Genomic DNA, 55,994 nt, shown 5'->3' on the forward strand with positions numbered 1-55,994 from the left:
TACGATCTGCTGTGGCAGGACGAAGCATTCGATCTTGCCTGGGCCGGACGCGAGAACTGGTTGATTGAATGCGATGGCAGGCCCGTCGGTTATTTCAGCCTCAGTCGCGATGCTCGCGCGCTGTATATTCGCGAATTGCAGGTCTGCGAGGGATTTCAGGGACAAGGTGCAGGAGCCTGGGCGATCGATCAGGTTGTTGCAATTGCACGCCAGGAACGTCGACCGGCATTGCGTCTGACGGTGTTCAAGAATAATCCGGCGCAGAATCTGTATCGCAGAAAAGGAATGGTTGTGCAGGGCGAGGACGAATGTTTCCTGAGGATGCAGCTCGATTTCAGTACACCTGTGCTCTGAAACCCACGGCCGGCAAGCCCTGAATGATGAATTGAAACTTTTTATATGTTGCTTGCCGCTAGGTCTGTCTGGCACTTTTTGCTAAGGTGTCCGGCATCCCAATAAGACCATATCGCGAGGTGTCTGCTTGATTAGGGTGCTAGTGGTCGATGACCATGATCTCGTTCGTACAGGCATTACACGAATGCTGGCCGATATCGATGGCCTGCAAGTGGTCGGCCAGGCCGAGTCCGGGGAAGAATCCCTTATCAAGGCCCGTGAGTTGAAGCCCGACGTGGTGCTGATGGACGTCAAGATGCCTGGCATCGGCGGCCTGGAAGCCACGCGCAAACTATTGCGCAGCCATCCGGACATCAAGGTGGTCGCGGTCACCGTGTGCGAAGAAGATCCGTTTCCTACACGATTGCTGCAGGCGGGCGCTGCTGGCTACCTGACCAAAGGCGCCGGTTTGCCGGAGATGGTACAGGCCATCCGCCTGGTCTTTGCCGGCCAGCGTTACATCAGCCCGCAAATTGCCCAGCAACTGGCAATCAAGTCGTTTCAGCCAACCAATGATTCTCCGTTCGATGCCTTGTCCGAACGGGAAATCCAGATTGCACTGATGATTGTCGGCTGTCAGAAGGTGCAGATCATTTCCGACAAATTGTGCCTGTCGCCAAAAACCGTAAACACCTACCGTTACCGCATTTTCGAGAAGCTTTCGATCAGCAGCGATGTCGAGCTGACGCTTCTGGCAGTTCGTCACGGCATGGTTGATGCCAGCCTCTGACCATGACTGAAACATTCGATTCCGGCGCCTTCCTGTCGACTGTCAGCGGGCGCCCTGGCGTTTATCGCATGTTCGACAGCGATGCGCGTCTGTTGTACGTCGGCAAGGCCAAGAATCTGAAGAAGCGCTTGGCCAGTTACTTTCGCAAGACCGGGCTGGCGCCGAAAACCGCTGCTCTCGTCGGGCGAATCGCCCAGGTCGAAACGACCATCACCGCCAACGAAACCGAAGCCCTGCTGCTTGAGCAAACGCTGATCAAGGAGTGGCGGCCGCCGTACAACATTCTGTTGCGTGATGATAAGTCCTATCCGTATGTGTTTCTGTCTGACGGGCAATTCCCTCGTCTCAGCATCCATCGCGGCGCGAAGAAGGCCAAGGGAAAGTACTTCGGGCCTTATCCGAGTGCAGGGGCCATTCGCGAAAGCCTCAGTCTTCTGCAAAAGACGTTTTTCGTGCGTCAGTGTGAAGACAGCTATTACAAAAACCGGACCCGTCCGTGCCTGCAGTACCAGATCAAGCGCTGCAAGGCTCCCTGTGTCGGGCTGGTCGAACCAGAGGTCTACGCCGAAGACGTGCGGCACTCGGTGATGTTCCTCGAGGGCCGGAGCCATGCGTTGACCAATGAACTGTCGACCGCGATGGAAGAGGCTGCAATCAATCTCGAGTTCGAACGCGCTGCAGAGCTGCGCGACCAGATTGCATTGCTGCGTCGCGTCCAGGATCAGCAGAGCATGGAAGGCGGGACTGGCGACATCGATGTGATCGCTGCTTTCGTCAACCCCGGTGGCGCCTGCGTGCATTTGATCAGTGTGCGGGGTGGTCGGGTTCTGGGGAGCAAGAACTTCTTTCCGCAGGTTGGAATCGAGGAAGACGTTGCGGAAGTCATGGCGGCGTTTCTTGGCCAGTATTTCATCAGCAGCCCTGAGCGGGATTTGCCAAGCGAACTGATCGTCAACGTCGTTCACGATGACTTCCCCACGTTGGTCGAGGCGATCCAGGAACTTCGCGGGCGCGAACTGACGATCAGTCATCGGGTTCGGGGAACGAGGGCGCGCTGGCAGCAATTGGCTGTGACCAACGCCGAACAGGCACTGGGCGCGAGACTGGCCAACCGTCAGCACGTTGCCGCGCGATTCGAGGCCCTGGCCGAGGTGCTGAATCTCGATGAACCGCCGCAACGGCTGGAGTGCTACGACATCAGTCATTCCAGTGGCGAGGCAACCGTTGCGTCCTGTGTGGTCTTCGGGCCGGAAGGGGCGATCAAGTCGGATTACCGTCGATACAACATCGAAGGCGTGACGGCCGGTGATGATTATGCGGCCATGCATCAGGCGTTGACCCGGCGCTTCAGCAAGCTGAAGGACGGGGAGGGCAAGTTGCCGGACATTCTGCTGGTGGACGGTGGCAAAGGGCAGTTGTCGATGGCGCGTGATGTGCTCAACGAACTGGCCGTGCCGGACCTGATCCTGCTCGGTGTCGCGAAGGGCGCGACTCGCAAGGCGGGGTTCGAGACTTTGTATCTGAATGATGCCGCGCATGAGTTCACATTGCGTGGCGATTCTCCGGCGTTGCATCTGATTCAACAGATCCGTGATGAAGCTCACCGCTTTGCAATCACCGGGCACCGTGCGCGTCGTGGCAAAACCCGTCGTACGTCAACGCTGGAAGGCGTGGCGGGCGTAGGTCCGACCCGTCGCAGGGACTTGCTGAAACATTTTGGTGGATTGCAGGAGCTGTCTCGTGCAAGCATCGAAGAGATCGCCAAAGCACCGGGGATCAGCAAAAAGCTAGCAGAGTCGATTTATGCAAACCTGCATAGTGAGTAGAATGCCCATTCACCTCGTAGCCAGTTGTGCCGATGAATATCCCTAATCTGATTACCGTTCTCCGTGTCCTGCTCATCCCGATCTTCATTTTGCTGTTCTATCTGCCTTACCAGTGGAGTTATCTGGCTTCAAGTTCGGTCTTTGCCTTTGCGGCAGCAACGGACTGGCTGGATGGTTATCTGGCACGACGCCTGGAGCAAAGCACACCGTTTGGTGCGTTCCTGGATCCTGTCGCTGACAAACTGATGGTTGCTGTTGCGCTGGTGTTGCTGGTGCAAGAACACGGCAACTTGTGGCTCACACTGCCGGCGGCCGTCATCATCGGTCGCGAGATCGTCGTATCGGCGCTGCGTGAGTGGATGGCCGAACTCGGTGCGCGGGCCCATGTGGCCGTGTCGAACCTGGGCAAATGGAAAACTGCTGCACAAATGCTTGCGTTGGTGATTCTCCTGGCCAACCCCAAGGTTTTCAGCTTTTGGGTTTTCATCGGTTATGCGTTGCTGATGGTATCGGCAGGCCTGACTCTGTGGTCGATGGTTCAATACCTTCGGGCTGCCTGGCCGCATCTGAAGACCGATGTTGAAAAGAAATAAAACTTTTTTGAATCAAAGGGTTGACGGCGCTTCTGATTTCTATAGAATGCGCCACACCAAGCGGGAATAGCTCAGTTGGTAGAGCACGACCTTGCCAAGGTCGGGGTCGCGAGTTCGAGTCTCGTTTCCCGCTCCAAGTTTGTACAGCGTTTGTTGTTGCGCTACTGACAACAAAAGCTTTGAGGCCGAGTAGCAAAATGGTTATGCAGCGGATTGCAAATCCGCCTACGCCGGTTCGATTCCGACCTCGGCCTCCACTATAAACAAGCTCCGTAGATCCATGATTTACGGAGCTTTTTTATTTGCATCACGCTGAAAGATTTAGTCTTTAAAACAGCCTTTGCAAACTTGCTTCACCGGGGAGTGATGTATATATTTCCCCCTCTGCTGCACGGGCAGCAATCTGTCAGGATTGTGAACCGGCAACAGGGAAACGCAACACCGCGCTACCGCCCGAATGGCGAAACTGGTAGACGCATGGGACTTAAAATCCCCCGCTCGTAAGGGCGTGCCGGTTCGATTCCGGCTTCGGGCACCATCTTAAATCAAGGGTTTGCGGGCGAAAGCTGATGCAAGCCCTTGTTTGTTTCCGGGTCGCAATTTTGACAGCGGTCCGCGCCTTTTGGCCTTCGTTTTCCCCTGCAGAACCCAGATCTGGCCATCCCGGACATCCCGCTCGTCCATCATTCGGGTGTCTATGTCCCTTTGACCGGTCAGGTAAGCCAGGTCCATCGCATCTTGTAACCCTGGGTCTGCTTTGTCGTAGACGCGTGTTATCAGCTCGCCTTCAACGTAGGTGTCCCGGCCGGTTTCTTTGTTGCCCTTGATGCCTGAGCAAGGGTTGGCAAGCGAGGTGTACCCTTGTCCCGGGCATAGTTCCAGATCGCACTGAGCAGGGCGTTCTTTCCGGGATGAGCTTGCGTAGATCTGACATGGTCGTCTCCAGAGTGGCGAGGTGTTGATCCAACAAAACTCGGATGCACTCATCTACTCCGCTGGTTGCCGTTAGGCGCGAAGGGAAGTGAATTCAGGATTGGTCGCGAGATTGATGACTAGCTGCGCAGACTCACTGCGGTACGACACGCAGAAAAAAGCCCGCAAAAAGGCGGGCTTCAAGGGGTAGTCGTCAGAGGCAGTCGGATTTGCCTATCTGAAATTCGACTACCGGTGAACTGGTTGAATCTCTGTAGAGGAGGTCAATGGAAAGACCCGATTTCACGAATTGCCCCAAGCCTTTTTCATTACAAAATGCAGAAGCTGCAAGCGCTCTTGCGTCCTTGGCGAACTCATCAACATCAATTTCGTCTTTTGTAAATTTTCTGAGCGTGTAGGAGATACGCATGACCTCATCGCTGTAGGTCACAGAATCGACGCGAGTTGACTCGTCAGATACTTTTCCGGACTGGGCGCCCATGATGAGCGCGAGCCCTTTGAGCTGGCGTTCCCGCTCTTCCTTTTTCTCTTCCGGGGCAGATTGTGTGTGCCATACCTGAGCCAAGATAAAGAGCAACGCCGTTGCCGAAAAAAAGATTATCAATCCGCGATATTGCTTCAACTGAGATCACCGTAGCAAAAGGCCATCGCTTATTTGACCATGCCGGTAACACCATCTCAAGTTGGAGGAGTTGCTCTCTGAGGTCCCAATGAATTCGAATGCATCTATCTGCTCCGCTTACCGCAGTGGGGCGGTGAGGGTATCGCATTCGGGTGGTATCGAGGAAAACTGATTTTTTGAGAAATGGTGCCGATATCGTGCGTAGAGTTTTTTATTACGGACGATCCACCATGCAACCGATTGCGAAAATTGTCTGCTTAGCAGCGCTCATTCCACTCAGCTGCACTGCAGTCTCACCGGCTGCGGAGGAGCCGAGCATTCATGAGTTTGCCGTTGTTGGGGTTGCTGTTGGGCGCGCTTGAGATGGTGGATTTCAGATACAACCTCACGCTCACTATGACTTCCACCGAAGATCCAGAAGCAGACGGGGTGACGGCTGTTTTTCATGACGTCAGCGCTCTGAACCTGAACGGCTTCGGTGGGGGACTAACCCAATTCATGGACCTCATCGTGACTCGTATCAACGAGGGTCTGGATAGAATCCGGTACGAGCTGAGGGATATTGAGAACGAAAAAATCTCGTGCTACTTCTTCACCTTCACCGTGCGAGACCACAAGGAGTAAATATGCGGATTTTGACAGGGGCGTTGGCGGTCGCGCTGTTGACGGGGGTTACTAACGACTCGGTCAGTCCGGGTTTTCTACTTTCGATTACGGAATGAGAGGCGCGCTTTTCTCAATATGTTCATAGCGAGGCGATCAGTTTCGAGAGGGATTCAAGAGGCTACTATCGGAGTTCGGCGAGTCGTTACTGGGAATTTTTACAGCAGCTGTGGTGGGGCTCATTGTGAAGATTGGTGGCTAGGGGCTATCATTGGGGCTTCTGATTTATGCCCAAGGAAGGTCGGTGAAAAAAGCTCTCTTCTGTGCCGCGTTATTGCTTCAATCTTGCAGCTCCCAGGTTCCCGCCCCAGTATCCCCGAAAGTTGAATTTGTGAAGGTGGATTACGATCCTGCAACTATGTCGAGAGTCCGTGTTTACACCGGAGTTTCATTGCTGGAGGCGAGTTATAGCGTCGGATATTCCTGCGAAGAGTTGAGTGCCGAGTTACCGGTAAGACCAAAGAATAAACCTCGTCCAGAGGCGCATCTGCAGCGTGTACAGAGCAACTCAAAACTCAGCATCGGGATGCCCAGCTCATGGAGGCTCACCAACGGAACTGTTCCGAATGAAAAAATTTCGGAAATGGTGATCCCCGCTGGCAAACCCTTTGTAGTGGATATCAAATATGTCGGTGACGGTCTTTGCATGCCTCCTGCGAAGATATTCATTCCCGAGCCCGGGGTAGATTACGAGGCTCATTTGATATGGATTAATCAGGCCGGGAAGCGCAACTCTTGCGTAACAGTCGCTCACAGGCTAGACGACCTCCCACCGATCCAGCTTCCTACGATAAGATCAGGCACATGCGTTCAGCCGCACCCGGCCGAGAAGAAATGGGTTACACGCTGGGATACGAAGTAAAGCTGATCCGGTTCCAAGCAACCGCCTGTATGCATTCAGTGCCAAGTCGGAGTCGCAGTTGCTCGTCACGCGTGACAGTGGACTATTCCTGTTGTCGAGTTGCGCAACGTCATAGGTCGATGCTCCTCGGTATTGACTTAGCGAGCACTGCAGTTCCTCGACTGCGTGCCAGTGAGCAGCGTCTGCCATCTCGTTCACTTCGAACAGCTCAAGCGGGTCAATCAGGCCCTCGGTATTCAGTGCTTCAGCCATCTGATGGAGATTTCCCCGTTAACCCTGAGTATCAAGGGCTTGCATGAGGCTTATCATGCAAGCCCTTTTTCTTTGCATTGCAAAAAGTCCCCGCACCTTGGTCATTCCGAAGCATTCCAGACCCCGGTCGAAGCCGTGCGTCTGGCATAAGCACTGAAGTTATTGGCTGTTCGTCCCAAGGCTTGCCTTACACCATCGGCAACAGCGGTATTGCGCCCGTCCAGTACCGTGGTGAAGAGATAAAGCACCAGGTTTATCCAGGGCGCCGGCAGTTGCGCATTCTCTAGTTCCTTGCGGTAACTCTCTGGCGGTACTTGTATGAACTGGATGTCGCGCCCTGTTGCCGAGCCGATCTCCTGAATTGCCTCAGCGAAGGTCAATGCTTTTGGCCCGGTCAGTTCAAAGAGTTTTCCAGCATGTCCGGGTTTTGTGAGTGCCTGCACGGCGACCTCGGCAATATCTTCTGCATCAACAAACGGTTCAGCGATATTGCCGACTGGCAACACGAGCTGACCTTCGATGATCGGCTCGAGGAAATGCGCTTCGCTGAAGTTCTGGAAAAACCAACTGGCACGCAGGATTGTCCAGTCGATACCGCTGTTCTGCACAATACGTTCAGCTTCTTGCGCTTCAATTTCACCGCGTCCTGAAAGCAGTACCAAGTGTTTGACGTGGTGCTCGACGGCGAGCGAAACGAACGCCTGCAGGGTTTCCAGGGCGCCGGGCATGGCGAGATCGGGCTGATAGGAGATATAGACTGCGCGCGCGCCCGTCAGAGCTGCGCTCCAGGTTGAAGGATTGTCCCAATCGAATGGAATGGGTGCATTGCGCGATCCTGGTCGCACTGGATGTCCTTCTTCGATCAGTCGTTTGCTGATGCGGCTTCCGGTTTTTCCGGTAGCGCCGAGTACCAGAAAGGGTTGGGCTTCTGAGCTTGTCATGATCATCTCTCTGTTAACGTGAGCATCTCTCACAAAAAATACGATAGATGCTCACGTTATGCCGTCAAGAAACGACTGCCCTTAGCCGACGACAGGTCATTTGTTGGACGTCACGGATTTAGATCGGAGAATTGAGAGAGTCGGCGAGGGCCGGCTGGAGTATTTCCCGAAGCGACATGCGCTTGAAGGTTTCGACCAGTCGCTTGCCTTCTGCCTCGGAGCAGGAAATGGCCAGGCGCATCGTTGATTCACCCAGCTGCCAGACCAGAAAAGCCGCATCGCTCACTTGTTGTTCATTAGCGTCAGGAAAGGCGCGCAGCACCGCGCGGGTCAACATTTGCGCCGCAATGCGACTTTCCTGCAGTTCCAGATCCAGCAGCTGTTTGTCAGTCTGCATGCCTGACCAGATATCGCGCATGACCGGTTCTGCCGTGATGACCTGGTAGTACAGATCCAGCAGTTCCGAATAAGCGACTTCCAGCGATTGGGCATCGTGGACCTTCTCCAGAGCAACCTGGATACAGCGACGGCTTTCGGCGTTGTAGCGTTGCGCGAGGCTGAGGATGATCGAGCTTTTGTCGGGAAAATATTGATAGAGAGAACCGATGGATATCTCGCAGAGCGAAGCGATTTCGCTCATCTTCAACTGATCGCTGCCCTTGCTGGCGATCAGCCGGGTAGCCACGCCGAGAATCCGTTCCTGCCGTTCACGGCTGCGTTTTTGCGACGGATTGCGGCGAGGTGAGGGGGGCGCTCCGAAGTTGTCTTCAGGATCAAGGGATGTTTGCACGCTGAGTTACCGAAACTGAAACCGACAGGACTCACCATAGCATCGGCAGAGCTACACAGTAATAAACACATCAGCAGAAATGGGCCGAACAGACGGCCCATTGTGTTACCGGTCTAGACGAAGGCTTGCCCGGTAAAACCCCGTGGCAGGCGCTGGAGGCCAGCCATCGCCGTCAGACGTTCGATCCACTCGGAACGCCAATTGGATGCATGGTTCGTTGCCTTGGCATGGCGAGCAGCCCGGCGCGCCGCATTGCGCTGGTCTTTGCGTGCGTTTTTATAAGCGTCGGTGTTGCGACAGCTGCGGCACTTGACGCGATTGAGCTCGGGGCTGGCGCTGAGATTGTTGCCCTTGTGACCACAGGCCAGATGCCCGTCGACTTTGAAGTGAATGACCATGAGACGCCTCCTTGGTGACGTGTAAAGGGTTTGACCTTTCACCACCAAGGACGTTCTTTTTTTGCAGGCATTGTGCGAATCAGTGGATCACCTGAAGCGTGGCAGAGGCCGATCGACAGGCTTGAGCGACGAGAGGGTGCTGCGGATCAGCGGCGTATCCTTTTCGATGTCGTTCAAGCGATCGCGGATGCGCAGGGCGGTCGGGTGCCCGCCTTGATGATCGACCCAGTCGGCGATCTCTTTGCAGGCCGCAGCAAGGCGTGCCTCCCGGGCCTCGAGCAAGGTGAGGAGAGTGGTGATGGACTCTCTTTCGGACATGGAACACCTCCGTTCAGGAAACCGCTCTGAGGCAGCAAAAAGCCCGCGAAGCGCGAGCTCTCTGCCGTTGGGGCGCTGCTCCTTCAGCTGGTTTGAGTATAGACCCGTAAATGACAGCTATCAGCCCGAAGACTCACAGTCCGTCACTCGTGAGCTGACGGCATTCAGTCGCTGGCATTCTCGCCGGGCGTCCTCTTCCAGATCGTAACCATCCCCGATGAAACCGCCGGTACGCGTGTCGTTGATGCGATACCAACTGGTGGCCTCGGCGGGTTCGTGGAGACTCTCTCCTGCGCGGCGACCGTGAATGATGATCTTGTTGCAACGCTTCACGACGAATATGTCTTCCATGGCGTCACCGCAGCTGATTCATATCAGATCAACTATAGAAGCCCTGACAAATCGTGCAAAAAATAGTCAGGTCAGTTCGTCGGTTGAAGTAACCACCCGGAACGATGCCAGTTCAGAGAGTGAGTCGGTTGCAGCGCCTTGAGGAAGTCCTGGTCGTGCGAAACGGCAACTATCGCTCCCGGAAATGTCTGCAAGGCTCGTTCGAAAGCTTCCACCGAGGGCAGGTCCAGATGATTGGTCGGTTCATCCAGCAACAGCAATTGCGCGGGCTCTGCTCTCCACAATGCCAGCGCCAGTGCGGCTTTCAGGCGTTCGCCACCGCTCAATGAAGCGCAACATCCCGTGGCGCGACGAGCATCCAGTTGCAGGTGAGCGAGGTTGCTGCGCAGCGTACCTTCGTCCAGTCCCGCGCCCTGCATCATCAGCTGTTCGGTGATCGAGCGCTGATCGTCCAGTTGGGCCAGTTGCTGATCAAGAAACGCGAATGGAACGTGAGTCGTGGCGACCCCGCCGATTGGTGCCCATTGCCCGGCCAGCACCTTCAGCAGGGTCGATTTGCCGCACCCGTTGGGACCGCTGACGGCGATTCGCATCGGACCACGGATCACCAGGCTCAGGCGGCTCGTTGCTGCTGCGCGGGGCAGCCATGGCAATCCGGCTTCAATCAGTGTGCAGACCTGACGATTGCTCGGCACGGTGCTTCCGGGCAGGTTGACCAGCACACCGTCTGCGGGCTGTACCTTGGCGTATGCCTCCCGTACCTGGGCATTGAGCTCGGACTTGCGTGCCTGATGGCTTTGTCGGACATGCCCCATGATTTCGCGGGCGGCGCCTTTGATTGCCACGTATTCGAAACTGGCAATGTTGGCGGTTTCGGCTTTGCGTCGGGAATTGGCTGCATGGCGTTGTATCGTGTCGTGTTCACGCCGCAACCGTAGGTGTTCACGCTGACGTTCGCTTCGGGCTTGATCGAGACGCGCTTGTGCCGCTGCCTGATGAATCCGTTGATACTCACGGAACGCCGAATAATTGCCGCGGAAGTCATTTGCCTCCACGCCATTCAATTCGACAATCCGTTGCATGCCATCGAGCAGTTGCCGGTCATGGCTGACGATGATCAGCCCGCTGTGCCAGCGCGCCAGTGCGGCCATCATCCATTGCCGGCCCGATGAATCCAGATGGTTAGTCGGTTCATCAAGAACCAGCAACGAAGCCTGATTCAAAAACGCGCCGATCAGTGCGACTCGTGCTCGTTGGCCGCCACTGAGTTGTTCGGTCAAGTCTGTGAGTGCGACCTCGGCCAGACCGGCGTCATCGAGCAAGCGCCGCAAACGCTCCGCGAGATCCCATTGTTCGCCAATGAGGTCGAAATCCTCGACGGATGCGCAGCCCCGGTTCATTCGTTCCAGGGCCTGAAGAATGGCGGCGCTGCCGGTGGTTTCGGCGACCGTCTCGCCGGGTGCTGCGACCAAGGTTTGCGCTACGTAGGTTGTGGCCACTGTGCGCGTCACGCTGCCGGTGGTGGGCTGCCATTGTCCGGCGATCAAGCGCGCCAGCACGCTTTTACCGACGCCGTTGCGTCCGACGATGGCGGTCGGCGTGTGATCGAATTTCAAATCGAGTGCATCAAAAATCGTCTCGCCATTGGCGAACTGGAAACCCAGCTGATTCAGGGAGACGAGGGCAGGCGTACGCGAGACGTGAGTCATCGGCACCTCCAAAAAATGTCGTGAAAACAGACAAGCGCCCTGAGAGGCGTGTCGCGATTACATTTTTGAAGGCTTAGTTGTTCACTTTCTGCGGTCGTCCTTGGGAAGGGAAGCTCGATAGCCTAGTCGAGACGTTCGACCGCTTCAAGCCATGTCAGACATGCGTTCAAGAAATAGCGCCAAGGCGACTTCTTCCTTGCGCAGACCTTTGCGGATCCTCGGCTTTGGCAGCTCCGCCAGTGCGCCCAGCATGAAATGCTCCACCACGGCCGGGTGGATATAGCATTTGCGGCACACTGCCGGCGTGTTGCCCAATTGCCGCGCCACACCTTTGACCATCTCCACCACATGCCGCTTGGCTTCGGATTCCGATTCCCATTGCAACTCCCGCAACACCGCAAGGGCTAGGGCGCTACCAGCCCAGGTCCGGTAGTCCTTGGCGGTGAAATCCGCGCCGGTCAGGGTTTGCAGGTAGGTGTTGACGTCGGAAGAGCTGACGGTGTGCCGTTCGCCCTGTTCATCCAGGTACTGGAACAGGTTCTGCCCCGGGATTTCCAGGCAGCGTTTGATTATCCGCGCCAGGCGTCGGTCTTTCACGGTGATCTGATGCTCGATACCGCTCTTGCCGCGAAACTGGAACAGGATCGCGCTGCCATTGATCTCGACATGCCGGCTGCGCAAGGTGGTCAGGCCGTACGATCGATTGTCCCGCGCGTATTGCGTATTGCCGACGCGAATCAGCGTGGCATCGAGCAGCGTGATTACCGTAGCCATGACTTTGTCGCGGCTGAATCCCGGCGCGTCCAGCAACACTTCCAGCTGTTTGCGCAGCTTCGGCAGCGCCATGCCGAACTCGCGCAGTCGCGAGTATTTGTCGGCATCGCGGACTTCGCGCCAGCGCGGGTGATAGCGGTATTGTTTGCGCCCGCGAGCATCGCGGCCGGTGGCTTGCAGATGGCCGCGAGGGTCCGCGCAGATCCAAACATCGGTGTAGGCCGGCGGCACAGCCAGCGCATTGATGCGTTTGATTTCGTCAGGATCGCGGATGCGCTGGCCAGTTGCGTCGAAGTAGCAGAACTTGCCGCGCAGCTTCTTGCGGGACAGTCCCGGCTGGGTGTCATCGACGTAATGCAGGTCCGAGGGCAACACATCGGTCAGCGCGGTATCGGGCATGGCGGGGTTCCTGGGCGGCAATCGGGCTGTTACAGCGATTGACCGCAGACCCCGGCAGTCGTGCCGACCGATTTATGCCAGAACCGCGACAGCCTTGATCTGCGCCCATAATTGTTGGCCGGCATGTACACCAAGCTGATCCCGTGAGTAACGGGTAATACGGGCCAGCAGCGGCGTGCCGCCCGCATCGAGACGAATCAGCACATGAGCGGCATTGTCGGCGGGCATTTCGCTGACCACCGTGACCGGCAACCGATTGAGGATGCTGCTGTGCTCGGTGTTATGCAGGGTCAGGCTGATATCGCGAGCCTGCACTTTGCAGCGCAGCGCCTGGCCGATCTCCATGGGGGAGTGAGTCACGCGAATGCTCAACAACGTGTCGGGCAATTGCAGGCAAAGCAATTGGTAGTCGTGATCGTAGGAAATGACTTGCCCCTCGATCACGACCCCAGCGTCATCGCCCATTGCCAGAGGCAGATCGAGGCGCGCCAGGGTTTCGCCGATGGGGCCGCTGGCCAGCGCTTTACCGTTGTCGAGCAGCACCAGATGATCGGCCAGTCGCGCGACTTCATCCTGTGCGTGGCTGACATACAGAACCGGGATATCGAGTTCGTCGTGCAGCCTTTGCAGGTAAGGCAGGATTTCGCTTTTGCGCTGACTGTCGAGGGCGGCCAGCGGTTCGTCCATCAACAGCAGTTTCGGACTGGTCAATAGAGCTCGGGCAATGCCGACGCGCTGACGCTCACCGCCGGACAGATGCTGCGGATGACGCTCCAGCAAGTGGCCGATTCCCAATAGTTCGGTGGCTTGTGCCATGTCGACCCGGCGCTGATTCCTGGCAATCCGCTTGAGGCCGAATTGCAGGTTGGCCAGCACCGAGAGGTGCGGAAACAGGCTCGCTTCCTGAAAGACATAGCCAAGCGCACGCTTGTGCGGCGGGACGAAAATGCCTTTTTCGCTGTCCTGCCAGACTTCGTCGTTGATTTGCACAAAGGCGTGCGAGGCCCGTTCAAGTCCGGCGATGCAGCGCAGGCAGGTGGTCTTGCCGGAGCCTGATTGCCCAAACAATGCAGTCACGCCACGACCGGGCAGGTGCAGGTCGACATCCAGGCCGAAGCCTGAATAAGCGAGTTTCAAGCGTGCTTCAATCATCGATCAACTCCAGCCTGCGCGCGACTTGCGGCTGGAATAGAGCGCCAGCAACACCAGGAACGAAAACACCAGCATTGCCCCGGCGAGCCAATGGGCCTGTGAATATTCCATGGCTTCGACATGGTCGTAGATTTGCACCGAGACCACTCGGGTCTTGTCGGGAATATTGCCGCCGATCATCAGCACCACGCCGAATTCGCCAACCGTATGGGCGAAACCGAGAATCGCCGCAGTAACGAAACCGGGGCGCGCGAGCGGCAGGATGACGCTGAAAAAAGTGTCCCAGGGATTGGCGCGCAAAGTGGCGGCCACTTCCAGTGGGCGAGTGCCGATCGCGGAGAAGGCGTTTTGCAACGGCTGCACCACAAAAGGCATGGAATAGAGCACCGAACCGATGACCAGTCCGGTGAAACTGAAGGTGAGCGTGCCAAGTCCCAGCCATTGGGTGAAGTGGCCAAGAAAGCCATTCGGCCCCATTGCCAGCAACAGATAGAAACCAATGACAGTCGGCGGCAACACCAGGGGCAGGGCGACGATCGCCCCGATGGGGCCGCGCAGCCAGGAACGGCTGCGTGACAACCACAGGGCAATCGGAGTGCCGATGACCAGCAGGATCGCGGTGGTCAGGGACGCCAGTTTCAGGGTCAGCCAGATCGCCGCGAAATCGGCACTCGTCAGCGACATTTACAGCTGATAACCGTAGGACTTGATGACCGCAGCGGCTTTCGGGCCTTTGAGGTAGTCAACCAGTGCCTTGGCGGCGGCGTTGTCCTTGCCTTTGTTCAGGATGACGGCGTCCTGTTTGATCGGGTCGTGCATGCTCGCCGGAACGATCCAGGCCGAACCGCTGCTGACCTTGCCGTCCTTGTAGATCTGCGAAAGCGCTACGAAGCCCAGCTCGGCGTTGCCGGTGGAAACGAACTGATAGGCCTGGGTGATGTTCTGGCCTTCGACGATCTTGGCTTTGGTCGCTTCAGTCAGTTTAAGCTTTTCCAGCACTTGGGTAGCCGCCAAGCCATAAGGCGCGGCTTTCGGGTTGGCGATGGACAGGTGCTGGTATTCGTTTTTCTTCAGGACTTCGCCTTTGGCATCGACGTAATCTTCTTTGGCCGACCACAGCGCCAGGGTGCCGATGGCGTAGGTGAAGCGCGAACCTTTGACGGTGTCGCCTTCCTTTTCCAGTTTTTCAGGCGTGGTGTCGTCAGCGGAGAGGAATACCTCGAACGGCGCGCCGTTCTTGATCTGGGTATAGAACTGCCCGGTGGCGCCATAGGCTGCGACCAGTTTGTGCCCGGTGTCTTTTTCGAAATCGGCGGCGATTGCCTGGATCGGTGCAGTGAAGTTGGCCGCGACGGCAACTTGCACTTCATCCGCCTGAACAGCGCCGACGGCGAATACCGCAAGCAGGGAGGCCAGGCAGGTAGGGGCAAAACGTGAGGCACGAATGGTCATGTAACAGCTCCGTTGTTGGCAGGTGCAGTGGGCAGTTGTTGTTAGAGGGGTAGACTGCGCCGATGCGAGGGGGTGAATCGCTATATAGCTGAATATATAGCGAAATGCTTCCAAACGGAAAGTGCTGGTTTCAGGTGGGCAGGTGAGGGCATGAAATCCCTCGGTCTGCCCTGCCTTTACCGAGCCAGTTTCGCGAGCGCTCCTTCGGCCAGTTGCCGGGTCAGTTCGGCACTGCTCAACTCCTTGCCCAGCGTAAACGCCTGGCCCGCCCACAGGTTGCTGAAGTCGGCCTCGTCCTTGGCGCGCAAGGGCATCAGAGCACCGCCGGCCAACGGAAACGCCGGTGCCTTGGCCGACATCGGTCCCACTTCGCGCATCACTCGATTGAGGATTCCCCGTGCCGGGCGCCCGGTGAACAGGTTGGTGATCGCTGTTTCACTGTCTTTTGCCGTGCGCAGCGCCTTGTGATGAGAGGCGCTGACTTTGGCTTCTGGTGTAAACAGATAAGCCGTGCCGACCTGCACGGCCGATGCGCCGAGCATGAAGGCCGCAGCCACGCCTCGAGCATCGGCGATCGCACCAGCGGCAATCACCGGCACTTTGACCGCGTCGACGATTTGCGGCACGAGGGCAAAGGTCCCGACCTGGCTGCTCAGGTCATCGCTGAGGAACATACCCCGGTGCCCGCCGGCCTCATAGCCCATGGCGATGATTGCGTCGCATCCGTTCTGTTCCAGCCAGATGGCCTCATCGATGTTGGTGGCCGAGGAGAGGATTTTCGCGCCGGTGGCCTTGACCCGGTCCAGCAGGGATTTTTCCGGCAGGCCGAAGTGGAAACTCACCACCTCCGGGCGAAACTCTTCAAGCACTTCGCAAGCGGCTGCATCAAACGGTGCACGGTTGGATACTGGCGTCGGAGCATCGAAATCGGCACCCAGCTCGCGGTAGTAGGGTTCCAGCAGATTCTTCCAGTCCCGTGCCCGCTGTTCATCGGCGGCCGGTGGCTGGTGGCAGAAGAAATTGACGTTGAACGGTTTGTCGGTGCCCTGACGGATGGCCTTCAGTTCTTCGCGTAATTGCTCGGTGCTCAGCATCGCTGCCGGCATCGAACCCAAGCCGCCCGCGTTGCACACAGCGATGACCATCGACGAGTTGGTGGCACCGGCCATCGGGCCCTGGATAATCGGCAGTTCGATGCCGAGCAGGTCAAGAATGCGCGTATCTGGCCATTGGTTCATGGAAAAGACTCCGAAGGACAAAGCAGGGCAGAGAAGCTGAAGCCGGTTTTTTTACCAGCAAAACCGGGTTCAGGGCCAGCCAAGATTTGCAGCCTCTCGGGATTCGGCTCAGCGTCGATGAAGTCCGCCAGCACCGACTCCACCGAATGAATGGTTCATGAACTGCGAGGAGTTGTGGAAGTTGTTCAACCGTTGATTGCCAACGTTACGTGCCGCCGAATCGCGGTTGAGGTTCTGCAACTGAGCATTGTTGTTGATCGGCGCTCGTGTCGCGCCTCCCTTGACCATCGACTGCCAGCCATCATCGGTTTTCTTGTAGACGTTACCGTCATGCCCGGCGTAAACGTTGTCGCCAACCCGCGCGGCGCCGCTGTTGCGCCCATGGATACCGCCGTACTGCGTGGTGTTGCCGGTGTTCGGGTTGTAGACGGCGCCACGATTGGCCGTGACCTGCGTGCCATTGCGAACATTGCCGGCCGTAACCCGACCTCCGGCAATTGCACCGCCGTTGGGCCCGACCACTTCACCACTGCGACCCGCTGCATAGTTGCCGGTGTAGACATTGTGTACCGCACCGCGCTGACCAGCCGTCGCAATCCCGGTCCGTGAGTTATAGGAAGAGCCGACCTGACCGGCCCAACGGTTTCCGGTCCAGGCGTTGTAACCCGCGCCATAACGGCTGACTGTCGCCCGGTCGCCCCACTGCCGATAGATGTTGCCGGTGGTGCCGGCCCAGCCGCCTGGGCCCCAGGCCACAGCGCCGCCGTGATATCCGTAGGCTGCACCTCCCCAGGCCAAGGGCGCCGGATACAGGTGTGGCCCCCACGCGTAACCCCAGCCGTAATTGCCCCACCATGGATAGGCGCCCCAGCCCCAGCCCATGGCGGCAGTGTTGCCGCCCCAGCTCCAGCCGAAGCCGAAACCGAAGGTCCAGCCTGTCCAGGGTGTGTAACGGATGGCGACGCCAAAACCGTAAGTCGCTGGCGGCCCGTACCAGGCAGTGCCCACCCAGGGTGTGTACGGATAGCCCGTGCCGTAAACCACGACGCCGGTCGCTGGATCCAGCGTCGAGCCTTGATAGCCCGGCGTGTAACCGACCACCACGGTATCGCCGCTGGCCTCATAGACTTTGACGTAGGTGAGGTAATGCATCGGCGAGTTCGGCGGTATCGAATAAATCACCGCCGGTACCGAACTGGCGACGGTCCATGGCCCGGTCACTGCGGTTGCGACGAACCAGATGCCGTTTTCCACCGCATACCAACTGTTTTCATCGACCCGGATGATTGGCGTCGCGCTGTTGATCACATATTGAAGCGGAGTTCCACTGATGGCTTTGAGCTGAGGCTCCCCATCGAATTGCGGGGCAGTCATTTTGACCGCGCTTTTCTTGATCGCCGACGTCTGCGGGATCGTGGCGGCAATGGCCGCTTCCTTGGCCTGCGGCGTCCCGGCCACCGAGGCTTTGACGTTCTCCTTCGGACTGTCGTCGGGGATGTTGGCGAAGTCGGCCGGCAGCTTGTCCGCCGGGGTAAATGTCCACGGGCCGTTCATGTCAGCGGCACGGAACCAGCGGCCGGAGATCAGCACATAACTGTTCTGGTCGCCGATTTCCTTGAAGATATGCCCGGTGGTGTTGCTGACATACAGCAATTGCGTACCCTGGATCGGCAGCCATTGCGGTGCACCGTCGGTGACGATCAGTTCGGTCGGGGTCGTGGCCACGAAGATCTTCGGCTGCGGCGGTTTGGCCAGGCTCGGTACCTTGTCCTTGGGATCGCTTTGCCCGGTGAGCAGGTCCACTTGCCGACTCTCGATCGCGGCTTTTTTGGCTTTCTCCAGATCCGCCAGGGGCGAGGACAGCAGGGTGTACGGCCCTGTCAATTGATCGGCAACCATCCAGCCGTCGAACACGTGCAGATAGTGTTTGTCCTGGCCGTCCTTGAGCAAAAGAGGGCGGGTGTTGATGACCCGTTGCAATCCGGTGCCGTCGACCGGGCGATACGCGGCGTCACCGTCGATATAAACGAGCATGGCCGGTACATCCGAACTGATGATGGTCGGTGGCGTGTTTTCCAGTGGCGCCGTGTCGGCTTTCTGTTCGGCGGCCAGTACGCCGACGGCAGCCTCCAATTGATCCAGGGAGATGGTTTTCTTGCGTTTGGCCGCATCGTTTTGCAGTGTCGTGATCCAGGTCTCTGCCTGGCTGGCATCGGCAGGGAAGTCGGCCTTGATGATCTTGTACTGGTCGAGCATGACCCAGCGAGTCGCTTTGTCGACCAGCGTATGAGCGCTGAACTGAACGATCCCGTAAGTTGCCTTGCCGCCGGCATCGGTCGCCTCGACGGCAGCGCGGGCCTGCAAGGTATAGCCGTCCCAGCTGTCGAGCTGGGGTTGGTACACGGTGAGCTTTGACTTGCCGCTGGTGATGACTTGTGGCCATGTCGGTTCAACGGCAGCGGCGTCTGCCGGCTTGGCCGCAGGCGCCGCCCACGCGCTGTTGAATGCCAATAGACAGAGCATCAGCCAGGCTAGAAAAGGGCGGGCGCGGGACATTGTCAGCTCCATCGACAAAGGCTTCTCGGGGATAACGGAAGCAGTCGAAATAGCATAGTCGCCCGATCTGGAATCACCCTGCGGATTCAGCGATTGGCGGAAAGTCGAGTGGGGCAAAATGTTGCAGTGTGCTATTTGAATGCCACGATCCCCTGAATCCTTCCCTGAGAGGCAGTCATGTTCAACGGCATTCTGATCGACAAAGACGACAGCGGTTATCGCGCCAGCCTGCAGACAATCGACGAGCAGCAGTTGCCTGAAGGCAATGTGACGGTGCGCGTCGCGTACAGCACGCTCAACTTCAAGGACGGGTTGGCGATTACCGGCAGCAGTCCGGTGGTGCGCAAGTTCCCGATGGTGCCGGGAATCGATCTGGCGGGTACGGTCGAAGTCAGTTCGCATCCCGACTATAAGGCTGGCAATCAGGTGCTGCTCAATGGTTGGGGCGTGGGTGAAAGCCACTGGGGCGGTCTGGCCCAGAAGGCGCGGCTAAACGGCGACTGGCTGATTCCGCTGCCAGAAGCCTTCACTGCCGCGCAAGCCATGGCCATTGGTACGGCGGGCTACACGGCGATGCTGTGCATCATGGCGCTGGAGCGCAATGGCGTGACGCCAGAGCAGGGCGAAGTGCTGGTCACCGGCGCCAATGGCGGGGTCGGCAGCTTTGCCATTGCGTTGTTGCACAAACTTGGCTATCGCGTGGTGGCGTCCACCGGGCGCGTATCGGAGCATGAATATCTGCAGCAGCTGGGCGCCAGCGAAATCATTGATCGTGCAACTTTGTCCGAGCCAGGCAAACCCTTGGTGAAGGAGCGCTGGGCTGCGGTGATCGATTCGGTTGGCAGTCATACGTTGGCCAATGCCTGTGCGAGTACCCGCGCCGAAGGCATCGTCGCGGCGTGCGGTCTGGCTCAGGGTATGGATTTCCCGGCGTCGGTGGCCCCGTTCATCTTGCGTGGCGTGACGCTGGCCGGCATCAACAGCGTGACCCAGCCCAAGGCCCGCCGAATCGAAGCCTGGGCGCGTCTGGCCAAGGATCTGGATTTCGCCCTGTTACCCCTGATCAGCCACGAAATCGGCCTCAGCGAAGCGATCGAAGCTGCTCCGAAATTGCTCGCCGGACAGTTGCGCGGACGGGTTGTCGTGGACGTCAATCGCTGACACATTAAGCGCCATCGCGGACCTGCCGGGCCGCACTTCAAAAAAAGGAGTGGCACTTCGATGGATCTACAACAACAGCACGTTGAGTCGTTCACGGTTTCAGGCTTGCGCGTTCGAACCACCAACGCCGCAGAACACAAGGCCGAATCGGCGAAAATCGGCCCGATGTGGGGCGAGTTCTTTGGCAGGAACCTGGCGCAGGTCATTCCCGGCAAGCAGACCGAGTCGCCGATTTACGGGGTGTATTCGGCCTACGAGTCGGATGCCTCAGGTGCCTTCGATGTGACCGCCGGCGTTGCTGTCGTTGATCCGCAAAGCGATTTCGAAACAATCCGGATCGAGAGTGGCGAGTATCTGGTGTTTCAGGGGCAGGGCGCATTGCCCGACGCCGTCATCGCCACCTGGGGCCGGATCTGGAAACACTTCGAAGCCAACCCGCAGATTCAGCGCCGTTACGCCACCGACTTCGAGGCCTACCTTGGCCCCGAGTCGGTAGCCATCTACATCGGCATTCGTTAAGGCTGCGTTTCCCGATACAACAGCTCACGCTTGCGCTCCACGCCCCAGCGATAGCCGGAAAGGTTGCCGTCGCTGCGCACCACACGGTGGCAAGGGATCGCCACCGCGAGGCTGTTGGCGCCGCAAGCCTGGGCTACCGCCCGAACCGCTTTTGGCGAGCCGATGCGTTGAGCGATGTCGGCGTAACTGGCGGTGCTGCCGACCGGAATTTCGCGCAGTGCCTGCCAGACCCGTTCCTGAAACGCGGTGCCCCGCACATCCAGTGGCAGGTCGAGGCCGATGGCCGGTGCTTCGATGAAGCCGACGACATGGGCGATCAGTTGTTCGAACTCGGCATCAGCTCCGATCAGGTTTGCCCGGCGAAACTGATCCTGCAGGTCGCAGACCAGTTGATGAGGGTCGTCCCCCAACAGAATCGCGCAGATCCCCCGGTCACTCTGTGCCACCAGAATCGCGCCAAGCGAACATTGGCCCACCGCAAAACGAATGTCGTTGTTTTGCCCGGCGGCCCGGAAGTCGCCGGGTTTCATGCCCAGCAACTGGTCTGCGGATTCGTAGAAGCGGCTGTTCGAGTTGAAACCGGCGTCGTACAGCGCATCGGTCACCGAGTCGCCATCCGCCAGACGTTGCCGGACTCTGCGGGAACGATGCGCGGCGGCGTAACCTTTGGGTGTCAGGCCGGTGGCGGCTTTGAAGACCCGGTGGAAATGGAAGGCGCTAAGGCCGGCGGCTTCGGCCAGTTCGTTGAGTACCGGCAGGGTTTCGGCGCTTTCGATCTGCCGGCAGGCCGCGGCTACGGTCGCGGCATGTTGCGCTGCCACGTCGCTCTGGTCCTTGCTCGCCCGTTTGCTGGGGCGATATCCCGCCGCTTCAGCTTCTTCGGCCGTGTCGAAGAACTCGACATTCTGCGGCTTCGGCAAGCGCGCCAGGCTGCTCGGGCGGCAATAAATGCCGGTGGTCTTCACGGCATAGACAAATTGACCGTCCGCACGTGGGTCGCGGGCGACGACAGCTGCCCAGCGTGGATCGTCTTGAGTGTTCAAAGGGGTCGAAAGCGTTTTCATGATGGGGAGTCCGTTGACCTGTTGAATTTCAGGTTAACCAGTACCGCCAACCGTAACACTCCGGCCCTTGCGGTCAAATTCCTTGAAGTTATCCAGCGGTGCGAAACGTCAGGTTGAAACGCTGTTCGCCCAGTTGCGGATGCCGGCCATGTTTGATCGGCAGGACGCCGTGGTAGCGCAGCCGGTCGACGCCGCCCCAGATCACCATGTCGCCGTGCAAAAGCGAAATGCGCTGACTCTTGTCGCTACGGGCGAAACCGCCGAACAGGAACATGGCGGGCAACCCCAATGACAGGGACACGATAGGTGCGGCGTAGGAATGTTCGTCTTTGTCCTGATGCAATGACATTTTTGCGCCGGGGACATAGCGGTTGATGAGGCAGGAATCCGGCTTGAACTCAGGAAAACCTGCTTGCAACGCGGCTGCCTGTGCCAACTCGTGAAAGGCTTCGGGCATTTGCGGCCAGGGCTGGTGGCTGAGCGGATCTTCGGCCGAGTAGCGGTAACCGCTGCGATCGGTAATCCAGCCCAAAGCGCCGCAGCTGCTGGTGGCCACGGACATGTTGAAGCCGCCGGGCGTCATCATGTGCCGCAACGGGGCACGTTCGATGACCGATTCCAGCGCCGGCAACAATTGCTCGATACGGGACAGGGCGAAGCCACGCAAGACCCACGATTGCTCTCCAATCTGCTCGGAGCGGGGTGGCTGCTGGGTGTCGGCGAAGAGGTCGAAATTGCTGTGCATGACGGTCAGGTTGCGTCGTGGAAGATGATGCCGAGAGTATGCCGTTTTCCACTGTGCAGGCGACTCACGCCGTGGCGCATGGTGACCCGATAATCGCCGCGCACGCCTTTGACCGGACGCTGGTTGACGGCAAAGATCAAGGCGTCACCTTTTCTCAGGTCCATCACCAGCGGGCGAGACTGCATTCTCGGACGTTGTTCGGTCAGGACGAACTCACCACCGCTGAAATCTTCGCCAGGCTCTGACAGAAGAATCGCCACTTGCAGCGGAAAAACATGTTTGCCGTACAAATCCTGATGCAGACAGTTGTAGTCCTGTGGGCCGTATTGCAGCAAGAGCGGGGTAGGCCGCAGTTGACCGGCGGCATGACAGTGCGCGAGAAACTCGCTGTGCAGAGGTGGAAACTGTTCCAGCAAACCCATTCGTTCGTGCCAGCGGTTGGCCAAGGGAACAAGTCGTGGATAAAGCGTACTGCGCAGATGCTCCACCAGCGGTGGTAGTGGATAGCGCAGATATTTGTACTCGCCGCGCCCGAAACCGTGGCGCGCCATGATCACCTGCGAACGGAACGGTTCGCTTTGCGGGTAAAGCGCACTCAGGCGCTCGCAGGTTTCCGGGCGTAACAACGAGCGGATGACGGTGCAGCCGTCCTGATCCAGCTGTTGTTCCAGTGCGACCCAGTCTAGTCTGTCGAGGGGAGAGTCGGGTGACATCGGCATGCTGATTCCTTGGTTCTTGTCCAGGCGATCAGTCTAGGCAGCCCGCGAGGCCGGAACACTCCGGCGCTTGCGGTCGAATTGTCACCCGTGTCTTACAAGGCCTTGCTGACGCTGATATCGCTGATCACATCGCCGCTCTGGCCGTGCAGGGCATCCAGTGCAGCCTTGGCTTCTTCCGCCGTGCCGTTTTCCAGCTGGGCGAATTCGAAGCGGCGCTCGCCGTTGAGTTTGTACTTGATGACGTATTTGGTCGTTTGAGCCACGGTCATGCTTACCTGATTGTATTGAGGGAGACGATCAGCTGAGTTTCGAGCTGGAACGACGGATGATCTTGATCGAGTGCGTCAGGGTCGGCTTGCGGGTCACGCTAATTGCGCGACGGCTGACGGTGTCGATGGTGATGTTCCAGAAACCGGTGCTCGGCGCCGTGATGCGGGCCGGGAAGGTGTCGAATGCGCCGCCGTGGTAGGTGTGACGGCCGCCGTTCTTGAAGCTGCGGAAGTTGGCGTCGTTCATCAGACGGATGTTGCAGGTTTGCGAGCATTGGATGACGACGATGTCGTCTTCGTTGAGGTGCTCGCGCTGGTGAATAAATTTCATGGGCGCCTCCAGAAGGGCTTTTTCTACAAAATCAAAACGATAGCAAGGTCGATTGGCGGCAGTTTATCAGTCCGGACAGGTTATTATCCGGCCGTCGGGCGCTGCTTTGACAATTAAAAACAGTTATTCGCGATTCCATGTGCGTTAAATGCAATGAGCCTCGGAGAAAATTGGCATTCGTGCTGTCCGACGGTCTTTATAGGAGATTCTGTATGAAGTGGGGTGTGGTCATTGTGCCGTTGGCATTGGCGATGGGTGGTTGCGCAAGCGTTTCGGAGATTAATGAAACGTTGCCGACCATGAACGTCATTTCCGGCAAGAAGCCCCACGAATATGCGCAGTGCCTGGCTGACAAGCTGGCGCAAAGCCGCGGGGCCCTGCAAATGGAGCCGCACAAGGACGGGGTTCGGGTGATCGTGCCGGGGAAATTGTCTTCAGGCCCGGCGGCGGTGTTTGACATCGAGGATCGTTCCGGCGGCAGCAGTATCAAGTTGCATGAACGCATGTCCAATGTGCCGATACGTCCTCGGGATGTTCGCAATGCTGCCACGGTGTGCATTTCCGGCTGATAAACTGTCAGTCATCGGTATTGATGCCGTCCAGGCCACGCCTGGGCGGCATTGTCATTTCTGGAGATGTGCATGAAGCGGGAGCAGGTGCGCGAGCGCCATAAAGAAGGGCTGATTGCGGCCACGCATGTGATTCAGAACCCGGCGAATCCGGGTGAGTGGATCGTGTTTTTCAAGAAAAGCGCCGGGCGCAGTTATTTTCTGGTGGATGAAAACGACGAAGTCGAATCGTTTGGCCGTCTGGATGACCTGATTGAGGTCGTTCGCGGGCTGGGGATCAAGTTCGCCGAAATCCACATGTAAAACCTACTTGCAGACCACCACGACGCTGCGAGTCTTGTAATTGCCGACGTCGACACCCAGGGTCTTGTCGCTTTCCTTCGGCGCAGGCGTACCTTCCGTTCCTACGATGCGATAGCCGGTTCCGGCGCAGGAGGCATCGGCCTTTTCATAGCAGCTGGCCCAGGAGTTCGCCTCGCCGGAGCAGTCAATGCTCAGGCCTTGTTCCCCATTGTTCAGATAAGTCGTTTCGGAAGTGGCGCAGCCGGCCAGGGCCAGAAGCGCAATCAGTGGCAGCATGCGGTGCAGGGTACGGGTGTTCATGGCGATGTCGACTTCGGAAGGAGAGGGCTAGACGCTATGACAGCGCCGGTGTGAAAAGGTTATAGCGATTGGCCACGTCTTTGTGAGCGGACCAAAAAAAGCCCTGCGCAGTGGCAGGGCCGGGATTTGTGGTCGCCGATCAGTCCTGATCCTTGCCGCGACGCTTCGGTGCAGGAGGCGTGTAATCAAGCACCGCGGCTACTTCAACCGCCATCGCTTCAGTGGGCAATGGGCCGGACACATCTTCGCCGTTGGCGGCGGTGATATGCCACTGGCCATCTTTTGCCTTGGCGACGGTGTACCCGTTGATGATTTTTGCTGCGGACATCTAGCGGCCTCGTTGGCTGGTTCAAAGGCGTCATGATAGCGGGAAACGGGCGAGCGGGCGCGGGTCGATGCGGTGTTCCTGAATCTTTGGGCTACGCTGAATGCGCAGCTTCTGCGTGCGGATTGAACTATCCGCCAGAATATTTCTCTATGTTGACATCGGTTAGCCAGTGCGGGGCATTGTAAGGTGCACGCCGCCTGATTAGACTGCGCCGAAACTCGTACACACAGCCCTTTCAAGGACTTATATGATCAAGAAATGCTTGTTCCCAGCAGCCGGTTACGGTACTCGCTTCCTTCCAGCGACTAAGGCCATGCCCAAAGAAATGCTGCCGGTGGTAAACAAGCCACTGATCCAGTACGGCGTCGAAGAAGCTCTGGATGCTGGTCTGACTGAGATCTCCATCGTGACCGGCCGTGGCAAGCGCGCCCTGGAAGACCACTTCGACATCAGCTATGAGCTGGAAAACCAGATCAAGGGCACCGACAAAGAGAAATATCTGGTCGGTATCCGCAAGCTGTTGGACGAGTGCTCGTTCTCCTACACCCGTCAGACTGAAATGAAAGGCCTGGGTCACGCGATCCTGACCGGTCGTCCGCTGATCGGCGATGAGCCGTTCGCGGTAGTGTTGGCGGACGACCTGTGCGTCAACCTCGAAGGCGACGGCGTACTGACCCAGATGGTCAAGCTGTACAAGCAGTTCCGCTGCTCGATCATTGCCATTCAGGAAGTCGATCCGGCAGAGACCAGCAAGTACGGCGTTATCGCCGGCGAGATGATCCGTGACGACATCTACCGCGTACACAGCATGGTCGAGAAGCCAAAGCCGGAAGATGCGCCGTCGAACCTGGCGATCATCGGTCGTTACATCCTGACCCCGGACATCTTCGACCTGATCGAACAGACCGAGCCAGGCAAGGGTGGTGAAATCCAGATCACCGACGCCCTGATGAAACAGGCCCAGAACGGCTGCGTAATGGCCTACAAGTTCAAGGGCAAGCGTTTCGACTGCGGTGGTGCCGAGGGTTACATCGAGGCAACCAACTTCTGCTTCGAAAACTTCTACAAGACCGGCAAGGCCTACTGATAGCGCCTGACCTGTCTGTACGAAAAAGCCACCTTCGGGTGGCTTTTTCATTTTCCGCCCCTATATCGACAGGAGTGCTTGCCCAAAGGACGGCGGCGGGTATGCTGATCCCCTGCCGAGGAGAAAGAAATGGCCTACGATTTTGACCTTTATGTGATTGGTGCCGGTTCCGGCGGTGTGCGGGCTGCGCGTTTTGCTGCCGGGTACGGTGCGAAAGTGGCGGTGGCCGAGAGCCGTTATCTGGGTGGCACCTGCGTCAATGTCGGCTGCGTGCCGAAGAAGCTGCTGGTGTACGGTGCGCATTTCGCCGAAGACTTTGAGCAGTCGTCCGGTTTCGGCTGGAGCCTGGGTGAAGCGGATTTCGATTGGGCGACCCTGATCGCCAACAAGGATCGCGAGATCAATCGCCTTAACGGCATTTATCGAAATCTGCTGGTCAACAGTGGCGTGACCCTGCACGAAGCGCACGCGAAGATCGTTGGTCCTCATGAAGTGGAGGTCAGCGGCGAGCGCTACACCGCGAAAAACATTCTGATCGCCACGGGCGGCTGGCCGCAGATTCCGGAAATCCCGGGGCATGAACATGCCATCAGTTCCAATCAGGCGTTTTTCCTGAAGGAGCTGCCCAAGCGTGTCCTGGTCGTCGGCGGCGGTTACATCGCGGTCGAATTTGCCGGGATCTTCCACGGTCTCGGGGCAGATACCACGTTGCTGTATCGCGGTGATCTGTTCCTGCGCGGCTTCGACGGTTCGGTGCGCAAGCATCTGCAGGAAGAGCTGACCAAGCGCGGCATGGATCTGCAGTTCAATGCCGATATCGAGCGGATCGACAAACAAGCCGATGGCAGCCTCAAGGCGACCCTCAAGGATGGTCGCGTGCTGGAAGCAGATTGCGTGTTCTACGCCACTGGCCGGCGTCCGATGCTGGACAATCTCGGGCTGGAAAATACCGACGTACAGCTCGACGACAAAGGTTTCATCAAGGTCGACGAGCAATACCAGACCACCGAGCCGTCAATTCTTGCGCTGGGTGATGTCATCGGTCGCGTTCAGCTGACGCCGGTGGCGCTGGCTGAAGGCATGGCGGTGGCGCGACGTCTGTTCAAGCCTGAGCAATACCGGCCGGTGGATTACAAGATGATCCCGACGGCGGTATTCAGTCTGCCGAACATTGGCACTGTCGGTTTGACCGAAGAAGAAGCGCGTGAAGCGGGGCACGATGTGGTGATCTTCGAAAGTCGCTTCCGCCCGATGAAGCTGACCCTGACCGAATGCCAGGAGCGTACGCTGATGAAGCTGGTGGTCGATGGCAAAACCGACAAGGTGCTGGGCTGTCACATGGTCGGGCCGGATGCCGGCGAGATCGTGCAGGGTCTGGCAATTGCCCTGAAGGCTGGCGCAACCAAGCGTGACTTCGACGACACCATCGGGGTGCACCCGACGGCGGCCGAAGAGTTTGTCACCATGCGTACGCCAGTCGGCGCTTAAGTCTTTTTCGCCTCTGCTGCGTCTGGCGCTGCCGCAACGGTAGTGGCCAGGCGCAGGCTGTCTTGCGCCTTGGTCAATTCCTTCTCCAATGACTGATTGAGCTGCGACTGCTCGTCGACGCTCTGCTTGAGTGTCTGACTCTCCAGCAGCGCCACGCGCAAGCGTTCCTGGAGGAGGGTGCGCTCGCTATCGACACGCGTCGCTTGCTCCAGCAGTTGATCCTGACGCTGATTGCTGTGCTTGAGCTGATCCTGCAGCAGGCTCAGTTCACGCAGCGTGCCACGGTTCTCGGTCAGCAGGCGTTCGTTGTCACGGTGCAATTGAGTGATTTCGTCCTGACGAACCAGCGCACTTTGCTGCGCCTGACGCAACTCCATCTGCAATTGTTGAACCTGGCTTTCGTGACGGCTCTGTTCCTGTTCGCGCTGCTCTTTGACGGCATTGCGATAGTGCTCGAGCGCATCGCGAGCGTGCAGGTGTTTTTCTTCCAGCGATCGGATCTGCTCGTCTTTGTCCTGCAAGCGCAATTCGAAATCTGCCAGCGCCTGATTCAGGCCGGCATTGCGTGTCTGTTCGGTCTGCAGCATCGAGCGTGTGTCGCTCAAGGCTTCGGACTCTTTCGCTAGCGCTGCACCCTGGATGTCGTGCTTCTTCTCCAGTTGCGCATGGTCCTGGCGCAGCTGATTCAGCTCCGCTTCCAGCGCCTGGCGTTGTTGCTCGTACTGTTCGCGTGCCTGATCGATCGGCTCCTGTGCCTGTTCTTTCAGGCGTTGAGCCAGGCGCGTGACGAGTGCCAGGAGTTCGTCATCGATAGGTTCTGCCGAAGGATCCGCCGGTGCGCTGCCGTCATCCAGCTCCTTCAGATAGCGATGAATCGTGGTTTTTGATCCGGTATTCCCCAGCTCGATGCGTACTGCGTCGATGCTCGGGTGTTCGCCACGGGCGAGGATCGCTGAGCGCGCGATCTGGACTACTGCTTTGTTAACGCCGCCACGGGCCATATGTGCTCCTACGATTACGTACTGTGGTACATGCCACCCAGGTACGCAGTGTACCATGCTGAAAATAAAGTTAAATCTTTCAAGATAAACGGGCGGGATATACTGGTATTACCCCGTGTGAAGCGCCAGAATCCGCTTTTCAATCTTCAAATCAGTACATCTGCGAGAAATCAGCCCATGAGCGATCTGGATCGCTATCTGCAAGCCGCCACCCGTGACAACACCCGCCGCAGCTATCGTGCGGCCGTCGAGCATTTCGAAACGGTATGGGGCGGGTTCCTGCCCGCGACGGCGGACAGCGTCGCGCGCTATCTGGTGGCTCACGCGGGCGTGCTGTCGGTCAATACGCTGAAGCTGCGCCTGTCGGCACTGGCGCAGTGGCATAACAGTCAGGGGTTCGCCGACCCGACCAAGACGCCTGTGGTGCGCAAAGTGTTCAAGGGCATCCGTGCGCTGCATCCCGCGCAGGAAAAACAGGCCGAGCCGTTACAGCTGCAGGATCTTGAGCAGACCGTTGCCTGGCTTGAGCAGGAAATGAAAGAGGCCCGAGAAAAACAGGATCGGCCGTTGTTGCTCAGGGCCTGCCGGGATCGGGCGCTGATTCTCCTGGGATTCTGGCGGGGTTTTCGCAGTGACGAGCTGTGCCGGGTGCAGATCGAGCACGTCCAGGCCCACGCCGGTAGCGGCATCACCCTGTACCTGCCGCGCAGCAAGGGCGACCGGGAGAACCTCGGTCAGACCTATCAGGCCCCGGCGTTGTTGAAGCTTTGCCCAGTGCAAGCCTACATCGACTGGATCACTGAGGCTGCGCTCGTACGTGGCCCGGTGTTTCGCGCCGTCGACCGCTGGGGCAATCTGAGCGAGGAGGGCTTGCACGCCAACAGTGTGATTCCTTTACTTCGTCAGGCCCTGGAGCGTGCCGGGATATCCGCCGAGCGCTACACCAGCCACTCCCTTCGACGCGGCTTCGCAACGTGGGCCCACCAAAGTGGCTGGGATCTCAAGTCGCTGATGAGTTACGTGGGCTGGAAGGATATGAAGTCCGCCATGCGCTATGTTGAAGCGAGCCCCTTTCACGGGATGGCCCGGATTACGGATAAGCCGTTGTCGTCGTAGATATCGTTTTCTTCTATTAATACAGTCAGCTAATAGCGAAAACAAATCAGCAGCATCAGGTTTGCCAATGAGCCATCCGTCGAGTGAGTGGGTAGGATTCACCCATCGAATTCACAACCCTGACGGAGAGTCATCAATGCCTATCATCAACAGCCAAGTAAAACCGTTCAAAGCTACCGCGTTCAAAAACGGCGACTTCGTACAAGTCTCGGACGCTGACCTGAAAGGCAAATGGTCCGTAGTGTTCTTCTACCCGGCCGACTTCACCTTCGTTTGCCCAACCGAGCTGGAAGACCTGGCCGACAACTACGCTGCCTTCCAGAAACTGGGCGTAGAGATCTACAGCGTTTCCACCGACACCCACTTTGCCCACGCTGCCTGGCACAACACCTCGCCAGCCATCGGCAAAATCGAATACACCATGATCGGCGACCCGACCCACGTCATCTCCCGCAACTTCGACGTGCTGATCGAAGAAGCAGGCCTGGCAGACCGTGGCACCTTCGTGATCAACCCTGAAGGCCAGATCAAAATCGTTGAACTGAACGATGGCGGCGTTGGCCGTGACGCTTCCGAGCTGCTGCGCAAAATCAAGGCTGCTCAGTACGTCGCTGCTCACCCAGGCGAAGTTTGCCCAGCCAAGTGGAAAGAAGGCGAAGCCACGCTGGCTCCGTCCCTGGACCTGGTCGGCAAGATCTGAGTCTGTGACACACGCAATGCAGGGCGGGACTCCGCACCTACCTCAGTAAGCTGCACCGCCCAATAGAAAAGCCCGGGCGAGATTCGCTCGGGCTTTTTTTCGCCTCAAATAAAGTCAGGAGATCGCCCGTATGTTGGACGCCAATCTTAAAGCCCAGTTGAAATCGTACCTGGAACGGGTCACCCAGCCGATCGAGATCGTTGCTTCTCTCGACGACGGTGCGAAATCCCGTGAAATGCTCGACCTGCTGAAAGACGTTGCCAGTCTTTCGCACCAGATTACCTTGATCGACAGTGGCGACGATGCACGCAAGCCGTCGTTCTCGATCAACCGCCCGGGTGCCGATATCAGCCTGCGTTTCGCCGGCATCCCGATGGGCCATGAATTCACTTCGCTGGTGCTGGCCCTGCTGCAAGTCGGCGGCCACCCTTCGAAGGCCAGTGTCGAAGTGATCGAACAGATCCGCTCGCTCAAGGGCGAGTTCAACTTCGAGACTTACTTCTCGCTGTCCTGCCAGAACTGCCCGGACGTGGTCCAGGCGCTGAACCTGATGGCCGTGCTGAACCCGAACATCCGCCACGTCGCCATCGACGGCGCGCTGTTCCAGGACGAAGTCAACGATCGCAAGATCATGGCCGTGCCGAGCATTTACCTGAACGGCGAAAACTTCGGTCAGGGCCGCATGGGCCTGGAAGAAATCCTCGCCAAACTCGATACAGGCGCCATCGAGCGTCAGGCCGAGAAAATCAGCGCCAAAGAGTCTTTCGATGTGCTGGTGGTCGGCGGTGGCCCGGCCGGTGCTTCGGCGGCAATCTATGCCGCACGTAAAGGCATTCGCACCGGTGTCGCGGCCGAACGCTTCGGCGGTCAGGTGCTGGACACCATGGCCATCGAAAACTTCATTTCCGTGCAGGAAACCGAAGGCCCGAAACTGGCGACCGCGCTGGAAGAACACGTCAAGCAGTACGACGTCGACATCATGAACCTGCAACGCGCCGACAAGCTGATTCCGGGCAAAAACGGCGAGTTGCATGAAGTTCACTTTGCCAGCGGTGCAACCCTCAAGGCCAAGAGTGTGATTCTGGCGACTGGCGCACGGTGGCGTGAAATGAACGTGCCGGGCGAACAGGAATACCGCAACAAAGGCGTGGCGTACTGCCCGCACTGCGACGGTCCGCTGTTCAAAGGCAAGCGTGTAGCGGTGATTGGCGGCGGTAACTCCGGCGTCGAAGCGGCCATCGACCTGGCCGGTATCGTGTCCCACGTAACGCTGCTGGAATTTGATGTGCAGCTGCGTGCCGACGCCGTATTGCAACGCAAGCTGCACAGCCTGCCGAACGTGACCGTGATCACCAGTGCATTGACCACTGAAGTGACTGGCGACGGGCAGAAGGTCAACGGCCTGCGTTACAAGGATCGCAAGTCTGACGAACTGCGTAGCGTGGAACTGGAAGGGATCTTCGTACAGATCGGTCTGCTACCCAACACCGATTGGCTCAAAGGCACCATCGAGCTGTCGCCGCGCGGCGAGATCATCGTCGACAACCGGGGTGAAACCTCGATCCCGGGCATCTTTGCTGCCGGTGACGTGACTACCGTGCCGTACAAGCAGATCGTGATTGCGGTGGGCGAGGGCGCCAAGGCTTCCCTCAGCGCTTTCGATCACCTGATCCGCACTTCGGCCCCGGCGTAAATCCCGGGCCGAAAAAGAAAAACCCCATCAGCGATGATGGGGTTTTTTTATACCTTACAGCGGCGCCGGCTGAATGATCTCGACCCAGTAGCCATCCGGGTCCTTGATGAACGCCAGGCTCTTCATGCGGCCATCGGTCAGGCGCTTCTGGAAGTCACAGCCCAGTTCTTCAAAGCGTGCGCAAGCAGCGACGATGTCAGGGACCGAAATGCAGATGTGGCCGAAACCGCGCGGGTCGGTGTTGCCGTTGTGGTAGGCGAAATCAGCGTCGTTTTCGGTGCCGTGGTTGTGGGTCAGTTCCAGGATGCCGGGAATCGACTTCATCCACTCGGTGCGCGCAGCGGCATCGGCCGGGATCTGCGATTTGTCGACCAGGGCGAGGAAGTACAGGCTGAATTCCGCTTCCGGGAAATCGCGTTTTTCCACAAGCGAGAAACCCAGTACGCGGGTGTAGAAGTCCAGCGACTTGGTGATGTCTTTGACGCGCAGCATGGTGTGGTTGAACACGAAGTTGCGGGTTGCGCTGTCCGGGGTGGCGGTGACGCCAGGGAAGGTGTTCAGTTCTTGCAGGCTCATGGGCCCTCCGTAACAAATTGGGGCGAGTGAATGGGCGCAATGATACGCATGCCTTGCGGCATCGCCAAACCGAAAGCGCGGGCTTGCCCTGCAAGCGGGCGAGCCTCAGACTTTACGGTTCAATCCGCGAGTGCCTCTGGTAATGATCCGACCGTTCAAATCGCTGTTCGTTTTCTTCGGCTTGTCCCTCATCGCCGCTTCGGCCTGCGCTGATGCGCCGAGCATTACCTGGCCTGCGGGCTGGCAAGTCGAAGCGCTGCCCGAAACCGCGCCGGAAGTTTCCCGTCAGCGGGCAGTGAAGACCGACTCCGATGGTAATCAGGTGATGGTGATGGAGTTGACAATGACGCGTGTGGAAACGGGTCATCAGGTCAATCTGCAAGGCGTGTTGCTGGAGATGCGCAAGTCGGTGCAGAAGGACTTTTTCCAGGGCGGTTATCAGAGTGTCTGTAACAAGGTTCATTCGAGCACACTCGGTTCGCTCGCGGCGCTCGAAACCACTTGTACAGTCACCGAAAATGGCCGTCATGTGCTGTCACAAACATTGGTTGCCGCAGTAGAGGCAGACAAGGCCTATGTACTTTCGTATGCCGGGCAAGCCGAGGTTTACAAGGCCAGCGCTGATGAAATAGTGGCGGCAAGAAACAGCTTGAAATTTTAGTCAGCTGTTCGGTGATCCTGAGCCCGTTAGATACCTGAAGTGATTAAATACAAAGTTGCTCGCCCTGCGAAGGCGCAACATCCGGAAGCATAGTTCCAGTGCAAGAGGCTGTTTGGCTGTGAACTTTCGAGACGGGAAATTGTTGCATTTGTTAGATATTGTCCAAAAAAAAGCCCTGCATCTGCAGGGCTTTTATGTTTGCGGGGGATTAACCGCGCAACCAGGAATCAACGGTGGCTGCACCGTATTGTTCCTTCCAGGCCTTCAGGCCGCGGTGGTTGCCACCCTTGGTCTCGATCAGCTCGCCGGTGTGCGGGTTCTGATAGACCTTGACCACGCGAGCGCGGCGGGTTTTAGGTGCGGCGGTCAGTTGCAGACCGGATTTGGCCGGGTTCGGATCGAGGATGGCGATGATGTCTTTCAGGCCTTTGCCGTAGGTTTTCATCAGCCCCTGGAGCTTTTCTTCGAATTCGATTTCTTTCTTGAGCCCGGCGTCGTTCTTCAGCGATTCCAACTGCTTGAGCTGTTCCTGAAGGGCCTTTTCAGCTGCACGAAATTCAGCGAGTCTGGACAATATCTTTACTCCAATAGTGTGTTTGGCTGATACCAACCGCAAACAAAGCTATAAGCCAAGAGCCTTGAAGCGACTCGGTGATAGTGGCTCACCTGCCAATCTAGCAACAGGTAAGAAAAATTGTAGTAGTTAATGCGTCAAGAGTAAATCCTGACGTTTTCTTTATGTAAAAACAGCGATGTCTTGTATCAATTTGGTGCGAACGATCTGAGCCCGTCGGTTTTATCGCGTTTAGTTAATGGTGAGTTAATGCATCGATGAAGTCTGCGGCTGGCATCGGTTTGCCAAACAGATAGCCTTGCAGAAAGTTGACGTGATGCGCGGCCAGATAATCCGCCTGGACCTGTGTTTCCACGCCTTCGGCCACAATGCCCAGGTCCAGTTTGGCGGAGAGTTCGATGATGCTGTCCAGAATGTGTCGGGACAGGGCATCCTTATCAATCATGGCGACGAATGTCTGGTCGATCTTCAGGAAGTCGACATTGAATGTTCTCAAATAGCCCAGGCTCGAATGACCGGTGCCGAAGTCGTCGATCGCGATCTTCACACCCATGGCGCGCAGCTGTGCAAACAGCTGATGGGTGATGTCGGTGGGCTCGATCAACTCGCGTTCCGTCAACTCCAGGACCAGGCTGATGCTACCGGGGGCGAATGCCGCCAGAAACTCGCGGCAGTCTTCCAGCAACTCCAGATCGTGGCAGTGACTAGCCGTAATGTTGATACCAATGTGGAAGGGGGCCTCGAATGAAGCCGACAGCGGCCCGAGCACCACGGCGGTCTGCTGCATCAATGAACGGGTCATCGGTACGATCAGCCCGGAATGTTCTGCGAACGGTATGAACAGATCCGGACGCACCAGGCCTTCCTTGGGATGATTCCAGCGCATCAGCACTTCGCAGCCCGACCAGCGTTTGCTGTCGCCGTAGACCACCGGCTGGAAGTAGGGAATGAACTCTCCGGCTTCCAGCGCGCGCAGCATTTCGTGACTGGGGGATGTCGCGCGGTTCTGCACGATATAGCCAATCGCCCCGGACACCGCGCCAAAGAAAATCAGCAGGCTGAACAACGGCGGGTATTCGTCGCTCATGTAGTTCCAGGTTTCATCTTCAGGGAAACCGGCGCTCACCGTGTAGGCATAGTGCGGAGAGTTCAACGTGCTCTGGGCCACCGGCAACTCGGGAAGGGCGCCTTGATGCACTTTGCCGTCGGCAGAAAGCCAGTTATTGCCGACCTGCAGCAATAACAATGTCTGCCGGCCGATCAGGCGCAGGATATTGCTCAGGTGATAGCCGTCCAGCGTCGTCAGGGCACCGCCCCGGCCATCGCTCAGTCGATACACCAGCAGCGCCGTATCAGGCGTAACCGGGTTGCCGTTCATGAGCCATAACTTGCCTTGGGTGTAGTCCCCGGGATTGACGGCTTCCTTGAAGTCGCCGAACAACGAACTGCAATAGAGGTTGTTGTCCCACACCAGATTGGTCGAACGCACGAACGGGCGGCGGGTGACCTGTTCGCGCAATGCCAGTTTGACGTCCTCGCAGGTCTGGCCCGCCAGCGGCAGCAATTCCCGGGCGGACTGGGCGGTGTTGTCGAGCATCAGGTCGAACTGGCGCAAGGCTTCCTCGGCGGTTTGCCGGGAGCTCTGCTCCAGCGTGCGCTCGGCCTGCATATGCAGAATGACCGTGCCGATGATGATCGGCAGCAAACCGCACAGCAACGTCACGATGATTCGGGTGCTGCGTTTGCGGCGGGGCCTGACGGTCAGAGGCATGGGCGCATCCTGTTGCGGTGGTGTGGGGCTCCCGACGGCAGGCGGGGCAAGGATGCACCTTCTGGAAAGCGTTGGGTCTGTGCCCATGATAGATGGCCGTTGGCGCTTGCGCCGCTCAGCGGTAGTCCAGTGCAGTCGCCAGTTTGATGAAAGCGAGGGTCGCGGGTGATGCCTGGCGCTGGTCCAGCACGGCCAAGCCGATGTGCCGCACCACGGCGGGTGACAATGGCCGCTTCACGTATTGCGGATTCGGCTCGTCGGGCAGCGAACCTTCGGCAACGAGGGTGATGGCGTCGCCCCGGCTCACGGTGTCAAGGGTGCTCAGCAGTTGCGAGCAGCGGTAGCGGATATTCGGGCTCAGCCTTGCCGCGTTGAACAGTCGCGATACCAGTTCCGAAGAGCCGGCTTCGGTGAGTACGAACGGGTCGCTGCACAAGTCTTTCAGGCTTAATTGCGCCTGTGTGGCCAGAGGATGGTCGAGCGGAAGCAGGGCGACCATCTCGTCCTCCATCAGGGCAAACGTATCGAAGCGTTCTTCGGGCAATACCACGAAACCGATATCGATCCGTCGCTCGTCAAGCCACTGGAGTACCTGCCGGTCCGGCCCTTCGTCGATGTGAACCTCGATGCCCGGGTGCGCTTGGCGAAAATGCTGGAGGATCCGCGGCAGCAACCTGATCGATGAAGTCGGGCCGAACGAGCCGATACGCAAGGTGCCGCTTTTCAGCCCGCGCGCGTCGGCGGCTTCCTGGCGCAATGTGTTGGCCAGCCCGAGCATCGCCCGTGCGCGCAGCAGTAATTGCTCGCCAATGTCGCTGAGTTCGACTTGCGATTGATGCCGGCGAAACAATTCGACACCCAGTTCCTGCTCCAGTGACTTCAAGGCATGGGACACCGCCGACTGGGAAATCCCCAGACGATGGGCGGCTAGGGTGAAGCCGCGCAGTTCGGCTACCAGAGAGAAAATTTCGAGCTGGGTCAAAGTCATGAGTAAAAGCTCATTTTACGATGATCGACAATGACTCGAATGATACGGCATCCGTCAGTTTCGTCGTCGAGCGCGTTATGAATAGTCATGAATCAATCCGTCCGGTGGCCTCAGACATGCCCGTCTATCTGAACCTCGCCATGGTCAGCATGATCTGGGGCGGGACCTGGGTGGCCGGGCGTTTTCTCGCCGGCGGCCTGAGTCCGATCCTCGCTGCCAGCCTTCGGTTCTTACTGGCGAGCGTCGCATTGCTCGGCTTTTTGTGGCTGGCGCGAATTCCCCTCGCACGCCCGAATGCCGGGCAATGGCTACAACTGGCATTGCTGGGGTTCTTCGGGATCTTCTTCTACAACCTGTGCTTCTTTTACGGCCTGCAATACATCAATGCGTCGCGGGCCTCGCTGATTGTTGCGTTGAATCCGGCGGTGATCGGCCTGGCATCCTGGCTGTTGTTCAAGGAGCGTCTGAGTCGATTGAAAGTCATCGGGATCCTGATCTGCATCGGCGGCGCCGGTGTGGTGATCGTCAGCCGTAATCCGCAACTGCTGGCTGCGACACCAGACGCCTGGATCGGCGATCTGCTGATTTTCGGCTGCGTGTTGAGCTGGGGTGTGTATTCGCTGTTTTCCCGCAGTCTCAACCAGAGCATAGGGCCGTTGCAGACGGTGACCTTTTCGATTTTGCTCGGCACGCTGATGCTCTGGGCGCTGGCCGCCGTTCGTGGCGAGGTGAGCGGGGCGGCGGTGGCCAGTCTCGGGATGACGCAATGGCTGAGTCTGATCTACCTCGGGCTATTGGGCTCGGCGCTGGCCTACATCGGTTACTACGATGGCATCCGCAAAATCGGCGCGACCCGCTCTGGTGTGTTCATCGCGCTTAATCCGCTGACCGCGGTGCTTGCTGGCGCCGCCCTGCTGGGCGAGCAACTGACGCTGCCCATGTGCCTGGGCGGCGTGCTGATTCTGGCGGGCATCTGGCTGTGCAACAAACCCCTTGCACCGGGCCGAAAAAAGCGGATTTTATAGAGAGGGCAGACAACCCTATTTACGCTGTGTAGAATCGGGTTACGCATACAATAATAATCGTCTTCTGGCAGCAGAAGCCTCGCCCGCAAGAGCCTTGGGTCGACAATGAAGATATTCGGGTTTCAACTGATCTACGGTGACTTCCTCGCCCGCAGTGTGCGTGGCATCTCCTGTGCGCCACCCACCGGTCTCAGCATTACTGACAAATAACTCTGGTTAATTGATAAGAATGATGAGGCGCCAACCATGGCAGATTTATACGAAAACCCAATGGGCCTGATGGGCTTTGAGTTCATCGAGTTCGCATCGCCGACACCTGGCACCCTGGAGCCGATCTTCGAGATCATGGGCTTCACCAAGGTCGCGACCCACCGTTCCAAGAACGTGCACCTGTATCGCCAGGGCGCGATCAACCTGATCCTCAACAACGAACCCCACAGCGTGGCTTCGTACTTCGCGGCCGAGCACGGTCCGTCCGTTTGCGGCATGGCGTTCCGGGTCAAGGATTCGCAGAAGGCCTACAACCGCGCGCTGGAACTCGGCGCCCAGCCGATCCACATCGAAACCGGCCCGATGGAGCTGAACCTACCGGCGATCAAAGGCATTGGCGGCGCGCCGCTGTACCTGATCGACCGTTTCGGCGAAGGCAGCTCGATCTATGACATCGATTTCGTGTTCCTCGAAGGCGTTGACCGCAACCCGGTCGGTGCCGGCCTGAAGATCATCGACCACCTGACCCACAACGTGTATCGCGGTCGCATGGCCTACTGGGCCAACTTCTACGAGAAGCTGTTCAACTTCCGCGAGATCCGTTACTTCGACATCAAGGGCGAATACACCGGCCTGACCTCGAAAGCGATGACCGCGCCGGACGGCATGATCCGCATCCCGCTCAACGAAGAATCGTCGAAGGGCGCGGGGCAGATCGAAGAGTTCCTGATGCAGTTCAACGGCGAAGGCATCCAGCACGTGGCGTTCCTCACCGACGACCTGGTCAAGACCTGGGATCAGTTGAAGAAGATCGGCATGCGCTTCATGACCGCGCCGCCGGACACCTACTACGAAATGCTCGAAGGCCGCCTGCCGAACCACGGCGAGCCGGTGGATCAACTGCAATCGCGCGGCATCCTGCTCGATGGCGCATCGGACAAAGACGACAAGCGTCTGCTGCTGCAGATCTTCTCGGAAACCCTGATGGGCCCGGTGTTCTTCGAATTCATCCAGCGTAAAGGCGACGATGGTTTCGGCGAAGGCAACTTCAAGGCACTGTTCGAATCGATCGAGCGCGACCAGGTGCGTCGCGGTGTACTCGCTACCGAGTAATCTGCAGATGTAAAAAAGCCCGGCCCGCAATGTTGCAGGCCGGGCTTTTTATTGCGCGTCTTACGGGCGCCGCTGGCGCATCAGATGCTTGAACCCTTCGAACACCAGCACCACCACGGCGAGCCAGATCGGGATGTAGGTCAGCCATTCGCCAGGCTTGATGCTCTCACCCAGCAGCAGCGCCACACCCAGCAACAGCACCGGCTCAACGTAACTCAACAAGCCGAACAAGCTGAACGGCAGCAAACGACTGGCGATGATGTACACCACCAGCGCCGACGCACTGATCAGACCGAGCAACGGAATCAGCCACGCCAGCGCCGGATACTGATCGAACACGCCGAAACCCTGTTCACCGCCGCGCACAAACCAGTACGCCACCGGCAGCATCAGGGTCATGTCGACCCACAAGCCGCCGAGGTTGTCGGTCTTCAGGTATTTGCGGAGCACGAAATACAACGGGTAACCGACGACCACCACCAGCGTCGCCCAGGAAAACCCGCCGACCTGATACAGCTCGTTCAACACGCCGAGGCTGGCAAAGAACACCGCGATTTTTTGCAAGTACGACAGGCTTTCGCCGTAAGCAATACGTCCGGTCAGCACCATGGCCAGCGGCAACAGGAAGTAACCCAGCGACACATCGAGGCTGTATCCATTGAGCGGCGCCCACATGAACAGCCACAACTGCACGCCCAGCAACGCAGACGACAGGATCAGGCCACCGATCAGCTTCGGCAGCGCAGGGATCCGGCGCAGCAGCTCCAGCACCCGCCGCCATTCGCCGGACAACAACATGAAAACGGTCATGCAGGGCACGGTCAGCAGCATCCGCCAACCGTAGATTTCCACGCCGCTCAACGGGGTGAGCAACGAGGTGTAGTAATACATGACGGCAAACAGCGTCGAGGCTGTTACCGAGAGAGCGATACCTTTAGACAAACTGTCCTCGCGGGGGTGATGGTCAAACGGGGCGCGCAGGATACGTGGTTTTTGTGGTGAATATTGGCCGAGTGATCGATATTTCCAACATTCGACACAGATCCCGCGAGAGCAGGACCTGTGTCGAAGCATAGGTGCTTAAGGCTGACGCGGTTTACGCCCCGACACAAAATGGCTCACATCATTAAACCCCGGCGTCGACGCATGCCCCGGCGTCACCAGCGAATCGATAAACGCCTCATCCTCCGCCGTAATCTTCACCGCCTGCGCCTTGGTGTACGCATCCCACTGTTCTTCCGTACGCGGCCCGACAATCGCCGACGTCACCGCGCCGTTGTTCAGCACCCAGGCAATCGCAAACTCGACGATCCCGACCCCGCGCTCTTTGGTGTAATGCTGGATCTGCTGGGCAATGCGCAACGACTCCACCCGCCATTCGGTTTCCAGAATACGTTTGTCCTGACGCCCGGCACGGCTGTTGGCATCCGGGGTCACGTCTGGTGCGTACTTGCCGCTGAGCACGCCACGGGCCAGCGGGCTGTAAGGCACCACGCCGAGGCCGTAGGTCTGGGCGGCGGTGATCTGTTCGGTCTCGGCCTGACGGTTGACGATGTTGTACAGCGGCTGGCTGATCACCGGGCGATCGACCCCCAGTTTGTCCGCCACGCGAATCACCTCGGCAATCCGCCAGCCGCGATAGTTCGACAGGCCCCAATAACGGATCTTGCCCTGGCGAATCAGATCGCCAATCGCCGAGATCGTCACTTCCAGCGGCGTGTTGTGGTCTTCGCGGTGCAGGTAATAGATGTCGAGGTAGTCGGTGCCGAGCCGGGTCAGGCTGGCCTCCAGACCATTGAAGAGGTGCTTGCGGCTCAAACCGCTGCGGTTCGGCACGCCGTCCACTGGGCCGAAGCCGACCTTGGTCGCCAGCACCCATTCATGACGATGACGGGCGATGGCCTCGCCGACGATCTCTTCCGAGCGGCCGTTGGTGTAAACGTCGGCGGTGTCGATGAAATTGATGCCCTGATCCCAGGCCTTGTCGATGATGCGCAGCGAGTCTTCTGCGCTGGTCTGCTCGCCGAACATCATCGTGCCGAGGGTGAGGGTGGACACCTGCAACCCCGAGTGACCCAGTGTGCGATAGCTCATGCCGAAATCCTTTTGTCGGTGGGAAAGCCTCCATCAAATACCAGAAGCGCCCGACGCGGCAAAGTGAATTTATCCAGCAGCGGCCCCGCAGTTTCTGGCGCACTGCCGACCGTTCATCGCCACTGTCAGATCTGACAGTAGGCAATTCCCCTGTGAACAGTGTCTGATCTGCACTGAGGGAGTGAGCAAAAAATGCCCGCACATTTCGTGAAATCAGGAGCGTTCTCATGGCCACTGAACCGATTGATCTAGGGTTAATCGCTGGCGACGAAATCAATCTTTATGCGCCTCGGTTGCCCGACGGCAAGGAAAATGTGGCGGGTGCGGATTATGGTCTTGCAATACGTTTTTATAACGATAAACCCCAAGGGGCAGCGGTGATTGTTCGAGCCTTGTTGGAGCAGAAACCCAATATGTCAGTGTTCCTGAATCTGAATGGTGTGAACAAAATCGCCAGTGCACTAACCGAGTCCGAGACGTCTGATACGACGCTGTACATTCCCCACAATCTGCTACTTCCCGATCGGCTGAATACCCTCAACTACACGGTCCGGCGTCTTGACAGTAGCGAGGAGACTTATGAACCGCTCACTACAATCGCGTACAACGAGATTCCTCCAGGCGAGTATGACGAGAGCCCAGGGGACGGCGAGCATTCCCGGCTTATCCCCATTCTGCCTAAACACGTGATTGACGACGGTATCGATGCCGAGATCGCGGAGCAGGGTGTGCAGGCGTACTGCATGTATCCGTATTGTCGGCCAGGTGACGAAATCACGGTGCAATGCAATGCGCATGTTCTTACTCATGTGGTCCATCCGGATGAGGCCCCCTCTACACCGACCAATGAGCCGACCATCATCGGGGTGTGGCTCGATAAAGCCTTTTGGGAAGCCGCTGGCGACGGCCCGCATTCCTCCTTCAAATTTACAGTGAAGGACGAACTCACCAATCCGGCAGACCCGAGATCGCCCTGGTCGAAGTCGATCCCTCTGGTGATTGATCTGAAGAGCGCCCGGATGACCGCCCCCAACATCGCCGTGGATCCGGACGATCCCAATGAACACTCGGGTACCATCGATTGGAACAAACTCGGCACTCGGGATCTGACGGTCGAGGTGCATGTTTTCGCACCCTTTTGGAAAATCGACGACACCGTAAGGGGTAAGTACACAGCGACGCCGAGTACCGGAAGCGCGATTGAGCACGAAGTTGAGGTTAAGGTGACCAGGCTTCCGTTTACCCACCGGATGATGATCCCCAACGCCAAGGTGATTGCCGACAGTACGGTCAAGGCTTTTTATGAATGCATTCGTGAAAATGCCGTTATTGCAAACTCAAAAAATGCACGGGCACGAGTCATTCAGAAGCCCGTGATAACTTCGATGAAGAACTCGTTCAACGAGGAACTGGAAAATGGCGGGACTGTTTCCGACAACAAGGTGATGTTGTCGGGGTCTGCGCTGGCGGGTGTTGTGTTGCAAGTTTTCGATGCGGACACGTTCAAAGGGGAAGTGACTGTCGGGACGAACTACAAGTGGCAGAGTCTATTTATACCAATAGCGGAGGGGCAACACAGTTTTACCGTGAAGGAAAAAAACGGGAATCAATTTGAGTCCGGGCCATGGGCGATTGAGCGGTTGGCGTTCAGCATAAATCGGACGCAGATGAAACTGGACGGGTTTTCGGTGAGAGTGGATGGGTGGCCGAAAACGGGGGAGGATTCGATTGGCAATACCGGCGTTCGGGTTCCAATCGGAGGTGTCCCGCCGTATGACTGGGCGTCATCCGAACCATTGATTGCTCCTGTCACCGCTGAGGGCAAGTTTGTGGGGCTAAAAAATGGTGTTGCAACTGCGTATGTTACCGATCAGGAAGGAACAACCTTGTCTTTCCTTGTCGTAGTGACTAACAAACATAAACTGCATATAAGCCCCACCCCACTTCGTATTGAACTATCAATCGAATGGATGAACTCCTTGGGAGGTGTCACAACTTATAATAGTGATTTTATAAGAGATATATTGCGCGTTTATCAAGTTCCCGCTAGGAATTACAGTGTGTGGACTTGCCTCCTTATTGGGGGTTACGGTAGAGCAATCAGCGCTAATAACACTTTATACGCAACTATAACGAGTGCTCCTTGGGTGTCATGGTGTCTGACACTAGTCTGACACCTGTTACGGGAACCAAGGGGCACTGGCAAGATTCATACTTCTATCCGTTCAATCCTTGGAGATCCATGGATTGAACGGTCAAGCCAATAATTCCGTACCATCATCAATTTACGGATTTTCTTCTAATCGCAAAGCCTCTCGCAACGCTCGCGCAAAAACGCCTGCAACACCTTGACCCGTTCCGACACCTGCACCCGGTGCGGGCAGAGCAGATTGAATGGCACGCTCTCGCCATGCCAGTCATCGAACAGGGTCACCAGCCGCCCGGCGCGCACGTCTTCGGCCACGTCGAGCCAGGCCTTGTAGGCGATACCGTGCCCGGCGAGCGCCCAGCGGCGGGCGACTTCGCCGTCATCGCTGAGGTAGTCGCCGCGTACTTCGATTTCGACCGTTTCGTCTTCGCGATGGAAACGCCAGGTGTTATAGGGCCGGCCGTTGCGCAGATAGAGCAGGGCGCTGTGCTCGCTCAATTCGGCAGGGTTTTGCGGCGTGCCGTGGTGCTCCAGATACGCAGGGCTGGCGCAGGCAACGCGACGATGCTCAGGCAGGATCGGCAACGCCACCAGCGTCGAATCACTCGGCACGCCAAAGCGCAGCGCCACATCCACTGTCTCGCGAAACAGATCCGCATGCCGGTCGTTGAGCAGCAGTTGCAGCTGAATGTGCGGGTGCTCGCGCTTGAAATCGTCCAGCCACGGCAGCAACACATTGCGCCCGAAGTCCGACGGCGCCGCCAGTTGCAGCACGCCGCTCAGGCCTTCGGTCTGCTGCTTCAGGGCCTGCTCGCCCTCGGCCAGCGTGGCCAGCGCCAGACGCACGCTTTCCAGATAGCGCCGGCCCTCTTCGGTGAGGCGCATGCTGCGAGTCGAACGGGCGAAGAGGCGGATGCCGAGGCGGGTTTCCAGGCGTTTCAGCGCGATGCTGGCGGCGGCCGGGGTCAGCTCCAGCGCCCGGGCGGCGGCGGAAATGCTGCCGGAGTCGGCGGTGCGGACGAAAATTTCCAGATCGAGGATTGAGCTCATTAGTAAAAATCCGTTGAAGATCCTTGGCGTTTTGCGGGATTTTTCCGGGATTGGCAAGCGCAGATACTGCAATCCTGAATAACCGCAGGAGACAGACATGACGTGGACATTCGATCATCTGGCCTTCAACACTGCTGAAGGCCAGACGCTGCAGGACGCTTTTGGTGCGTTACTGGGACTGACGCCGGGGCGGCGGCCGCCGTTTCCGTTTCCCGGGCGGTGGTTGTATCAGGATGGGCAGGCGCTTGTGCATGTGATTGAGCAGCCCGCGCTGGATGAGGCGGCGTTGAGTCATATTGCGTTTCGTACCGATGAAGACGCGGCGGTGGTTTTGAAGCGGGTGCAGGGCAGTGGGTTGCCGTATCAACTGGCGCAGGTACCGGAGGACGGGATCTGGCAGATTTTTGTGCAGATGCCGGGGGGAATGGTGCTGGAGCTGGATGCAAAAACGGGGATCTTGTGAGTGTTTAATCGTGGTGTTTAAAGGACACGTTCAGACACGCACCCCAGGCTACACAACCTTGCGCCGTTGCCTACGACTGCGCCAGAATCCGCCGGCTTGTGCGCTTACAGGCCGGGTTTTATCGTTATCTCGTCGCTGAAAAACAGCGATGGGGTTTGGTAGCCCGGTTCTGACTTGTTGCGCAACTCACCGTATTCGGACGCTTTTCCGTCCGTGCTTTTATGGTGGCCATGCGCGGGGCGCTTTCGAGCGCGCCGGTTCTCCAAGTCACCGGTCTACCAACCCGTGTACGGCCACCACCTCTTCGTTTGGTAGCGAAGTTTGATGGCTCCATTTTTCTGATTTGGAGATTCAAACGTGATCAAACCAACACCCAACCCACCCGAAGCCGATTCAACGTCCCCCTACGAAACCCTCGACTCCAAGAAATTCCACGAAGCCGCCGAACGCGCCCTCGATCACTACCTCAATCCGTTCCACCCCAGAAAACCCCTGCTCAAACCCAACACCCGCTACCTCATCGCCCCCGGCATCCCTAGCGAAGAGCTGCTGGCCGATGCCTGCGAAACCCTGACCTCCGCCAAAACCATGGCCAGCGATTTCGCCGGGATGATCGATGCGCCGCAGCGGCATGTGCTGCTGGGCATCGGGCAACTGATCATGCTGGCGGAACTGGCGGTAAATCGGGTGCTGGATAATCTGGACACGGCGGCTGAAGCCCGGCCCTGACCGATCGTAGAGCGCCAATAAAAAACGGCCCGAAATGGGCCGTTTTTGTGTGTCTGCCAATAATCAGGCCCGCAATGTCCGCGTCATCCGCAACGCCAGCAGACTCCCGCCAACAATCACACCCGCCAGCAGATACAGCGCCGCATCGGTCGACCCGGTGCTGTCCTTGACCCAACCCACCAGATAAGGACTGAGGAACCCGGCCATCTGCCCCATGGAGTTGATCAATGCCAGACCACCCGCCGCAGCGCCTGCGCTCAGCATGGCAGTCGGCACCGGCCAGAACATCGGCAAACCGGTCAACGCGCCCATGGTCGCAATGGTCAGGCCGAGAATCGCAATCGCCGGATTCGCTGCGAAGTTCACCGCGATCAGCAGGCCGACAGCGCCCATCAACATCGGCACTACCAAGTGCCAGCGGCGTTCTTTACGCAGGTCTGCCGAACGCCCGACCACCAGCATGAACACCGCCGCCAGCAAATACGGAATCGCGCTCAACCAACCGATCACCAGGTTGTCGCTGAAGCCGAGGTTCTTGATGATCGACGGCAGCCAGAAGTTGATCGCGTACACGCCGCTCTGGATGCAGAAGTAGATCAGGCCAAACGCCCAGATCGCCGGGTTCTTGAACACGGCGATCAGCGAGTCGGAAGTGGTTTTCGGTTTGTTCGCCAGGTCTTCGGCCTGATCCGCTTCCAGCACCGAACGCTCGTGCGGGGTCAGCCATTTGGCAGCGGCGAAGTTGTCGCTAAGCAGGAAATAGGCGAGTGCGCCGAGGATCACAGTCGGAATGCCTTGCAGCAGGAACATCCACTGCCAGCCGGCCAGACCGCCCTGGCCCGCAGCGAAGTGATTGAGGATCCAGCCGGAAAACGGGCTGCCGAGCAGGCCGGACACCGGGATCGCCGACATGAACAGCGCCATGATCCGGCCCCGGCGGAAGGTCGGGAACCACTGCGAAAGATACAGCACAACGCCCGGGAAGAACCCGGCTTCAGCCGCGCCGGTGAACAGGCGCAGGGTGTAGAACTGGGTCGGTGTGGTGACGAACAGCAGGCAGGTCGACAGCGTGCCCCAGGTGATCATCATCAGCGCGATCCAGCGCCGTGGGCCGAATCTGGTCAGCGCCAGGTTGCTCGGTACGCCGCACAGCACGTAGCCGATGAAAAAGATACCGGCACCGAGGCCGTACACGGTTTCGCTGAATTTCAGCGCGTCGAGCATCTGCAGTTTGGCGAATCCAACGTTGACCCGGTCGAGGTAGTTGAACAGGTAGCAGATGAAGATGAAGGGGATCAAACGCAGGGTGATGCGTTTGTAGACGGCATTTTTATCGTCAGCGATGGTCTGGGCGGCAGCGGCGCTCTGCGACATGGCGGCTCTCTCTTTATTATGATTTTTTGCGATGCAAAGGGTAACGTTGATCGCCCTGAGAGTCTCGGTCACCTTTGGCCGGATTGTCTTTGTGCCTGAGCACAGGGTTTGCCGGCAGACCCTGTGCGGGTGAACAACCGTCCGCGCCTGTTTTCAAGGATTTTCCCCTTATGTTCGAACTCGATCACGACCTCGCCCAGGACATCGTCGACCGGGCCATGGCCATTTTGCCGTACAACGTCAACGTCATGGACAGCCAGGGCCTGATCCTCGGCAGCGGCGAACCGGAGCGGATCAACACCCGCCACGAAGGCGCGCAACTGGTGCTGGCCAACGGTCGGGTGGTGGAGATCGACGCGCACACCGCCGTGCATTTGAAAGGCGTGCAGCCGGGGATCAATCTGCCGTTGCTGCTCGATCAGCGTTTGATCGGCGTACTCGGCATTACCGGCGAGCCAGAGCAACTGCGCACTTACGCCGAGCTGGTACGCATGACCGCTGAAATGCTGGTCGGCCAGCGCAACCAGCAATCCGAGCAGCAATGGCGGCGGCAGCGTTGCGATGACTTGCTCGCGTTGTTGCTGAGCGAGGCGGGGGATTCGCCAAGGCTGGTCGACGAAGCCCAGCAACTAGGACTGAAACCGCAACTGACGCGGGTGCCGTATCTATTTGAATTGGGTCTGGAACACGGGCCGGGGCAAACCGTCGAGGCGCTGAGTGCCTGGCTGATGTCGCGCTATCCGGACAGCTGGTGCGTGAGTTCGGCCAAGTCGTCATTGCTGTGGTGCCGGCCGGCGAGTCAGAACGTCGAGCATGATCGCCTGCTGGAAAAACTCGATGGCCTGGGCTGGAACATCCTGCGCATTGCGGTCGGCGGGCAGGCCGATGGGCTGGCCGGGCTGCGCCGTTGTTATCGACGTGTCGGCGACTTGCTCGCCTATGGCCGCGAAGTGCTGCCGCGTTCTCGACTGCTGACTCTCAATCGCTATCGCTTGCCGGTGATGCTCTGGCGGCATCGCAACGATGATGCGCTGGATGAACTGCTCAAACCGTTGCGCAAAGTTATCGCCAAGGACAGCAACGGCCAGTTGCTCGCAACCCTGCGCAGCTGGTGCGATCACGACGGCCAGAGCCAGGCCTGCGCCGATGCCTTGGGGATCCACCGCAACAGCCTGCGTTACCGGATGGAGCGGATTGCCGAGTTGAGCGGAGTTGATCCGCTGAAGCTCGACGGCATGCTGGCGCTGTATCTCGGGGTGCAATTGCTGCCGCAGACTGACGATTTGTCGAAATGAACAATAAACGCCTGCGCCACTTGTGCAGCGGACAGGCGTCAACGTTTCAAGCGACTGGCAGCATGAGGGGCATTGGAACTGGAGAACTCGCATGAAAATCGTCATCGCCCCCGATTCGTTCAAGGACAGCCTGAGTGCCCAAGGCGTTGCAGAAGCCATTGCGCTGGGCTTGGCGCAGGTTTGGCCGCAGGCGACGCTGGTCAAATGCCCGATGGCCGACGGTGGTGAAGGGACGGTGGAGTCAATTCTCGACGCCTGCGAGGGCGAACTGCGCCGCACCCGTGTACGCGGCCCGTTGGGCGCGGCGGTCGAAGCCGCGTGGGGCTGGTTGCCACACAACCACACCGCGATTATCGAAATGGCCGAAGCCAGCGGCTTGCAGTTGGTGCCGCCGGGGCAGCGGGATGCGTGCATCAGCAGCACGTTTGGCACCGGTGAACTGATCCGCGCCGCGCTCGATGCCGGCGCACAACGGGTGATTCTGGCCATCGGCGGCAGCGCCACCAACGACGGCGGCGCCGGAGCGATGCAGGCGCTGGGCGTGAAACTGCTGGATGCTCAAGGGCAATCACTGGTGCCGGGTGGTCTGGCGCTGGCGCAACTCGCACGACTGGACTTGAGCGAACTCGACCCGCGTCTGGCGCAAGTCCGTTTCGACATCGCCGCCGACGTCAACAATCCGCTGTGCGGCCCCCACGGCGCCTCGGCGATTTTCGGCCCGCAGAAAGGCGCATCCCCGGTGCAAGTGCAGCAACTGGATCAAGCCCTCGGTCACTTCGCCGGACTCTGCGCGCAAGCGCTGGGCAAGGATGTTCGGGACGAACCGGGCAGCGGTGCGGCGGGTGGGCTGGGTTTTGCGGCCAAGGCGTTTCTCGGTGCACGGTTCCAGGCCGGGGTCGAGGTGGTCGCGGAACTGGTCGGACTGGCCGATGCAGTAAACGGTGCGGATCTGGTGATCACCGGCGAAGGGCGCTTCGATGCCCAGACCCTGCGCGGCAAAACCCCGTTCGGCGTGGCACGGATTGCCAAGCAACACGGTGTGCCGGTAATCGTTATCGCGGGCACCTTGGGCGAGGGCTATCAAGCACTTTACGATCACGGCATCGACGCTGCATTCGCCGTTACCAGTGGCCCGATGACCCTCGAACAAGCCTGCGCCGAAGCGCCGCGTCTGTTGCGCGAACGTGCCACGGACATTGCCCGTGTATGGCGCATGGCAACTCCGGCCTGACCTGTCACCCATCATCTAAAACGACAGGTGTTTCAGTGCTGAAACACCTGCAACACTTTGAAAAATATTTCTTCTTTACACGCAAACTTCCTAAAGCCTGGCCGATACAGCGATCAGGCGCACAGAAGATTTCCCAGCACAGTGACGCCGGACTGAAACCCGCTCTCGCGGGGCAGTGATTACGGCATGGACGCTCGCAGTTTCAATCATCCGAGAGTCCTACTATGTCCTTGCGTAATCTGAACATCGCGCCCCGTGCCTTCCTCGGTTTTGCCTTTATTGCCCTGTTGGTGATCGTGCTCGGCGTGTTCGCCGTCAACCGCATGTCGGTCATTCGCCAGGCGTCCGTCGAGATGCAGACCAATCAGTTGCCCAGCGTCGCTTACCTTGGCGTGGTGACGGAAAACGTCTTGCGCCTGCGGATCCTCTCGTTCCGCATTCTGGTCAACCGTGACGCCGCCGGTCTGCAGGATGCACAGACCCGCATCGGCGTCCTCGTCGACAAGGTGCGCAGCGCCCAGGCCGCCTACGCCGCATTGCCGGCCGATAGCGATGAGAAGGCACAATATCAAGCGTTCGCGACGACGCTGGACAACTACCTGCAAGCCCAGAACCAGATGATGGAGCTGTCCCGCCAGGACAAGGTCGAGGACATGCGCACCCTGATCAACACGAAGATCAAGGACGGCACCGACCTGATGGGCGAGCAGCTCAACAAGCTGATTGCGATCAACGCTGCCGGTGCCAAAGGCGCTGCCCAAGAGGCGGGCGAACATTACGACAGCGCCATCACCGGCGTGGTTATCGTCGCAGTCATTGCCGCTGTGGCTACCGTCCTGCTGGCCTTGATGCTGACCCGCAGCATCGTCACCCCGTTGAACCGTGCCGTGGCCGCCGCGCAAACCATCGCCGGCGGCAACCTGACCAAAGCCATCGAAGTCGACGGCAAGGACGAGCCGGCGCGTCTGCTGGAAGCCTTGTCTGTGATGCAGGCAAACCTGCGCAAGACCATCGAGCAGATTGCCGGTTCCGCCACGCAACTGGGTGCCGCTGCCGAAGAACTCAGCGCCGTGACCGAAGAAGCCTCCCGTGGCCTGCAACAGCAGAACGACGAAATCGAACAGGCCGCCACCGCCGTCAACGAAATGACCGCGGCGGTGGAGGAGGTGGCGCGCAACGCGGTCTCGACTTCCGAAGCGTCGAACCAGTCCACTCACGCCGCCCGTGAAGGTCGCGATCAGGTGGTGAAAACCGTCGATGCGATCCAGACCATGACCCGGGACGTGCAGAACACCGCACAGATGATCGAAGGCCTCGCCGCACAGGGCCGCGACATTGGCAAAGTGCTGGACGTGATCCGCGCCATTGCCGAACAGACCAACCTGCTGGCACTCAACGCTGCCATCGAAGCGGCCCGTGCCGGTGAAGCCGGGCGTGGTTTTGCGGTGGTGGCGGACGAGGTTCGTGCCCTGGCCCATCGCACCGCGCAATCGACCCAGGAAATCGAAAAAATGGTCGCCGGCATCCAGAACGGTACCGGCGAAGCGGTGGAGTCGATGCAGCAAAGCAACCAGCGCACCCAGACAACCCTGGAAATGGCCCGTGCCGCCGGCGTCGCGCTGGAGCAGATCACGCAATCGATTCACCAGATCAACGAACGCAACCTGGTGATCGCCAGTGCGTCCGAAGAGCAGGCGCAGGTGTCCCGCGAGGTGGATCGCAACCTGGTGAATATCCGTGATCTGGCCACCCAATCGGCGGCCGGGGCCAACCAGACCAGCGCCGCGACCCACGAACTGTCGCGTCTGGCGGTGGATTTGAATGCGATGGTGGCGCGGTTTGTGATTTGACCTAGGGTGAAGGCTGGAGACCGCGCAATCAGGAGACGTACATGCGCTATTCAGCCTTGACCCAACGAATCGCCGGGGAGGGAGCAGCAGCCTGGCGGATTCATGACCGAGCGCTGGAGCTGCGCGCCGAAGGGGTCGATGTATTGCTGCTGTCGGTGGGTGATCCGGATTTCGATACACCGCTGCCGATCATCCACGGCGCCATCGACAGCCTGCTGGCGGGCGATACCCATTATTCCGAAGTGCGCGGCCGCCTGGAGCTGCGCAAACGGATCGCCGAGCGCCATCGGCGACGCAGCGGCCAGGACGTGGACGCTGACCATGTGATTGTGCTGCCGGGCGCGCAATGCGCGGTGTATTCGGTGGCGCAATGTCTGCTGGATCCGGGCGATGAAGTCATCGTCGCCGAACCCATGTACGTGACCTACGAAGGCGTGTTTGGCGCTTGCGGCGCGACCGTGGTGCCAGTGCCGGTTCGTCCAGAAAACGGCTTTCGTGTCGATCCGGCGGATGTCGCGGCGCGCATCACCCCGAAGACTCGGGCCATGCTGCTCAACAGCCCCAACAACCCGTCCGGCGCCAGTCTGTCGCTGCTGATCTGGCAGGAGCTGGCGGCGCTGTGCATCCGTCATGACCTGTGGCTGATCAGCGATGAGGTCTACAGCGAATTGTTATACGAGGGTGAGCACGTCAGCCCGGCGAGTCTGCCGGGCATGGCCGAGCGCACCGCGACCATCAACAGCCTGTCCAAATCCCATGCGATGACCGGGTGGCGTATCGGCTGGATGATCGGGCCCAAGCCGTTGGCCGAGCATCTGGTGAATCTGTCGTTGAGCATGCTGTTCGGTCTGCCGGACTTTGTGCAGAAAGCCGCTCAGGTCGCGCTGGAAAAGGATTTGCCGGAAGTGACGCAGATGCGTGAGGAATACCGGTTGCGCCGTGATCTGGTGTGCGAGCGGTTGCGCGGCTGTCCGGGTTTGTACCCGATCAGGCCGGATGGCGGGATGTTCGTGATGGTCGATGTACGCCAGACCGGGATCGGCGCGCAGGGTTTTGCCGAACGGCTGCTGGAAGGGTATGGGGTTTCGGTGCTGGCCGGTGAAGCGTTCGGGCCCAGTGCGGCGGGGCATATTCGCATCGGGCTGGTGGTGGATCGGGTGAAGCTGGCGGATGCGTGTTCAAGGATTGCGTCCTGTGCAGCCGACCTGCTTCATATTGAGCCGGCAATCAAAAACCGGCGTAGCAGGCAATCAGGTCAGGGCCCGCTGCAATAATTTTGGTCAGATATTCCTGCTGGCGGTCTTCCGGCACTCGTTTGCTTTCGAGCTGATAGCTTCTGAGTTGAGCTTCTTGCTCAAGTAAAAGGTTCTGTTGCGATTGGAGCAGCCTCGAACGGGTTGCAGGCGGCGCATTCAACTGTGCCAACTTCAGCCGTTCGATATCTGTACGTCGATTTGCAAGGTCCCTCTGAGTTTCATTCTGGAGGTTTTTCGAATTGACCTGCTCATTGAAGTACTTCTGAAAATCACTGCCATTGGGTGGCTGGTTCTGCAACGCCCCAAGGCGATTGATGAGTCTTGACTGGATGGTTGTGAAAGCATCCAGAACATCTTCGGGAAACGATTGCGCTACCTTGGACGCCTGGGCGTTTATGGTTTGATTTGCGGCCCAGATGACCGCGTTGTCATCTATTCTGCCGGCTACCCCTATGACGCAATTGGTTGCTTTACGGCCCGATTCGTAAATGCCGCGTTGGGATGCATACTGGTAGCGCGCAGATGCAGTGGTTCCGAGGGCTGACATCCCCGCCCCCGTATTCATCAACCCCGGCTGCCCACTGACAACGCCCGCCAATGCGCCGACAACACCGATGGCCGTGAAGTCTCCATTGGCCCAATCCATGCGATTTCTGTTGTCGTAATATTTATCGATAAGTCCCAACAGGCTTTGTCCAAAAACCGTCGAACTATGAAGTGGTGTATCGGGAGTTTCACTCAGTACAGGTGGTTTTAAATTGATGATATCGGCCGGCGGTACTGGCCACGATTGTTCAAATGGAGAATGGACACAGCCAGGCAGAGAAACCAGTCCAAGAGTAAAAGTGAGAACTGCCAACGTTTGAAGCTTCATATCGTCCTCCCTGACTGATTTTATGCAGTTTTAGCAAGGTAGCTCAGGGGGCCGTGATGTCAATTTGAAACTGTGTTTTCGAGAGTGAAAGCCCGGGGCAGAAGGGGCGGTAAAGCCTGGGGGCGATTGGTTTTCTACTCGGTTTTGACAACGCCAAACCACCATCTAATCTCTCGCGAGATTTTATAAACCATCGACTGGCAGAGGCTGGAGGGTGTATGGCAAGAATCGTGAAACAGAATTGGATATGTTCAACGGACGCTGGAACTCAACTTCCGCAAGTCACTTGCCTCGATGATGGGCGGGTGCTTCTGATTGCCGATGCCAGTACTGACGCCGATGGCGCACCGGACGCAGAGAAGATTGACGAGACCGGGCAGGTTCAAACGTCGTTGTGCAAAAAAAAATGGAGGGGCGAGGGGACCTACGTTAATGCAAGAACAGTCCCGTACTTTGTGTTGCCTGCCAATTGGAACGCCGTTGTTCAGGTCAAATGCGTGCTCGGTGATATTGCCAGGCTCACCTATAGAAACAAGTCGGTTTATGCCATCTATGCCGATGTGGGGGGAGAAAAGGGTATAGGTGAAGCTTCTATCCTGGCAGTTGAGGCGCTAGGGTTCGATCCGTGGGTAAATGGAAAAATCAAGAACGGCATTCCTTATCTAAAAAATGATGGTGTCACTTACGAAATCGTTCCGGGTTCGGCAAATCTTGAAATAACCAAAAATTACGAAGACATTCAGTACTATGGAAAAACCCTGTTTGAAAATGAGTCGGTTCGGAACGAAACTTCTGAGCCGAGTCAATATCAGTCTGCGTTTTTCGGTTCTGATGCTGTCTTCAATTTGCAACAGTCTGACAGCACTGCCGTCAGGTTTATCAGTTATTTCGCGCAAAATTACGCAGCTGTGCGCAATGAGGTGGCTAGCTGGTTTGTGCGTCGACAACTGCCGGACGGTAGCTGGATCGGTCACGAACCTACGGCAACCAGTAATGCGTGCGTTGCGCATCAGGTGACATGTTTGAAGCAGTGTGCGTTGCCCTATCCAGACTGGAACAGCAAAACTACCGTGAATGCCGCAATCAACGTGGATGTGTTTGTTGGTTGGGCTTTGGAGCATGGGTGGAAAAAAGTGATGGTTAGAGCGCAACTCGTACCGGGAGATATATGTGTCAGTGGGCCCAACAATGATGTTGCATCCCTTGATCATGTTTACGCCTTCCTGGCGTTCTGCTCGGAAGCGGGTGATCAAGTGTCAGACACTGATTCGGGTACTGCATTTGTATTACACAATCAACACTTTGGCGTCGGTAAACGTTCGTTGGATGGGTCCGGTATAAAAAATATCGGAGGTTGGCGCTTTGCATTGCGTATGCCCGAGGTTTGAAAAAGCATCGAGACTCGGTTTGCAATGCCGCCGCGCTCACGTGAACTCAAACATCTTGCAGACCGCAAGGATTCCGTGAGTGCGTACCTGGTCGGCAGACGAACCTGACAGCGATCAGCGTCAGCCTTCGCGGGCAGAGAGGATTACCTGATTCCGGGGGGGCCTTCCACTCAATGCCGCCAACAGATTCTCCACCGCACACCGCGCCATCGCTTCGCGCGTTTCATGGGTCGCCGACCCCATGTGCGGCGTCGCCACCACGTTGTTCAACTGCAGCAACGGCGAGTCATGATTCAGTGGCTCGCGTTCGAAAACATCCAGCCCCGCCGCGCGAATCCGGTTATGCCGCAAGGTGTCGATCATCGCCGCCTCGTCCACAACCTTGCCCCGTGAGATGTTGATGAAGATGCTTTCCGGGCGCATCAACGCAAACTGTTCTGCGCCGATCAAACCTTCGGTCTGCGCCGTCAACGGCAACGTCAGACAGATGAAATCCGCCTGCTGCAACAGATCCTCCAGACTGCGGTACTGAGCATCGAATCGCGCCTCGACCGCCGGCTTTCGCGACTGGCTGTGATAGATGACCGGCATGCCAAAGCCGAAATGCCCACGCTGCGCCAGCGCCTCGCCAATCCGCCCCATGCCGATGATGCCCAGGGTCTTGCCGTGCACATCGGTGCCGAAATGCGCCGGGCCGATGCTGCGATGCCAGTGACCGCCGCGCACCATGTTCGCCAGTTCCACCACGCGTCGGGCGGTGGCCAGAATCAGGGCGAAACCGGTATCGGCGGTGGTTTCGGTAAGCACGTCCGGGGTGTTGGTCAGCAGGATCCGGCGCCGGGTCAGGTAGTCGATGTCGTAGTTGTCGACGCCCACCGAGACGCTGGAAATCGCTTCGAGCTGCGGCGCCAGATCGAGCAGCGCCGCGTCCAGTTTCAGGCTGGCGCCAAGCAGACCGTGGGCGGCGGGCAGGGCGTC

57 protein-coding genes and 3 tRNA genes (2 of these 60 running past the window's edge) are annotated in these 55,994 nt (G+C 58.3%); 29 read left to right on the forward strand and 31 right to left on the reverse strand.

Annotation, left to right across the window (positions count from 1 at the left end; all coding sequences use genetic code 11):
- The 7 genes from CAG02_RS00670 to CAG02_RS00700 all read left to right on the forward strand — a co-directional run.
- Positions 1-354: the 3' portion of an N-acetyltransferase gene (locus tag CAG02_RS00670; RefSeq protein ID WP_085710053.1), read on the forward strand. The gene continues 111 nt to the left of window position 1, outside the view; 354 of the gene's 465 nt are visible here — the last part of the coding sequence; its start codon lies beyond the left edge, outside the window; it ends in the stop codon at positions 352-354.
- 127 nt (positions 355-481) lie between these two features.
- A complete protein-coding gene (gene uvrY / locus CAG02_RS00675; RefSeq protein WP_032829778.1) occupies positions 482-1,123 on the forward strand; it encodes a UvrY/SirA/GacA family response regulator transcription factor in 642 nt (213 codons plus the stop codon).
- Positions 1,124-1,125: 2 nt separating this feature from the next.
- Positions 1,126-2,949 (forward strand): excinuclease ABC subunit UvrC, encoded by a 1,824-nt coding sequence (uvrC, locus tag CAG02_RS00680; RefSeq protein WP_085710052.1) that lies wholly within the window; start codon positions 1,126-1,128, stop codon positions 2,947-2,949.
- Positions 2,950-2,981: 32 nt separating this feature from the next.
- Positions 2,982-3,542, forward strand: a complete 561-nt coding sequence (pgsA, locus tag CAG02_RS00685; RefSeq protein WP_085603312.1) for a CDP-diacylglycerol--glycerol-3-phosphate 3-phosphatidyltransferase — start codon at positions 2,982-2,984, stop codon at positions 3,540-3,542.
- Positions 3,543-3,602: 60 nt separating this feature from the next.
- Positions 3,603-3,678, forward strand: a tRNA-Gly gene (locus CAG02_RS00690).
- Positions 3,679-3,725: 47 nt separating this feature from the next.
- Positions 3,726-3,799, forward strand: a tRNA-Cys gene (locus CAG02_RS00695).
- 194 nt (positions 3,800-3,993) lie between these two features.
- A tRNA-Leu gene (locus tag CAG02_RS00700) sits at positions 3,994-4,080 on the forward strand.
- Positions 4,081-4,668: 588 nt separating this feature from the next.
- Here CAG02_RS00700 and CAG02_RS00710 read toward each other — a convergent pair.
- Positions 4,669-5,097 carry a hypothetical protein gene (locus tag CAG02_RS00710; protein ID WP_170931553.1) on the reverse strand — a complete coding sequence of 143 codons (429 nt, stop codon included), beginning with the start codon at positions 5,095-5,097 and terminating at the stop codon, positions 4,669-4,671.
- Positions 5,098-5,418: 321 nt separating this feature from the next.
- Here CAG02_RS00710 and CAG02_RS00715 point away from each other — a divergent pair, with 321 nt between their 5' ends.
- Together CAG02_RS00715 and CAG02_RS29410 are read left to right on the forward strand one after the other, a co-directional pair.
- The gene (locus CAG02_RS00715; RefSeq protein WP_085710051.1) at positions 5,419-5,721 is read left to right on the forward strand and encodes a hypothetical protein; all 303 of its coding nucleotides are present in this window, start codon (positions 5,419-5,421) and stop codon (positions 5,719-5,721) included.
- Positions 5,722-6,004: 283 nt separating this feature from the next.
- On the forward strand, positions 6,005-6,622 hold the full coding sequence (locus CAG02_RS29410) for a hypothetical protein (protein ID WP_139831853.1): 618 nt from the start codon (positions 6,005-6,007) through the stop codon (positions 6,620-6,622).
- 353 nt (positions 6,623-6,975) lie between these two features.
- Here the strand turns inward: CAG02_RS29410 and CAG02_RS00725 are convergent, their stop codons facing one another.
- From CAG02_RS00725 to CAG02_RS00780, 12 genes are all read right to left on the reverse strand, one after another.
- Positions 6,976-7,815, reverse strand: coding sequence for an NAD(P)H-binding protein (locus CAG02_RS00725; RefSeq protein ID WP_085710185.1), 840 nt, complete (start codon positions 7,813-7,815; stop codon positions 6,976-6,978).
- A 118-nt stretch (positions 7,816-7,933) separates the two neighbouring features.
- Positions 7,934-8,605: a TetR/AcrR family transcriptional regulator gene (locus tag CAG02_RS00730; RefSeq protein ID WP_085710049.1), complete on the reverse strand. Its 672-nt coding sequence runs from the start codon at positions 8,603-8,605 to the stop codon at positions 7,934-7,936.
- 113 nt (positions 8,606-8,718) lie between these two features.
- Positions 8,719-9,003: a hypothetical protein gene (locus CAG02_RS00735; RefSeq protein ID WP_085710048.1), complete on the reverse strand. Its 285-nt coding sequence runs from the start codon at positions 9,001-9,003 to the stop codon at positions 8,719-8,721.
- A gap of 87 nt (positions 9,004-9,090) precedes the next feature.
- A complete protein-coding gene (locus tag CAG02_RS00740) occupies positions 9,091-9,321 on the reverse strand; it encodes a hypothetical protein (RefSeq protein WP_085710047.1) in 231 nt (76 codons plus the stop codon).
- A 120-nt stretch (positions 9,322-9,441) separates the two neighbouring features.
- Positions 9,442-9,672, reverse strand: a complete 231-nt coding sequence (locus CAG02_RS00745; protein WP_085710046.1) for a hypothetical protein — start codon at positions 9,670-9,672, stop codon at positions 9,442-9,444.
- Positions 9,673-9,743: 71 nt separating this feature from the next.
- Positions 9,744-11,381 carry an ATP-binding cassette domain-containing protein gene (locus CAG02_RS00750; RefSeq protein ID WP_085710045.1) on the reverse strand — a complete coding sequence of 546 codons (1,638 nt, stop codon included), beginning with the start codon at positions 11,379-11,381 and terminating at the stop codon, positions 9,744-9,746.
- A gap of 144 nt (positions 11,382-11,525) precedes the next feature.
- Positions 11,526-12,554: a DNA topoisomerase IB gene (locus CAG02_RS00755; protein ID WP_085710044.1), complete on the reverse strand. Its 1,029-nt coding sequence runs from the start codon at positions 12,552-12,554 to the stop codon at positions 11,526-11,528.
- Positions 12,555-12,626: 72 nt separating this feature from the next.
- Positions 12,627-13,706: a molybdenum ABC transporter ATP-binding protein gene (gene modC, locus CAG02_RS00760; RefSeq protein WP_085710043.1), complete on the reverse strand. Its 1,080-nt coding sequence runs from the start codon at positions 13,704-13,706 to the stop codon at positions 12,627-12,629.
- A 3-nt stretch (positions 13,707-13,709) separates the two neighbouring features.
- Positions 13,710-14,390, reverse strand: a complete 681-nt coding sequence (gene modB / locus CAG02_RS00765; protein WP_085710042.1) for a molybdate ABC transporter permease subunit — start codon at positions 14,388-14,390, stop codon at positions 13,710-13,712.
- Positions 14,391-15,158, reverse strand: a complete 768-nt coding sequence (gene modA / locus CAG02_RS00770) for a molybdate ABC transporter substrate-binding protein (RefSeq protein WP_085710041.1) — start codon at positions 15,156-15,158, stop codon at positions 14,391-14,393.
- A 176-nt stretch (positions 15,159-15,334) separates the two neighbouring features.
- Positions 15,335-16,396, reverse strand: a complete 1,062-nt coding sequence (locus CAG02_RS00775) for a nitronate monooxygenase family protein (protein WP_085710040.1) — start codon at positions 16,394-16,396, stop codon at positions 15,335-15,337.
- Between the two features lie 108 nt (positions 16,397-16,504).
- Positions 16,505-18,952, reverse strand: a complete 2,448-nt coding sequence (locus CAG02_RS00780; protein WP_085710039.1) for an autotransporter — start codon at positions 18,950-18,952, stop codon at positions 16,505-16,507.
- Positions 18,953-19,129: 177 nt separating this feature from the next.
- Between CAG02_RS00780 and CAG02_RS00785 the strand changes: the two genes are divergently transcribed.
- Positions 19,130-20,113 (forward strand): MDR family oxidoreductase, encoded by a 984-nt coding sequence (locus CAG02_RS00785; RefSeq protein WP_085710038.1) that lies wholly within the window; start codon positions 19,130-19,132, stop codon positions 20,111-20,113.
- Positions 20,114-20,173: 60 nt separating this feature from the next.
- Entirely contained in the window at positions 20,174-20,632 is a 459-nt protein-coding gene (locus tag CAG02_RS00790; RefSeq protein WP_085710037.1) for a GyrI-like domain-containing protein, read from the forward strand.
- Here the strand turns inward: CAG02_RS00790 and ada are convergent.
- The 5 genes from ada to CAG02_RS00810 all read right to left on the reverse strand — a co-directional run bounded on the left by ada (position 20,629) and on the right by CAG02_RS00810 (position 23,760).
- Entirely contained in the window at positions 20,629-21,696 is a 1,068-nt protein-coding gene (ada, locus tag CAG02_RS00795; protein WP_085710036.1) for a bifunctional DNA-binding transcriptional regulator/O6-methylguanine-DNA methyltransferase Ada, read from the reverse strand. The genes CAG02_RS00790 and ada overlap by 4 nt on opposite strands.
- An 88-nt stretch (positions 21,697-21,784) precedes the next feature.
- Positions 21,785-22,441: a DNA oxidative demethylase AlkB gene (alkB, locus tag CAG02_RS00800; RefSeq protein ID WP_085710035.1), complete on the reverse strand. Its 657-nt coding sequence runs from the start codon at positions 22,439-22,441 to the stop codon at positions 21,785-21,787.
- A gap of 5 nt (positions 22,442-22,446) precedes the next feature.
- Positions 22,447-23,160 (reverse strand): 2OG-Fe(II) oxygenase, encoded by a 714-nt coding sequence (locus tag CAG02_RS00805; RefSeq protein WP_085710034.1) that lies wholly within the window; start codon positions 23,158-23,160, stop codon positions 22,447-22,449.
- A gap of 92 nt (positions 23,161-23,252) precedes the next feature.
- A complete protein-coding gene (locus CAG02_RS29740) occupies positions 23,253-23,429 on the reverse strand; it encodes a hypothetical protein (RefSeq protein ID WP_162803442.1) in 177 nt (58 codons plus the stop codon).
- A gap of 28 nt (positions 23,430-23,457) precedes the next feature.
- Entirely contained in the window at positions 23,458-23,760 is a 303-nt protein-coding gene (locus CAG02_RS00810; RefSeq protein WP_039768744.1) for a DUF1883 domain-containing protein, read from the reverse strand.
- Between the two features lie 212 nt (positions 23,761-23,972).
- Between CAG02_RS00810 and CAG02_RS00815 the strand changes: the two genes are divergently transcribed.
- Both CAG02_RS00815 and CAG02_RS00820 read left to right on the forward strand, forming a co-directional pair.
- On the forward strand, positions 23,973-24,329 hold the full coding sequence (locus tag CAG02_RS00815) for a hypothetical protein (protein ID WP_085710033.1): 357 nt from the start codon (positions 23,973-23,975) through the stop codon (positions 24,327-24,329).
- A 72-nt stretch (positions 24,330-24,401) separates the two neighbouring features.
- The gene (locus CAG02_RS00820; protein WP_085710032.1) at positions 24,402-24,632 is read left to right on the forward strand and encodes a hypothetical protein; all 231 of its coding nucleotides are present in this window, start codon (positions 24,402-24,404) and stop codon (positions 24,630-24,632) included.
- Between the two features lie 3 nt (positions 24,633-24,635).
- On the opposite strand, the gene CAG02_RS00825 is transcribed toward CAG02_RS00820, so the two are convergent.
- Positions 24,636-24,932, reverse strand: coding sequence for a hypothetical protein (locus CAG02_RS00825; RefSeq protein ID WP_085710031.1), 297 nt, complete (start codon positions 24,930-24,932; stop codon positions 24,636-24,638).
- A gap of 139 nt (positions 24,933-25,071) precedes the next feature.
- Positions 25,072-25,260: a hypothetical protein gene (locus CAG02_RS00830; RefSeq protein WP_085710030.1), complete on the reverse strand. Its 189-nt coding sequence runs from the start codon at positions 25,258-25,260 to the stop codon at positions 25,072-25,074.
- A 247-nt stretch (positions 25,261-25,507) separates the two neighbouring features.
- Between CAG02_RS00830 and galU the strand changes: the two genes are divergently transcribed.
- Both galU and gorA read left to right on the forward strand, forming a co-directional pair.
- Positions 25,508-26,347, forward strand: coding sequence for a UTP--glucose-1-phosphate uridylyltransferase GalU (gene galU, locus CAG02_RS00835; RefSeq protein WP_085710029.1), 840 nt, complete (start codon positions 25,508-25,510; stop codon positions 26,345-26,347).
- A 129-nt stretch (positions 26,348-26,476) separates the two neighbouring features.
- On the forward strand, positions 26,477-27,835 hold the full coding sequence (gorA, locus tag CAG02_RS00840) for a glutathione-disulfide reductase (RefSeq protein WP_085710028.1): 1,359 nt from the start codon (positions 26,477-26,479) through the stop codon (positions 27,833-27,835).
- On the opposite strand, the gene CAG02_RS00845 is transcribed toward gorA, so the two are convergent.
- Positions 27,832-28,836, reverse strand: coding sequence for a DNA-binding protein (locus tag CAG02_RS00845; RefSeq protein ID WP_085710027.1), 1,005 nt, complete (start codon positions 28,834-28,836; stop codon positions 27,832-27,834). The genes gorA and CAG02_RS00845 overlap by 4 nt on opposite strands.
- 177 nt (positions 28,837-29,013) lie before the next feature.
- Between CAG02_RS00845 and CAG02_RS00850 the strand changes: the two genes are divergently transcribed.
- The 3 genes from CAG02_RS00850 to ahpF all read left to right on the forward strand — a co-directional run bounded on the left by CAG02_RS00850 (position 29,014) and on the right by ahpF (position 32,345).
- A complete protein-coding gene (locus tag CAG02_RS00850; RefSeq protein ID WP_139831852.1) occupies positions 29,014-29,952 on the forward strand; it encodes a site-specific integrase in 939 nt (312 codons plus the stop codon).
- Positions 29,953-30,088: 136 nt separating this feature from the next.
- Positions 30,089-30,652 carry an alkyl hydroperoxide reductase subunit C gene (gene ahpC, locus CAG02_RS00855; RefSeq protein ID WP_003224621.1) on the forward strand — a complete coding sequence of 188 codons (564 nt, stop codon included), beginning with the start codon at positions 30,089-30,091 and terminating at the stop codon, positions 30,650-30,652.
- A gap of 130 nt (positions 30,653-30,782) precedes the next feature.
- Positions 30,783-32,345 carry an alkyl hydroperoxide reductase subunit F gene (ahpF, locus tag CAG02_RS00860; protein WP_085710025.1) on the forward strand — a complete coding sequence of 521 codons (1,563 nt, stop codon included), beginning with the start codon at positions 30,783-30,785 and terminating at the stop codon, positions 32,343-32,345.
- A gap of 54 nt (positions 32,346-32,399) precedes the next feature.
- On the opposite strand, the gene gloA is transcribed toward ahpF, so the two are convergent.
- On the reverse strand, positions 32,400-32,921 hold the full coding sequence (gene gloA / locus CAG02_RS00865) for a lactoylglutathione lyase (RefSeq protein ID WP_065260490.1): 522 nt from the start codon (positions 32,919-32,921) through the stop codon (positions 32,400-32,402).
- Positions 32,922-33,063: 142 nt separating this feature from the next.
- Here gloA and CAG02_RS00870 point away from each other — a divergent pair, with 142 nt between their 5' ends.
- Positions 33,064-33,582 (forward strand): DUF4946 domain-containing protein, encoded by a 519-nt coding sequence (locus CAG02_RS00870; RefSeq protein WP_085710024.1) that lies wholly within the window; start codon positions 33,064-33,066, stop codon positions 33,580-33,582.
- A 208-nt stretch (positions 33,583-33,790) separates the two neighbouring features.
- Here CAG02_RS00870 and CAG02_RS00875 read toward each other — a convergent pair whose 3' ends face one another.
- From CAG02_RS00875 to CAG02_RS00885, 3 genes are all read right to left on the reverse strand, one after another.
- Positions 33,791-34,156: a histone-like nucleoid-structuring protein, MvaT/MvaU family gene (locus CAG02_RS00875; RefSeq protein ID WP_064381416.1), complete on the reverse strand. Its 366-nt coding sequence runs from the start codon at positions 34,154-34,156 to the stop codon at positions 33,791-33,793.
- 235 nt (positions 34,157-34,391) lie between these two features.
- Positions 34,392-35,927, reverse strand: a complete 1,536-nt coding sequence (locus CAG02_RS00880; protein ID WP_085710023.1) for an EAL domain-containing protein — start codon at positions 35,925-35,927, stop codon at positions 34,392-34,394.
- Between the two features lie 115 nt (positions 35,928-36,042).
- Positions 36,043-36,915: a LysR family transcriptional regulator gene (locus CAG02_RS00885; RefSeq protein WP_085710022.1), complete on the reverse strand. Its 873-nt coding sequence runs from the start codon at positions 36,913-36,915 to the stop codon at positions 36,043-36,045.
- 77 nt (positions 36,916-36,992) lie between these two features.
- Here CAG02_RS00885 and CAG02_RS00890 point away from each other — a divergent pair, with 77 nt between their 5' ends.
- Positions 36,993-37,940 carry a DMT family transporter gene (locus CAG02_RS00890; RefSeq protein WP_085710184.1) on the forward strand — a complete coding sequence of 316 codons (948 nt, stop codon included), beginning with the start codon at positions 36,993-36,995 and terminating at the stop codon, positions 37,938-37,940.
- 246 nt (positions 37,941-38,186) lie between these two features.
- A complete protein-coding gene (gene hppD / locus CAG02_RS00895; RefSeq protein WP_085710021.1) occupies positions 38,187-39,263 on the forward strand; it encodes a 4-hydroxyphenylpyruvate dioxygenase in 1,077 nt (358 codons plus the stop codon).
- 60 nt (positions 39,264-39,323) lie between these two features.
- On the opposite strand, the gene rarD is transcribed toward hppD, so the two are convergent.
- Complete coding sequence (rarD, locus tag CAG02_RS00900) at positions 39,324-40,205, reverse strand: EamA family transporter RarD (protein WP_085710020.1); 882 nt, start codon at positions 40,203-40,205, stop codon at positions 39,324-39,326.
- 138 nt (positions 40,206-40,343) lie between these two features.
- Positions 40,344-41,357, reverse strand: coding sequence for an aldo/keto reductase (locus CAG02_RS00905; protein WP_085710019.1), 1,014 nt, complete (start codon positions 41,355-41,357; stop codon positions 40,344-40,346).
- Between the two features lie 227 nt (positions 41,358-41,584).
- Between CAG02_RS00905 and CAG02_RS00910 the strand changes: the two genes are divergently transcribed.
- Entirely contained in the window at positions 41,585-43,531 is a 1,947-nt protein-coding gene (locus CAG02_RS00910) for a hypothetical protein (RefSeq protein ID WP_085710018.1), read from the forward strand.
- Positions 43,532-43,656: 125 nt separating this feature from the next.
- Here CAG02_RS00910 and CAG02_RS00915 read toward each other — a convergent pair whose 3' ends face one another.
- The gene (locus CAG02_RS00915) at positions 43,657-44,556 is read right to left on the reverse strand and encodes a LysR family transcriptional regulator (RefSeq protein WP_085710017.1); all 900 of its coding nucleotides are present in this window, start codon (positions 44,554-44,556) and stop codon (positions 43,657-43,659) included.
- Between the two features lie 97 nt (positions 44,557-44,653).
- Here CAG02_RS00915 and CAG02_RS00920 point away from each other — a divergent pair, with 97 nt between their 5' ends.
- Together CAG02_RS00920 and CAG02_RS00925 are read left to right on the forward strand one after the other, a co-directional pair.
- Positions 44,654-45,019 carry a hypothetical protein gene (locus CAG02_RS00920; RefSeq protein WP_085710016.1) on the forward strand — a complete coding sequence of 122 codons (366 nt, stop codon included), beginning with the start codon at positions 44,654-44,656 and terminating at the stop codon, positions 45,017-45,019.
- A gap of 357 nt (positions 45,020-45,376) precedes the next feature.
- The gene (locus CAG02_RS00925) at positions 45,377-45,748 is read left to right on the forward strand and encodes a DUF6124 family protein (RefSeq protein ID WP_085710015.1); all 372 of its coding nucleotides are present in this window, start codon (positions 45,377-45,379) and stop codon (positions 45,746-45,748) included.
- Positions 45,749-45,811: 63 nt separating this feature from the next.
- Here the strand turns inward: CAG02_RS00925 and CAG02_RS00930 are convergent, their stop codons facing one another.
- Positions 45,812-47,122, reverse strand: coding sequence for an MFS transporter (locus CAG02_RS00930; protein ID WP_085710014.1), 1,311 nt, complete (start codon positions 47,120-47,122; stop codon positions 45,812-45,814).
- A gap of 170 nt (positions 47,123-47,292) precedes the next feature.
- On the opposite strand from CAG02_RS00930, the gene CAG02_RS00935 reads away from it, so the two are divergent.
- The 4 genes from CAG02_RS00935 (at position 47,293) to CAG02_RS00950 (ending at position 52,772) form a co-directional block, all read left to right on the forward strand.
- Positions 47,293-48,417: a sugar diacid recognition domain-containing protein gene (locus CAG02_RS00935; RefSeq protein ID WP_085710013.1), complete on the forward strand. Its 1,125-nt coding sequence runs from the start codon at positions 47,293-47,295 to the stop codon at positions 48,415-48,417.
- 91 nt (positions 48,418-48,508) lie between these two features.
- Positions 48,509-49,648 carry a glycerate kinase gene (locus tag CAG02_RS00940; RefSeq protein WP_085710012.1) on the forward strand — a complete coding sequence of 380 codons (1,140 nt, stop codon included), beginning with the start codon at positions 48,509-48,511 and terminating at the stop codon, positions 49,646-49,648.
- Positions 49,649-49,872: 224 nt separating this feature from the next.
- A complete protein-coding gene (locus tag CAG02_RS00945; protein ID WP_085710011.1) occupies positions 49,873-51,498 on the forward strand; it encodes a methyl-accepting chemotaxis protein in 1,626 nt (541 codons plus the stop codon).
- A gap of 41 nt (positions 51,499-51,539) precedes the next feature.
- Positions 51,540-52,772 (forward strand): pyridoxal phosphate-dependent aminotransferase, encoded by a 1,233-nt coding sequence (locus tag CAG02_RS00950; protein WP_085710010.1) that lies wholly within the window; start codon positions 51,540-51,542, stop codon positions 52,770-52,772.
- On the opposite strand, the gene CAG02_RS00955 is transcribed toward CAG02_RS00950, so the two are convergent.
- A complete protein-coding gene (locus CAG02_RS00955; RefSeq protein ID WP_139831851.1) occupies positions 52,726-53,628 on the reverse strand; it encodes a hypothetical protein in 903 nt (300 codons plus the stop codon). The two genes, CAG02_RS00950 and CAG02_RS00955, sit on opposite strands and share 47 nt — an antisense overlap.
- 218 nt (positions 53,629-53,846) lie before the next feature.
- Between CAG02_RS00955 and CAG02_RS00960 the strand changes: the two genes are divergently transcribed.
- Complete coding sequence (locus CAG02_RS00960) at positions 53,847-55,016, forward strand: glycoside hydrolase family 75 protein (protein ID WP_085710008.1); 1,170 nt, start codon at positions 53,847-53,849, stop codon at positions 55,014-55,016.
- 120 nt (positions 55,017-55,136) lie between these two features.
- On the opposite strand, the gene CAG02_RS00965 is transcribed toward CAG02_RS00960, so the two are convergent.
- Positions 55,137-55,994: the 3' portion of a D-glycerate dehydrogenase gene (locus tag CAG02_RS00965; protein ID WP_085710183.1), read on the reverse strand. 120 nt of this gene lie beyond the right edge of the window; 858 of the gene's 978 nt are visible here — the last part of the coding sequence; the start codon falls outside the window, past its right edge — the gene reads right to left on this strand; its stop codon occupies positions 55,137-55,139.

The sequence above is a fragment of the Pseudomonas sp. R43(2017) genome (assembly GCF_002112345.1).
GTDB classification, from domain to species: Bacteria; Pseudomonadota; Gammaproteobacteria; order Pseudomonadales; family Pseudomonadaceae; genus Aquipseudomonas; species Aquipseudomonas kribbensis.

Bases quoted from the DNA above. Each gene is read 5' to 3' on its own strand.
- CAG02_RS00955 (WP_139831851.1), bottom strand. From the start codon at position 53,628: ATGAAGCTTCAAACGTTGGCAGTTCTCACTTTTACTCTTGGACTGGTT.
- modC (WP_085710043.1), bottom strand. From the start codon at position 13,706: ATGATTGAAGCACGCTTGAAACTCGCTTATTCAGGCTTCGGCCTGGAT.
- ahpF (WP_085710025.1), top strand. From the start codon at position 30,783: ATGTTGGACGCCAATCTTAAAGCCCAGTTGAAATCGTACCTGGAACGG.
- CAG02_RS00790 (WP_085710037.1), top strand. From the start codon at position 20,174: ATGGATCTACAACAACAGCACGTTGAGTCGTTCACGGTTTCAGGCTTG.
- CAG02_RS00945 (WP_085710011.1), top strand. From the start codon at position 49,873: ATGTCCTTGCGTAATCTGAACATCGCGCCCCGTGCCTTCCTCGGTTTT.
- CAG02_RS00735 (WP_085710048.1), bottom strand. From the start codon at position 9,003: ATGGTCATTCACTTCAAAGTCGACGGGCATCTGGCCTGTGGTCACAAG.
- CAG02_RS00880 (WP_085710023.1), bottom strand. From the start codon at position 35,927: ATGCCTCTGACCGTCAGGCCCCGCCGCAAACGCAGCACCCGAATCATC.
- CAG02_RS00755 (WP_085710044.1), bottom strand. From the start codon at position 12,554: ATGCCCGATACCGCGCTGACCGATGTGTTGCCCTCGGACCTGCATTAC.
- CAG02_RS29740 (WP_162803442.1), bottom strand. From the start codon at position 23,429: ATGACCGTGGCTCAAACGACCAAATACGTCATCAAGTACAAACTCAAC.
- CAG02_RS00885 (WP_085710022.1), bottom strand. From the start codon at position 36,915: ATGACTTTGACCCAGCTCGAAATTTTCTCTCTGGTAGCCGAACTGCGC.
- CAG02_RS00935 (WP_085710013.1), top strand. From the start codon at position 47,293: ATGTTCGAACTCGATCACGACCTCGCCCAGGACATCGTCGACCGGGCC.
- CAG02_RS00930 (WP_085710014.1), bottom strand. From the start codon at position 47,122: ATGTCGCAGAGCGCCGCTGCCGCCCAGACCATCGCTGACGATAAAAAT.
- gorA (WP_085710028.1), top strand. From the start codon at position 26,477: ATGGCCTACGATTTTGACCTTTATGTGATTGGTGCCGGTTCCGGCGGT.
- CAG02_RS00830 (WP_085710030.1), bottom strand. From the start codon at position 25,260: ATGTCCGCAGCAAAAATCATCAACGGGTACACCGTCGCCAAGGCAAAA.
- pgsA (WP_085603312.1), top strand. From the start codon at position 2,982: ATGAATATCCCTAATCTGATTACCGTTCTCCGTGTCCTGCTCATCCCG.
- ada (WP_085710036.1), bottom strand. From the start codon at position 21,696: ATGAAAACGCTTTCGACCCCTTTGAACACTCAAGACGATCCACGCTGG.
- ahpC (WP_003224621.1), top strand. From the start codon at position 30,089: ATGCCTATCATCAACAGCCAAGTAAAACCGTTCAAAGCTACCGCGTTC.
- CAG02_RS00775 (WP_085710040.1), bottom strand. From the start codon at position 16,396: ATGAACCAATGGCCAGATACGCGCATTCTTGACCTGCTCGGCATCGAA.
- CAG02_RS00940 (WP_085710012.1), top strand. From the start codon at position 48,509: ATGAAAATCGTCATCGCCCCCGATTCGTTCAAGGACAGCCTGAGTGCC.
- alkB (WP_085710035.1), bottom strand. From the start codon at position 22,441: ATGCACAGCAATTTCGACCTCTTCGCCGACACCCAGCAGCCACCCCGC.
- CAG02_RS00810 (WP_039768744.1), bottom strand. From the start codon at position 23,760: ATGAAATTTATTCACCAGCGCGAGCACCTCAACGAAGACGACATCGTC.
- CAG02_RS00780 (WP_085710039.1), bottom strand. From the start codon at position 18,952: ATGTCCCGCGCCCGCCCTTTTCTAGCCTGGCTGATGCTCTGTCTATTG.
- CAG02_RS00850 (WP_139831852.1), top strand. From the start codon at position 29,014: ATGAGCGATCTGGATCGCTATCTGCAAGCCGCCACCCGTGACAACACC.
- CAG02_RS00825 (WP_085710031.1), bottom strand. From the start codon at position 24,932: ATGAACACCCGTACCCTGCACCGCATGCTGCCACTGATTGCGCTTCTG.
- uvrC (WP_085710052.1), top strand. From the start codon at position 1,126: ATGACTGAAACATTCGATTCCGGCGCCTTCCTGTCGACTGTCAGCGGG.
- CAG02_RS00805 (WP_085710034.1), bottom strand. From the start codon at position 23,160: ATGCCGATGTCACCCGACTCTCCCCTCGACAGACTAGACTGGGTCGCA.
- CAG02_RS00870 (WP_085710024.1), top strand. From the start codon at position 33,064: ATGATCCGACCGTTCAAATCGCTGTTCGTTTTCTTCGGCTTGTCCCTC.
- CAG02_RS00745 (WP_085710046.1), bottom strand. From the start codon at position 9,672: ATGGAAGACATATTCGTCGTGAAGCGTTGCAACAAGATCATCATTCAC.
- CAG02_RS00815 (WP_085710033.1), top strand. From the start codon at position 23,973: ATGAAGTGGGGTGTGGTCATTGTGCCGTTGGCATTGGCGATGGGTGGT.
- CAG02_RS00725 (WP_085710185.1), bottom strand. From the start codon at position 7,815: ATGACAAGCTCAGAAGCCCAACCCTTTCTGGTACTCGGCGCTACCGGA.
- CAG02_RS00890 (WP_085710184.1), top strand. From the start codon at position 36,993: ATGAATAGTCATGAATCAATCCGTCCGGTGGCCTCAGACATGCCCGTC.
- CAG02_RS00905 (WP_085710019.1), bottom strand. From the start codon at position 41,357: ATGAGCTATCGCACACTGGGTCACTCGGGGTTGCAGGTGTCCACCCTC.
- CAG02_RS00715 (WP_085710051.1), top strand. From the start codon at position 5,419: ATGAGTTTGCCGTTGTTGGGGTTGCTGTTGGGCGCGCTTGAGATGGTG.
- CAG02_RS00740 (WP_085710047.1), bottom strand. From the start codon at position 9,321: ATGTCCGAAAGAGAGTCCATCACCACTCTCCTCACCTTGCTCGAGGCC.
- CAG02_RS00750 (WP_085710045.1), bottom strand. From the start codon at position 11,381: ATGACTCACGTCTCGCGTACGCCTGCCCTCGTCTCCCTGAATCAGCTG.
- CAG02_RS00910 (WP_085710018.1), top strand. From the start codon at position 41,585: ATGGCCACTGAACCGATTGATCTAGGGTTAATCGCTGGCGACGAAATC.
- CAG02_RS00960 (WP_085710008.1), top strand. From the start codon at position 53,847: ATGGCAAGAATCGTGAAACAGAATTGGATATGTTCAACGGACGCTGGA.
- CAG02_RS00920 (WP_085710016.1), top strand. From the start codon at position 44,654: ATGACGTGGACATTCGATCATCTGGCCTTCAACACTGCTGAAGGCCAG.
- gloA (WP_065260490.1), bottom strand. From the start codon at position 32,921: ATGAGCCTGCAAGAACTGAACACCTTCCCTGGCGTCACCGCCACCCCG.
- CAG02_RS00915 (WP_085710017.1), bottom strand. From the start codon at position 44,556: ATGAGCTCAATCCTCGATCTGGAAATTTTCGTCCGCACCGCCGACTCC.
- CAG02_RS00845 (WP_085710027.1), bottom strand. From the start codon at position 28,836: ATGGCCCGTGGCGGCGTTAACAAAGCAGTAGTCCAGATCGCGCGCTCA.
- CAG02_RS00950 (WP_085710010.1), top strand. From the start codon at position 51,540: ATGCGCTATTCAGCCTTGACCCAACGAATCGCCGGGGAGGGAGCAGCA.
- CAG02_RS00785 (WP_085710038.1), top strand. From the start codon at position 19,130: ATGTTCAACGGCATTCTGATCGACAAAGACGACAGCGGTTATCGCGCC.
- modB (WP_085710042.1), bottom strand. From the start codon at position 14,390: ATGTCGCTGACGAGTGCCGATTTCGCGGCGATCTGGCTGACCCTGAAA.
- CAG02_RS00820 (WP_085710032.1), top strand. From the start codon at position 24,402: ATGAAGCGGGAGCAGGTGCGCGAGCGCCATAAAGAAGGGCTGATTGCG.
- galU (WP_085710029.1), top strand. From the start codon at position 25,508: ATGATCAAGAAATGCTTGTTCCCAGCAGCCGGTTACGGTACTCGCTTC.
- hppD (WP_085710021.1), top strand. From the start codon at position 38,187: ATGGCAGATTTATACGAAAACCCAATGGGCCTGATGGGCTTTGAGTTC.
- modA (WP_085710041.1), bottom strand. From the start codon at position 15,158: ATGACCATTCGTGCCTCACGTTTTGCCCCTACCTGCCTGGCCTCCCTG.